Origin of the sequence: Pseudomonas sp. 3296, from assembly GCF_031456615.1 — a bacterium.
Lineage (GTDB): Bacteria > Pseudomonadota > Gammaproteobacteria > Pseudomonadales > Pseudomonadaceae > Aquipseudomonas > Aquipseudomonas mucoides.
Window position 1 is genome coordinate 461,374 of the sequence record NZ_JAVDUY010000006.1, and the last position, 57,671, is coordinate 519,044.

At 59.6% G+C, this 57,671-nt stretch carries 44 protein-coding genes and 1 pseudogene (2 of these 45 only partly in view); 20 read left to right on the forward strand and 25 right to left on the reverse strand.

Annotated features, from left to right (window positions below):
* From J2X66_RS18785 to cbiE, 9 genes and pseudogenes are all read right to left on the reverse strand, one after another.
* Positions 1–315, reverse strand: partial view of a TonB-dependent copper receptor gene (locus J2X66_RS18785; RefSeq protein ID WP_310266985.1) — the 5' portion only. The gene continues 1,803 nt to the left of window position 1, outside the view; the window shows 315 of its 2,118 coding nt (coding positions 1–315); it begins with the start codon at positions 313–315; the stop codon falls past the left edge of the window.
* Positions 316–398: 83 nt separating this feature from the next.
* Positions 399–836 carry a DUF2946 domain-containing protein gene (locus J2X66_RS18790; RefSeq protein ID WP_310266988.1) on the reverse strand — a complete coding sequence of 146 codons (438 nt, stop codon included), beginning with the start codon at positions 834–836 and terminating at the stop codon, positions 399–401.
* A 20-nt stretch (positions 837–856) separates the two neighbouring features.
* On the reverse strand, positions 857–1,336 hold the full coding sequence (locus J2X66_RS18795; protein ID WP_310266990.1) for a copper chaperone PCu(A)C: 480 nt from the start codon (positions 1,334–1,336) through the stop codon (positions 857–859).
* Positions 1,337–1,384: 48 nt separating this feature from the next.
* Positions 1,385–1,783: a DUF2946 domain-containing protein gene (locus J2X66_RS18800; RefSeq protein WP_310266992.1), complete on the reverse strand. Its 399-nt coding sequence runs from the start codon at positions 1,781–1,783 to the stop codon at positions 1,385–1,387.
* Between the two features lie 116 nt (positions 1,784–1,899).
* Complete coding sequence (locus tag J2X66_RS18805) at positions 1,900–2,223, reverse strand: transcriptional regulator (protein WP_310266995.1); 324 nt, start codon at positions 2,221–2,223, stop codon at positions 1,900–1,902.
* A gap of 7 nt (positions 2,224–2,230) precedes the next feature.
* Positions 2,231–2,533: pseudogene (locus J2X66_RS18810) on the reverse strand (type II toxin-antitoxin system RelE/ParE family toxin); the annotation flags it as partial.
* A gap of 59 nt (positions 2,534–2,592) precedes the next feature.
* Positions 2,593–3,318, reverse strand: coding sequence for a cobalt-precorrin-6A reductase (locus tag J2X66_RS18815; protein WP_310266998.1), 726 nt, complete (start codon positions 3,316–3,318; stop codon positions 2,593–2,595).
* A complete protein-coding gene (locus tag J2X66_RS18820; protein WP_310267000.1) occupies positions 3,315–4,412 on the reverse strand; it encodes a cobalt-precorrin-5B (C(1))-methyltransferase in 1,098 nt (365 codons plus the stop codon). Before J2X66_RS18820 ends, J2X66_RS18815 begins: the two co-directional genes overlap by 4 nt.
* Complete coding sequence (gene cbiE, locus J2X66_RS18825) at positions 4,405–5,616, reverse strand: precorrin-6y C5,15-methyltransferase (decarboxylating) subunit CbiE (RefSeq protein WP_310267002.1); 1,212 nt, start codon at positions 5,614–5,616, stop codon at positions 4,405–4,407. Before cbiE ends, J2X66_RS18820 begins: the two co-directional genes overlap by 8 nt.
* A 254-nt stretch (positions 5,617–5,870) precedes the next feature.
* On the opposite strand from cbiE, the gene J2X66_RS18830 reads away from it, so the two are divergent.
* The 7 genes from J2X66_RS18830 to J2X66_RS18860 all read left to right on the forward strand — a co-directional run bounded on the left by J2X66_RS18830 (position 5,871) and on the right by J2X66_RS18860 (position 25,867).
* Positions 5,871–6,527, forward strand: a complete 657-nt coding sequence (locus J2X66_RS18830; RefSeq protein WP_310267004.1) for a hypothetical protein — start codon at positions 5,871–5,873, stop codon at positions 6,525–6,527.
* Between the two features lie 161 nt (positions 6,528–6,688).
* Positions 6,689–7,996, forward strand: coding sequence for a precorrin-3B synthase (gene cobG / locus J2X66_RS18835; protein WP_310267006.1), 1,308 nt, complete (start codon positions 6,689–6,691; stop codon positions 7,994–7,996).
* Positions 7,989–8,615 carry a precorrin-8X methylmutase gene (locus tag J2X66_RS18840; RefSeq protein WP_310267008.1) on the forward strand — a complete coding sequence of 209 codons (627 nt, stop codon included), beginning with the start codon at positions 7,989–7,991 and terminating at the stop codon, positions 8,613–8,615. The genes cobG and J2X66_RS18840 overlap by 8 nt, the downstream gene beginning before the upstream one ends.
* Positions 8,615–9,346 (forward strand): precorrin-2 C(20)-methyltransferase, encoded by a 732-nt coding sequence (locus J2X66_RS18845; protein WP_010463910.1) that lies wholly within the window; start codon positions 8,615–8,617, stop codon positions 9,344–9,346. Before J2X66_RS18840 ends, J2X66_RS18845 begins: the two co-directional genes overlap by 1 nt.
* Positions 9,346–11,049 (forward strand): precorrin-3B C(17)-methyltransferase, encoded by a 1,704-nt coding sequence (gene cobJ, locus J2X66_RS18850; protein ID WP_310267010.1) that lies wholly within the window; start codon positions 9,346–9,348, stop codon positions 11,047–11,049. Before J2X66_RS18845 ends, cobJ begins: the two co-directional genes overlap by 1 nt.
* Before the next feature lie 536 nt (positions 11,050–11,585).
* Entirely contained in the window at positions 11,586–18,626 is a 7,041-nt protein-coding gene (locus J2X66_RS18855; protein WP_310267012.1) for a TcdA/TcdB pore-forming domain-containing protein, read from the forward strand.
* A gap of 137 nt (positions 18,627–18,763) precedes the next feature.
* Positions 18,764–25,867 carry a TcdA/TcdB pore-forming domain-containing protein gene (locus J2X66_RS18860; protein WP_310267013.1) on the forward strand — a complete coding sequence of 2,368 codons (7,104 nt, stop codon included), beginning with the start codon at positions 18,764–18,766 and terminating at the stop codon, positions 25,865–25,867.
* Positions 25,868–25,881: 14 nt separating this feature from the next.
* Here J2X66_RS18860 and J2X66_RS18865 read toward each other — a convergent pair whose 3' ends face one another.
* Entirely contained in the window at positions 25,882–26,478 is a 597-nt protein-coding gene (locus tag J2X66_RS18865; protein WP_310267016.1) for a MarC family protein, read from the reverse strand.
* A gap of 262 nt (positions 26,479–26,740) precedes the next feature.
* Here J2X66_RS18865 and J2X66_RS18870 point away from each other — a divergent pair, with 262 nt between their 5' ends.
* Complete coding sequence (locus J2X66_RS18870; RefSeq protein ID WP_310267019.1) at positions 26,741–27,550, forward strand: hypothetical protein; 810 nt, start codon at positions 26,741–26,743, stop codon at positions 27,548–27,550.
* A gap of 62 nt (positions 27,551–27,612) precedes the next feature.
* Positions 27,613–28,347, forward strand: coding sequence for a hypothetical protein (locus tag J2X66_RS18875; protein ID WP_310267021.1), 735 nt, complete (start codon positions 27,613–27,615; stop codon positions 28,345–28,347).
* A 62-nt stretch (positions 28,348–28,409) separates the two neighbouring features.
* On the opposite strand, the gene J2X66_RS18880 is transcribed toward J2X66_RS18875, so the two are convergent.
* From J2X66_RS18880 to J2X66_RS18940, 13 genes are all read right to left on the reverse strand, one after another.
* Positions 28,410–31,187 carry a response regulator gene (locus tag J2X66_RS18880; protein WP_310267023.1) on the reverse strand — a complete coding sequence of 926 codons (2,778 nt, stop codon included), beginning with the start codon at positions 31,185–31,187 and terminating at the stop codon, positions 28,410–28,412.
* A 100-nt stretch (positions 31,188–31,287) separates the two neighbouring features.
* Positions 31,288–32,583, reverse strand: a complete 1,296-nt coding sequence (purD, locus tag J2X66_RS18885; protein WP_310267026.1) for a phosphoribosylamine--glycine ligase — start codon at positions 32,581–32,583, stop codon at positions 31,288–31,290.
* 136 nt (positions 32,584–32,719) lie between these two features.
* Positions 32,720–34,327, reverse strand: a complete 1,608-nt coding sequence (purH, locus tag J2X66_RS18890; RefSeq protein WP_310267027.1) for a bifunctional phosphoribosylaminoimidazolecarboxamide formyltransferase/IMP cyclohydrolase — start codon at positions 34,325–34,327, stop codon at positions 32,720–32,722.
* 81 nt (positions 34,328–34,408) lie between these two features.
* Complete coding sequence (gene fis / locus J2X66_RS18895) at positions 34,409–34,729, reverse strand: DNA-binding transcriptional regulator Fis (protein ID WP_007907419.1); 321 nt, start codon at positions 34,727–34,729, stop codon at positions 34,409–34,411.
* Positions 34,726–35,736 (reverse strand): tRNA dihydrouridine synthase DusB, encoded by a 1,011-nt coding sequence (gene dusB, locus J2X66_RS18900; protein ID WP_310267029.1) that lies wholly within the window; start codon positions 35,734–35,736, stop codon positions 34,726–34,728. The genes fis and dusB overlap by 4 nt, the downstream gene beginning before the upstream one ends.
* A 185-nt stretch (positions 35,737–35,921) precedes the next feature.
* Positions 35,922–37,139, reverse strand: coding sequence for a DUF3426 domain-containing protein (locus tag J2X66_RS18905; protein ID WP_310267031.1), 1,218 nt, complete (start codon positions 37,137–37,139; stop codon positions 35,922–35,924).
* Positions 37,140–37,169: 30 nt separating this feature from the next.
* Positions 37,170–38,048 carry a 50S ribosomal protein L11 methyltransferase gene (gene prmA, locus J2X66_RS18910; protein WP_310267033.1) on the reverse strand — a complete coding sequence of 293 codons (879 nt, stop codon included), beginning with the start codon at positions 38,046–38,048 and terminating at the stop codon, positions 37,170–37,172.
* A gap of 200 nt (positions 38,049–38,248) precedes the next feature.
* The gene (gene accC / locus J2X66_RS18915; RefSeq protein ID WP_310267035.1) at positions 38,249–39,607 is read right to left on the reverse strand and encodes an acetyl-CoA carboxylase biotin carboxylase subunit; all 1,359 of its coding nucleotides are present in this window, start codon (positions 39,605–39,607) and stop codon (positions 38,249–38,251) included.
* A 17-nt stretch (positions 39,608–39,624) separates the two neighbouring features.
* Complete coding sequence (gene accB / locus J2X66_RS18920; protein WP_310267038.1) at positions 39,625–40,089, reverse strand: acetyl-CoA carboxylase biotin carboxyl carrier protein; 465 nt, start codon at positions 40,087–40,089, stop codon at positions 39,625–39,627.
* Positions 40,090–40,113: 24 nt separating this feature from the next.
* Positions 40,114–40,569, reverse strand: coding sequence for a type II 3-dehydroquinate dehydratase (gene aroQ, locus J2X66_RS18925; protein ID WP_027921897.1), 456 nt, complete (start codon positions 40,567–40,569; stop codon positions 40,114–40,116).
* Positions 40,570–40,700: 131 nt separating this feature from the next.
* The gene (locus J2X66_RS18930; RefSeq protein ID WP_310267040.1) at positions 40,701–42,452 is read right to left on the reverse strand and encodes a protein-disulfide reductase DsbD; all 1,752 of its coding nucleotides are present in this window, start codon (positions 42,450–42,452) and stop codon (positions 40,701–40,703) included.
* A gap of 71 nt (positions 42,453–42,523) precedes the next feature.
* Positions 42,524–44,470, reverse strand: a complete 1,947-nt coding sequence (locus J2X66_RS18935; RefSeq protein ID WP_310267042.1) for a methyl-accepting chemotaxis protein — start codon at positions 44,468–44,470, stop codon at positions 42,524–42,526.
* A gap of 52 nt (positions 44,471–44,522) precedes the next feature.
* On the reverse strand, positions 44,523–46,193 hold the full coding sequence (locus tag J2X66_RS18940) for a PleD family two-component system response regulator (protein WP_310267044.1): 1,671 nt from the start codon (positions 46,191–46,193) through the stop codon (positions 44,523–44,525).
* 286 nt (positions 46,194–46,479) lie between these two features.
* Between J2X66_RS18940 and J2X66_RS18945 the strand changes: the two genes are divergently transcribed.
* The 6 genes from J2X66_RS18945 (at position 46,480) to J2X66_RS18970 (ending at position 52,937) form a co-directional block, all read left to right on the forward strand.
* Positions 46,480–47,547 carry a DUF2333 family protein gene (locus J2X66_RS18945; protein ID WP_123435973.1) on the forward strand — a complete coding sequence of 356 codons (1,068 nt, stop codon included), beginning with the start codon at positions 46,480–46,482 and terminating at the stop codon, positions 47,545–47,547.
* A gap of 3 nt (positions 47,548–47,550) precedes the next feature.
* Positions 47,551–48,108, forward strand: coding sequence for an NUDIX hydrolase (locus J2X66_RS18950; RefSeq protein WP_310267047.1), 558 nt, complete (start codon positions 47,551–47,553; stop codon positions 48,106–48,108).
* Between the two features lie 193 nt (positions 48,109–48,301).
* Positions 48,302–48,673: a translation initiation factor Sui1 gene (locus J2X66_RS18955; RefSeq protein WP_027921891.1), complete on the forward strand. Its 372-nt coding sequence runs from the start codon at positions 48,302–48,304 to the stop codon at positions 48,671–48,673.
* A gap of 219 nt (positions 48,674–48,892) precedes the next feature.
* Positions 48,893–50,806: an arginine decarboxylase gene (speA, locus tag J2X66_RS18960; RefSeq protein ID WP_310267050.1), complete on the forward strand. Its 1,914-nt coding sequence runs from the start codon at positions 48,893–48,895 to the stop codon at positions 50,804–50,806.
* Positions 50,807–51,039: 233 nt separating this feature from the next.
* Entirely contained in the window at positions 51,040–52,116 is a 1,077-nt protein-coding gene (locus J2X66_RS18965; protein ID WP_310267052.1) for a contractile injection system protein, VgrG/Pvc8 family, read from the forward strand.
* Positions 52,113–52,937, forward strand: coding sequence for a DUF4123 domain-containing protein (locus J2X66_RS18970; RefSeq protein ID WP_310267054.1), 825 nt, complete (start codon positions 52,113–52,115; stop codon positions 52,935–52,937). The genes J2X66_RS18965 and J2X66_RS18970 overlap by 4 nt, the downstream gene beginning before the upstream one ends.
* On the opposite strand, the gene J2X66_RS18975 is transcribed toward J2X66_RS18970, so the two are convergent.
* Together J2X66_RS18975 and J2X66_RS18980 are read right to left on the reverse strand one after the other, a co-directional pair.
* On the reverse strand, positions 52,927–54,267 hold the full coding sequence (locus tag J2X66_RS18975) for an MATE family efflux transporter (RefSeq protein ID WP_310267056.1): 1,341 nt from the start codon (positions 54,265–54,267) through the stop codon (positions 52,927–52,929). The genes J2X66_RS18970 and J2X66_RS18975 overlap by 11 nt on opposite strands.
* Positions 54,268–54,380: 113 nt before the next feature.
* A complete protein-coding gene (locus J2X66_RS18980) occupies positions 54,381–54,674 on the reverse strand; it encodes a hypothetical protein (RefSeq protein WP_027921886.1) in 294 nt (97 codons plus the stop codon).
* Between the two features lie 155 nt (positions 54,675–54,829).
* On the opposite strand from J2X66_RS18980, the gene J2X66_RS18985 reads away from it, so the two are divergent.
* The 5 genes from J2X66_RS18985 to J2X66_RS19005 all read left to right on the forward strand — a co-directional run.
* A complete protein-coding gene (locus J2X66_RS18985) occupies positions 54,830–55,132 on the forward strand; it encodes a MazG-like family protein (RefSeq protein ID WP_007947666.1) in 303 nt (100 codons plus the stop codon).
* On the forward strand, positions 55,132–55,881 hold the full coding sequence (locus J2X66_RS18990; protein ID WP_310267059.1) for a methyltransferase domain-containing protein: 750 nt from the start codon (positions 55,132–55,134) through the stop codon (positions 55,879–55,881). The genes J2X66_RS18985 and J2X66_RS18990 overlap by 1 nt, the downstream gene beginning before the upstream one ends.
* Positions 55,882–55,893: 12 nt before the next feature.
* Positions 55,894–56,508 (forward strand): DUF4136 domain-containing protein, encoded by a 615-nt coding sequence (locus tag J2X66_RS18995; protein ID WP_310267061.1) that lies wholly within the window; start codon positions 55,894–55,896, stop codon positions 56,506–56,508.
* Positions 56,509–56,560: 52 nt separating this feature from the next.
* Complete coding sequence (locus J2X66_RS19000; protein ID WP_310267063.1) at positions 56,561–57,127, forward strand: DUF4136 domain-containing protein; 567 nt, start codon at positions 56,561–56,563, stop codon at positions 57,125–57,127.
* A 156-nt stretch (positions 57,128–57,283) separates the two neighbouring features.
* A protein-coding gene (locus J2X66_RS19005; protein ID WP_310267065.1) for a pilus assembly protein TadG-related protein crosses the window boundary here: on the forward strand, positions 57,284–57,671 show its 5' portion. 1,454 nt of this gene lie beyond the right edge of the window; the window shows 388 of its 1,842 coding nt (coding positions 1–388); its start codon is at positions 57,284–57,286; its stop codon lies beyond the right edge, outside the window.

A 57,671-nucleotide genomic window follows, 5' to 3' on the forward strand; every position in this document is an offset into this window, starting at 1 on the left:
GTTGGTGCCGCCGTTGCGCACGAGGGCGAAGCCGGGGATGGTTTTCAAATAGTCGGCACCGTCGCTGGCCGGCACCGGTTGGCGCGGGTCCTTGGGGTTGGTGACGATGGTCAGCGGCGAGCTGGGGGCGATTGCGGTGATCACCGTCGGGCTCAGTTCTTCGATGTGGCCGGCGTGTTCATCGGCCAGCGCCATCGGGGTCAGCAACGCGCCACAAAGGAGTGCGGTGGCGTGCCTGAAACGAACACTGGCGTCGTTCAGGGCAAAAGAAGCTTGGGCAGTGCTCAAGCGTGAGTCAGCAGAAAACCTGGACATGACAATTTCCATCGAACGGCATAAACGACACGGCCGACAGCCTGAAGCTGTCTTCGAATCCGTGTGAGATCAGAGGTGGGTGTTTACGCGACGATGGGCGGGGCGCGGGTTCGAGCGCCGGGGAAGACGGTTTGCCGGGCGTGGCCCAGGCGGGGGGACGGAGTCGTGAACGTGTGGGGGGGCGGGGTGTTGAAGGTTGTGAATGAAACACCGCCGGTCAGCGCCGGGCAGTTGAACAGCAGGCTGCAATAGCCGCATTTTTCCCAGATCGCGTGGTGCGACGGGGTGGGCGGGCAGTGCTCGGCAGCGGGTTGCACACCGTGGTCGGCGTGTTCCATCGCCGACATGTCCATCGACATGTTGATGGCCATTGGCGAGGCGCGTTGATCCATCGGCATCGACTGAGAAATCAGCGGGCCGATAAAGATCATCAACATGGCGAACAGGCTGATCCAGCTGCCGCGCGTCAGGCTCAATGACTGACGACGGGACGCGGATGACCTGGCGCTGGACGGGCGCATTGCGAAGTCTGCTCAGCCGGTTATTCGGCGTGAGCGTGCATCGGCATGTCTTCGGGCGGCTTCTTCTGCACGGCGACTTCGACCGTCACGTCACCGGCCTTCTCGAAGTGCATCGTCAGCGGGAAGCGTTTGCCGTCGGTCAACAGGCTGCGGTCTTTCAGGTTGACCAGCATCACGTGATAGGCCATCGGCGCAAAGGTGACGTTGCCGCCCGCCGGAACATCGACGCTCGGCACCTGTTGCATCTTCATCAGATCGCCTTGCATCACGTGTTCGTGCAGCTCGGCTACGGCCGAAATCGGCGAGTCGACACTCAGCAGGCGATCAGCGGTTTTGCCGCTGTTGTGAATCACGAAATAGGCGGCAACGGTTGGCGCGTTCGGCGGCAACTCCTGCGACCACGGGTGAGCGATTTCCAGCTCGCCGACTTTGTATTCGTGGGCATTGGCAAAGCAGGCAGGCAGCAACAGCGCGGCCAGAACGATGAGTTTGTTCAACATGGCAGTTCTCCAGAGCGATTCAAAACGCAGGTCAATTGCGAGAAGGAATCACACCAGAGGAGAGGCGCGGGGGTTGAGGCTGGGCCATTGCTGGCGCGGTGTGGGGATATCGAGTGTAGCGGCAGGCAGGCTTCGATTGGCCTCGAACTGCGCGAAGTACAGCTGCGGCTCATGCCCTGGCAGCGCCACGACAGGCGCTGCGCCCGAGCAACACCAGCAATGCTGCATGTTGGAATGATCGTCGCCTTGCGGCGCTTTCTGCCCGAGATCACCCAGGGATATCGCCACCATTTTGGTGCCGCTTGAGGTGCAGAAACTGCCCCACAACAACTGCTCGGCAGGCGATTTGGCAGACTGCGCCATCGCATTGCTCATCGGCATGGCGAGCATGTTGAACAGCACTGCGAAGCAGGCGATCCAGGCAATTGCAAGCCGATGTCGGGACATGGGGAAATCCGTTTGGGTGGGCGATCAAGCGCGGCTATTTAGCCTGATCAGGGCCGATAAGTAAAAAAGCGGCGTGCGGTGTGGTGTCGCAGTAGAACCGTTTGTTTCTATGCCATTCAGTGCGTACGTACCGCGTGTACTTCCAAATCTACTCCAAGCGTAGTGCGAATTACGGCGAATATAGCAGCCAAGTTGTCCATGCTTGGGTTTCCCTTGGCGGACAACATTCGGTGAAGACTTTTGCTGGGTTTAGCTGTTTCCTTCGCCAGTTCTTCGAAACCTACGGTGGCATTGACCAAATCACGCAAAATGATCCTGGCCATTTCAGGTTCGCCATTAAGAAACAGAGTAGCAGCCTCATCCAACAACGCCTGGGCGAACTCGGGGTCACGCTGGGCACGCTCGGCGATGGTGTGTTTGTAGCTGCGGGTGAGCGCCATGGCTTTCTCTCCGGGTTCGTTCAGCTTTTTTACGGGTTCGAAATTCAGCTATCAGTGTTTTGACCGCTTTGATGTCGGCCTTTTGAGTGGATTTATCGCCCCCACTAAAAAGGATGATCAAACGTTTGCCCTCTTGAACTAGATAGATTCGGTAGCCGAGACCTTCGAACCATTTGATGTTGGACGTATTGCCTAGCTCCAGTCGGACCAACGCAGTAGATACCCTAAACGCAGCCTGTACATCTAAGGTGGAAAACCAGCGCCCAAAGGGGCTTGTTTCGTTTTCCTGAAAGTATTCTTCGAGTGTGATCCCAGGCGGCCCTGAAGGTAACAAATAGGTTACTTATCATGCAAGCCAGCGATCCTGCCTTATTTGTTAAATACCGCCAATGCATCAAGTGTTTCTCGAAGCGTCAGGAGCTCACGATCAACCTGTGGCAACACAGGCCTGCGCAACACAATCACCGGCACCCCGCGCTCCCGCGCCACTTCCAGCTTCGGCTCGGTCGCAGTGCTGCCGCTGTTCTTGCTGATCAGCACATCAATCTGCCGACGTTCAAACAGCTCGCGTTCTTCCTCGATCACAAACGGGCCGCGTGCGCCGATGACTTCGCAGCGGTCGTTGCCGGGGTAAACGTCCAGCGCACGTAACGTCCAGAATTGCTCCGGCGGGATTTCGTGCAGGTGCTGCAAGGGTTCGCGGCCGAGGGTGAACAAGGGGCGGTGGAAGGGTTGCAGGGCTTCGATCAGTTCGGCCCAGTCGGCGACTTCGCGCCAGTCATCTCCCGCCAGAGGTTGCCAGGCCGGACGGCGCAGCGCCCAGCAGGCTATGCCGGTCAACTGCGCGGCAGTCGCGGCGTTGTGGCTGATTTGTGCGGCATAGGGGTGGGTCGCGTCCAGCAGCAGGTCGATGCCTTCTTCGCGAATGAACTGCGCCAGACCTTCTGCGCCGCCGTAGCCGCCGACGTGTACCTGACAGGTCAGATCCGTTGGCACCCGCCCCACACCGGCGAGGCTGTAAATGTGTTCAGGCCCAAGGGTGCGAGCGATGGCCAGCGCTTCCGTCACGCCGCCGAGCAGCAAAATGCGCTTCATTGAAAAGCCCCCGCATGGCCGACAATCCCGCCCTGACGATCGATGGCAAACACTTCGACCTGAACCTGCGCCGGCACCACGCTGCGGGCAAATTCCAGGGCGTGCTGACACACCGCATCACCGAGGGCGATGCCCGCAGCGGCAGCCATCGCCAGGGCTTGCTGACTGGTATTGGCTTCGCAAATGGCCTGTTGCAACGCTTCATTCGCGCCGACTGCCGCCGCCCATGCCGCCAGTTGCGGCAGGTCAATGCTGGAGTGTCGGCTGTGCAAGTCCATGTGCCCGGCCGCCAGTTTGCTGATCTTGCCGAAGCCGCCGCACAGGCTGAGTTTATCCACAGGCACTTTGCGCAGATGCTTGAGTACGGCGCCGACGAAGTCGCCCATTTCGATCAGGGCGATTTCCGGCAAGTCGTAGACCCGGCGCATGGTGTCTTCGCTGGCGTTGCCGGTACACGCGGCGATGTGCAGGTAACCGTTGGTTTTGGCGACGTCGATGCCTTGGTGGATCGAGGCGATGTACGCCGCGCAGGAGAACGGCCGGACGATGCCGCTGGTGCCGAGGATCGACAAGCCGCCGAGAATCCCCAGGCGCGGGTTCATGGTTTTCAGCGCCAGGGCTTCGCCGTCCTCGACGTTGACGGTGACCTCGAAGCCGCCGCGGTAGCCCAGCTCTTCGGCCAGCAAGGTCAGGTGATCGGTGATCATTTTGCGCGGCACCGGGTTGATCGCCGGTTCGCCGACGGCCAGCACCAATCCGGGGCGCGTCACCGTACCGACACCGCGCCCCGCCTTGAAACGAATGCCCGGCTCAGCGCTCAGGCGCACGTGCGTGTACAGCAGGGCGCCGTGGGTCACGTCAGGGTCGTCGCCCGCATCTTTGATTGTTCCGGCTTCGGCGCCGTCATTGGTCAGGCGACAAAACTCCAGGCGCATCTGCACGTGCTTGCCCTTGGGCAACACAATCTCGACCGCGTCAGCACCCATGCCGCCCAACAACAGCCGCGCTGCCGCAAGACTGGTCGCGGTGGCGCAGCTGCCGGTGGTCAGGCCGCTGCGCAACGGGGCGGGTTGTTCGGCGGTTTCGTCACGCATCGCAGGGCTTCGTCACGTCCAGCAAGGTAATCGGCAGCGCCTGGCGCCAGGTGTCGAACTCGCCCAGCGGCTGCGCCTGGGCAATGTGGATGCGGGTCAGCTCGCCGCCATGCTGCTCGCGCCAGGCCATCAGGGTCATTTCACTTTGCAACGTGACGGCATTGGCAATCAGTCGGCCGCCGGGTTTGAGGTGCGCCCAGCAGGTGTCGAGCACGCCTTCGCGGGTGACGCCGCCCCCGATGAAAATCGCGTCCGGGCGTTCGAGCCCGGCCAGGGCCTGTGGTGCGTTGCCGCGAATCAGTTGCAGGCCGGGCACGCCGAGGGCGTCGCGGTTGTGTTCGATCAGCAGCTGCCGACCTTCATCGGCTTCAATGGCCAGTGCGCGACACGTCGGGTGCGAACGCATCCATTCGATGCCAATCGAGCCGCTGCCAGCGCCGACGTCCCACAGCAGTTCACCCGGCACCGGCGCGAGGCGCGCGAGGGTGATGGCGCGCACGTCGCGCTTGGTCAGTTGGCCGTCATGCTGGAAGGCTGAGTCCGGCAGGCCGGCCAGTCGGGACAGGCGCGGCGTGTTCGGCTCGGCGATGCACTCGATGGCGACCAGGTTCAGGTCGGCGATCAGCGGATCATTCCAGTCATTGGCAACGCCATCGATGCGCCGTTCGGTTGCACCGCCCAGATGTTCCAGCACGGTGAGGCGGCTCGGACCAAAACCGCGCTCGCGCAGCAGAGCGGCAATCGCCGCCGGGCTGTGACCATCGTTGCTCAGCACCAGCAAACGCACACCACTGAACACCTGCGCATTGAGGGCGGCGAGCGGCCGGGCAACCACGGAAAGCGTCACCACCTCCTGCAATGGCCAACCCATTCTTGCCGCCGCGAGGGCGCAGGAGGAAGGCGCCGGAAGAATCTGCATTTCTTCTGCTTGCACCTGCCGCGCAAGGCTGGCACCGACGCCAAAGAACATCGGATCACCACTGGCCAGCACACACACCGGCTCGCCACGCAGCGCCAGTAATGGCTCAAGGGTAAACGGACTGGGCCAGAGCTGGCGTTCGCCGCGAATGCACGCGGGCAACAAATTCAGTTGCCGCTGGCCGCCGATAATCCGCGAAGCGCCCAGCAAGGCACGACGGGCATTTTTGCCCAGGCCCTTGAAGCCGTCTTCACCGATACCTACCACCGTTAGCCAGGGTGTCATGCCGTTCCTTAATCCAGGGTTCATGTTCAAGGGCAGCATGATAACGCGGCTTCTGATATCTGGCGCTGTTCCATTGTCGGAGGAGACGGCACTTTGTGAAAACTTATGTGGTTGAAAACTTGTTTGATTGTTGGAGGGTTTTGTTAATTTTGTCTTTGGAACGAGTTGAAAGTTTGCGGTAAGGCATGCTTGAGCTGTTTTTGAATAACTACTTTTAAACTAAATGGACAATCGCCTTGATGGCGTTAAGGAATATGGATATGGCTGTGAGAGCGGATGATATAAAACATAATGCAACCCTTGTGGGGGATATCTTGCTGACCGGTGTTCAAGGACAGTCGCGCGAGGATTATCGTTTCGCATTGAATTGTATTTATCTGGCGCAGAGGCAAGCGGACATTACTTACAACAGCGCAACCCACCCTGGACGCTGGACCGATTACTACGCCGATGTACTGTGGTCGCATGGCTGGAATCGTGAACATCCGCCGATCGAGCACGTTCAAACGCGGTTTGATGGCAGTGTGCGGCAGGTCTGGTCGACGCTGGCTTCTTCTCTTCTAAGTCGTGACCAGGTTGAAGGGGTTGATCTGGGACTTGCCGCACTGGAAAAAGACATCGAACTGTTAAAGAAGGTCAAGGGGACAAGTGGAAAGGCCTTCGACTTCAAGATAATGCCGATCAGCTACAACGCCAATGGGGATGTGGAGTTGGTGGTCAGTAATATCAGGTTCATCAAGTCGAGTATGAATACCGGATACTTGTTTTGGGATGTATCGCAGGTGATGACTCAGCTGGATGTCCTGGCTCGAAAGGTGGTGATCACACGGCGGGTAATGGACGCTCGTCGAACCAGCGTGGAAAAGGCGCTGGAAGGCATTCAATTCAATTTCGAAGACTATGTTCTGTAATCCGTCCCGGGGGCGGGGAGTTCGTTACGCTTTCGGATGACCAGAAACTCGGATTCCGACCGGCAGGCATTTTCATGCGCTCGGGCAAAGCAGGCATAATGGCGACCTTTCGCCCACCATAACGCTGCCAGCCAGTCGGTCACCCCTTGAACGAACGCCCGATGTCCACCGCCTTACGCCCCTCGGCCTGCCCGGGGTTGCTGCGTATCGTCCAGGCGCTGGATGGCGGTATCTGTCGGATCAAGTTGAATGGCGGTTCGATCAATGCTGATCAGGCCGACGCGGTGGCGGATGCTGCCGAACGCTATGCCGGGGGCGTGATCGAGGCGACCAACCGCGCCAACCTGCAAATTCGCGGGATCGGCAGTGAACACACTGCATTGATCGACAACCTGATGGCGGCCGGGCTGGGCCCGAGCAGCGCCGCTGGCGATGATGTGCGCAATCTGATGCTCAGCCCGAGCGCCGGGATCGATCAGCACCGGTTGATCGACACGCGCCCGTTGGCCGGGCAGGTTCTCGCCACGCTGCAAAGCGATGCACGCTTGCATGACCTCAGCGCCAAATTTGCCGTGCAACTGGATGGCGGCGAAGCCTTGGCGATGCTCGAACATCCCCATGACCTGTGGCTGGCAGCGGTTGAGCTCGGCGGCGAACAACGCTGGGCCTTCGGCCTGGCCGGGTGCCCGACGGACGTGCCTGCCGGTTCGGTGGCGCTGGATCAGGGCCATGCGCTGGTCGTTGCGGTGCTGGAGTTGTTTCTTGAAGGGGCTCGTCCCGAGCAGACACGCATGCGCCATTTGCTCGCTGAATGTTCACTCGACGCGTTTCTTGCTCGACTGGCCGAGCGCGTGCCGCTGAAAGCCATCGAGGATTGGCAGCGCATCGCAGGTCCGAATGCCTTGCACATCGGTGCACATTCACAGCGTGACGCCGAGCGCGTTTACATCGGCGCAGTGCCGCCACTGGGGCGGCTTGATCCCGCGATGCTGCGCGGTGTCGCACAACTGGCACGGTCACACGGTGACACCAGCTTGCGATTCACGCCGTGGCAAAGCCTGTTGCTGCCCGGCGTGCCTCTGGACAAGGCCGCGCAAGTTATCCACAGCCTCGAACAACTTGGCCTGCGCTGCTCGGCCGATGACGCCTTGGCCCGCCTGGTCGCCTGCACCGGCTCGACCGGTTGCGGCAAAGGCCTGGCCGACACCAAGGGCGATGCCCGGCAACTGGCCGCGCTGCTGCAACGCCAAGGGCTGGCGCTGAACGTCCACCTGTCGGGTTGCTCGCGTTCCTGCGCGGCGGCGCACATCGCGCCGATTACCTTGCTGGCGGTTTCCGCCGGTCATTACGACCTCTATTTTCGCGAAGCAGCACAGCCCGGTTTCGGCGCGCTGCACGCACGCAATCTTACTATTGAAGCGGTCGCAGCCTTACTCGACGACCGCTCACGGAGCCCCCTAGATGCTTGATTACATCCGCGACGGTCAGGAGATCTATCGCAACTCCTTCGCGATCATTCGCGCCGAGGCCAACCTCGCACGCATCCCCGCCGATCTGGAGAAACTCGCGGTACGCGTGATCCACGCCTGCGGCATGGTCGATGCCATCGACGGCCTGCAGTTTTCCGAAGGCGCGGGCAAGGCCGGGCGTGAGGCGCTGGCGGCCGGTGCGCCGATTCTGTGCGATGCGCGGATGGTCAGCGAAGGCGTAACGCGCACGCGGTTGCCCGCGAATAACCAGGTCATCTGCACCCTGCGCGATAACAGTGTTCCGGAGCTGGCCCGTGAGTTGGGCAACACCCGCTCCGCTGCTGCGCTGGAGCTGTGGCGTCCGCACCTGGAAGGCAGCGTGGTGGTAATTGGCAATGCGCCGACCGCGCTGTTTTACCTGCTGGAAATGCTCGACGCCGGTGCGCCGAAACCGGCCCTGATCCTCGGCTTCCCGGTGGGCTTCGTCGGTGCCGCTGAATCCAAGGCCGCGCTCGCCGCCGACAGTCGCGGCGTACCGTTTGTGATCATGCAAGGCCGGCTGGGCGGTAGCGCCATGGCCGCCGCCGCCGTCAACGCCCTCGCCACGGAGATCGAATGATGCAGCAACCTGGACGTTTGATCGGCCTGGGCGTTGGCCCCGGTGATCCGGAACTGATTACCGTCAAAGCCCTGCGCCTGCTGCGCGAATCGCCGGTGGTGGCGTACTTCGTCGCCAAGGGCAAAAAGGGCAACGCCTTCGGCATCATCGAAGCGCATTTGCAGGATGCGCAGACGCTGCTGCCGCTGGTGTATCCGGTGACCACCGAAGCCCTGCCGGCACCGCTGTCTTATGAGCAAGTGATCAGCGATTTCTACGATGCGGCGGGCGAAGAACTCGCCGCGCATCTGGACGCGGGCCGTGACGTGGCGGTGATCTGCGAGGGTGATCCGTTCTTCTACGGCTCCTACATGTACCTGCACGATCGGCTGGCCGAACGCTATGAAGCCGAAGTGGTGCCGGGCGTGTGCTCGATGCTGGGCGGTGCTTCGGTGCTGGGCGCGCCGCTGGTGTATCGCAATCAGAGCCTGTCGGTGCTCTCTGGCGTATTGCCGCACGAGGACCTCAAGCGTCGTCTGGCCGATGCCGATGCGGCGGTGATCATGAAGTTGGGGCGTAACTTTCCCAAAGTCCGTCAGGTGCTCGAAGAACTCGGCTTGGCGGAGCGTGCGCTGTACGTTGAACGCGCGACCATGGCCAATCAGAAAATCGTCCCGCTGGATCAGGTCGAGCCGATGTCTTCGCCGTACTTCTCGCTGATCATCGTTCCCGGCGAAAGGTGGCAAGGCTGATGGCCCGTCCAGTTCCGGCGATTGTCATTCTGGGCAACGGCAGCGTCGCGACCGCACGCAAGATCCAGCAGGTCTACCCTGGCGCCCTGATTCATGGACTGGCCGGACGGGTTGAAGGCGCGGACCGTGTTTATCACGAGTTCGGCGCCACCGTGCGCGAGTTCTATCAGCAGGACACGCCGATCATTGCCTTGTGCGCGGCCGGGATCGTGATCCGCACCTTGGCACCGTTGCTGCTTGAGAAGGGCGCCGAACCGCCAGTGCTGGCGGTGGCCGAAGACGGCAGCGCCGTGGTGCCGCTGCTGGGCGGCCTCGGTGGCGTGAACGTCATGGCGCGGGAGATTGCTGCCGGTCTCGACGTGTCGGCGGCGATCACCACCAGCGGTGAATTGCGCTTCGGCACCTGCCTGCTCAATCCACCCAACGGCTACGCCCTCGGCGATCTGGAACTGGGCAAACGTTTTGTTTCGGATCTGCTCGCGGGCCACAGCGTGCGCATCGAAGGGGCGGCCCCTTGGTTGGCACAAGCGCAGTTGCCGGAAGACCCGCAGGCGCGGTTGTCGATTCATGTTGGCAGTGCCGAGCGCACGCCGGTGGCCAATGAATTGCTGATCTACCCGCGTAGCGTGCTGGTGGCTGTGAGCGCCGGGGTGGCGGATCTGCCGAACGCGATTCGCGGGGTGTTGCATCAGGCAAACATTGCCGTGCAATCGCTGGCGTGTCTGTTGGCCAGCGATCTGCACATGGCCAATCCTGCGTTGCGCGAAGCGGCGCTTGAACTGGGCGTGCCGCTGCGGTTTGCGTCGGTCAACGGCGGCGTCAGCGAGCTGGCCCGCCACACCGTGCCGAACGCTACCATTGTGTCGGCGGATACCGGCATCGCCATCGCGGTGGCCAACGAGCCACTGGAGCTTGCACAGGTTGGGCGTGCACGCGGTCGTCTGGCCGTGATCGGCCTGGGCCCAGGCGCTGCCGAACTGATGGTGCCGGCGGTCAAGGCCGAACTGGCGCGCGCCAATGACGTGCTGGGTTATGAAACCTACGTGCGCATGGCCGGGCCATTTCGCGAGGATCAAGTGCTGCATTGCACCGACAATCGCGAAGAAATGCAGCGCGCTCGCCACGCCTTTGAACTGGCGGCCCAAGGGCGGTCGGTGGTGGTGGTTTCGTCGGGAGATCCGGGCGTATTCGCCATGGCGGCCGCGGTGCTCGAAGCGCTGCACGAGTCGAGTGAGCCGGGTTGGCACAACGTCGATCTGGAGATTCTTCCAGGCGTCTCCGCGTCCCTGGCAACGGCCGCCCAGGCCGGCGCGCCATTGGGGCACGACTTCTGCGTGATGTCCCTGTCGGACAACCTCAAGCCTTGGGCAATCATCGAGAAGCGGCTGGACCTGGCGTCTCAGGCCGACCTGGCGCTGGCGTTCTACAACCCGATTTCGCGGTCGCGCCCGTGGCAACTGGGGCGGGCACTGGAGATTGTCGCGCAGCACCGCTCCGCTCAAACGCCGGTGGTGTTGGGGCGGGACATTGGTCGTCCGGGCCAGACGTTGCGTGTCACCACGCTGGGTGATCTGACCCCCGATCAGGTCGACATGCGCACCATGGTGCTGGTCGGTTCTTCCACCACCTGCGTGTTCCCGCGTGCCGAGGGTGGCCAGTGGGTGTATACGCCTCGTTGGTATGGCGACAAGCCAGCCGGGTAAGTCATGGCGGCCAGATAGGCTGGCCGCAGCCCCGCCTTACGGTGCGTAAGATTTTTCACCGCGCATCGACCGAAAGATTCTTGGATGCCCGCCGTACATTAACTGAACACACTCGGAAAGTGCTTGAGAGTGCTTCAGATAATTCAATATCCGGTGCTTAATGTTCTGAAACAACCGACGAAAGCCGTTTGGTTCATGGCTGTGCGCAGTTCGTTAATAAACATGTACGCTAAAGATAAAAGTAACACTTGTCTGTCGAGTTAAATGTAATTAATTAATTGCCTGGCGGTTTGGTTGAGGTTGTTATTTATATCGCTTAGTATTTTTGGTGTTCCGGCTTAAATGTTGTTTTCTGCGAAATATTTCGGTTTGAGTTTCGCTTGAATAACGCGGTCGGTTACTAAAGTGTCAGTAATGCCAGAGCCTTCTGGTACGGGTTATAAATCTTAGTTCAGGTTCGCGCGCATCGACGGATGGACCGTGCTCGATGCGGCGGATACGTGAATTTAAAATATGTTTTTAATGGCATGGATGTTATGAATCAATATCAGGTAACAGGTACTGCGGATAAGTCGTTTCTTCAACATTTCAGCTCGGATGATATTCAAACACTCGCGAACGAGTTTCGCACCACGCCAGAATATGAAGCGCTCGCTGGCTATTACTCAGCGTGCGCAAAGAATCAGCAATGGGCTGAGCAGATGGCGCCATTGCTGTTGTTTAAAGACACGCTGGACTCACTGATCGGCCAGCGCGCCGGCCGGATTTCGCCAGCGTTGGCCGACCTTTCTGCGCGGCTGGAAAACTATACGAACCGACTGGTTCAGACGGTTCGAATGTTGAATCCGGTTGCACCCGAAGTGCCGAAAAAAATGCACTTTGTTTGGGTCGGCGGGAGTGCGGTAGGCGCCATTCAGCGCGATTACATCAATCTATGGAAGGCGGTCCTGGTTCAGGAAGGCCATACGTTCAACCTCTGGTACGACAGTGATGCATTACTGGCGTTCGAGATGAATCGGGTGATCCTGGAAAGTGCCAGGACGCATGCCATGGAGTCAGGGGGAGCAACGCTTGACACACCTGTGGTACTGGCCCGGATGATCGAGCATCGGGCCCGGGTACTGAAAAAGCAGATGTCGGCTCATCTCCGCCAGGAGCGCTGGGCTGGCAAGGCGGATGAGGCGCGTATCGATCTGATGGTTCGCGCCTATGGCAAGGATGAGGCCACCCTTGTTGCGTTCAGGCAAAAATGCCTGGACAGCCACTTGGCCATGGTTGATGAGCATCTGCGATTACGCGACGTGCGTGAGGTCTTCAAAGAACACCTTTTATGGGACGTCTATGAACGCGAAGTGGCAGGGCGAGGCAACTTTGCTGCGGCCAGCGATGTGGTTCGTCTGCAGGTCGAAGCACTGGAGGGCGGTCGCTACAGTGATGTGGATTATTTGCCGCAACTGAAAAACGTATTGGGCGGAGTTGATATCACGGGGTTCGATGAAAGTGCGCGAATTGGCGTATTGCAACTCCTGCTCAATAACAACGAATCGCTGATGCCTGGGCGCGACCCCAGTCGATACCCTGACCGCACAATAAGTATTCCTGAACAGCACAGGACAGCATTAAACGAGTTTGCACTGCAGCGTCCGGGGCCCTCCGACATATTTTCTGTGCCGCAGAATAGTCAAACGCCAGTGGACGGGATTCGCATGGCAATCCAGATCAACAGTGAAATGAATTCCCATATTGTCGCGCATGCCGGCGCTGGCTCGACCCAGGCGATTATCGAGTTGATCAGGTTCAACTACGACTTCCTGTCAGCGTTTGAGTCTCGATTGAACGCGACCGGCGTGGACTGGAGCGACAACGCAGCCGTACAAGATATTCTCTTGACGATGGTGAATGAAAAGATTGCCGAGGTACCTGGACTGTCGAAAACGCGCCGAGGGTATTTAGGCAAACTGGTGAGCGCCATCGGCGCTTACTACAGTGACGGTATTCGCTATGATTCCCGAGGGACCATAGATTTGACCGGACCTGGGGCCGCTATTACAGGGCTTGAGGAGTATGTGGAGACGCATCTCCTGTTTGATGGAAAAAACGAAATTAGAGATCGGCTGAAATTGTCGGATGGCTACAACGTGGCCACCGAAGAAGAGAAGGTTTCTGGCTGGACGATCAACGCTACGCCGCAAGAGTGGCTGCAAAAGGAGCAAGCAAACTGGGGCGGCGGTAAAGTGAAAACCCGCTATCAGGGGAATTTATCCGAGCTGTTGAAAGGGCAGACCCTACACTTCGAAAAAGGCTGGCCAATCATTGAGGGGAGACCGGTTTTGCTGACCGCCATCCTGCAGCGTTGGATGGATCAGTTGGGGGAACCCTTCATCCGTGCGATGAATGAAAAGCTCAGCGGTGACCTGAACTTCAATAAACCTTTTTCCCTGGACTTCGATGAACGCCAAAGGATTCTGACCCAACCCACAGCTGAGCTTCCGGTTTCCCTTGGTTTCAATCCGGTTGGCAATCTCAATGAAATGATCGTTCGCATCGGCCATGGGGGACTGCCGCTCGATCAGTTGAGTCCGGTGCATCGGGTGGTGCTCGGTGGCCTGTTCGGCGCAGCAACGTTGGACGAAGCCGGTTTCGCCGCCGCCTGGCAGCGACTCGTAGCACTTGCGAAAAGTACGGCTGACCGGGGTATATCGGAGCGTTACTTGGCCATCGAGCAGGCGTTGCTCACGCACAAAAGCCCCGAGTTCGAAACGGCATTTGCCGCTGTCAAAACACCGATTGAACCCGCCGGGGACAGCGCTCAGGTACTCAAGGTTCTCTCATTCGAGAAGCCGTTGACGCTTCGTCAATGGGGCGAGAGCGTGGCTCGCATCAGGCACCAGACGGAGTACGAACTGCGCCAATACATTCTCCAACGCAGTGCCTCGGTGCGTAAAACGCTCCTGGAGGCGGGCGCATCCATGAGCAGGTTAATGCCTCAGGGATTGCTGGTCAGGGGGGATGGCGACCCCGGCAGGCGCTGTTATCCACTGGCGCTGCTGATGGCGGCAGCGACTTATCAGGGCCGCGATGCGGTACAGGCACTGAGCGGCAGACTGGCCAATGCGCATTTCTCGTCCGGTGAAAGTGACACCCATGCATTTCTTCAGGCGCTCGACGAATTGCGCGCCATACCCCAGGCTGATTTTGGCGACAAGCTCGGCGCGTTGAGTTTCGATGGCGTCTTTGAGGCGTTGGCGGCTAAACCTGCACCTTGCACGTTGATGCTCAATACCGAAAACCATTCAATGATGGTGGCCAGGACCGGGACGGCCGAACACAGTAGCTGGTCTTTCTACGATCCCAATTTCGGTGTCTTTGGTTTCGACCGGATAGACCAGCTCAAGCTTGGGATGAAAGCCCTGTTCAGCACGTCCGACCTGGCCAGGCAGTATGCGATCGAGTCGACGGATCACTCATCCTTCAATGTCATCGAGCTTGATGGAAATCGCCTCGCGAGCAAGCACCTGGCATCGGAACTGCAGGTGTCGAAGCTGTTGGGCAATGAGTCCCTGAGCTCAGGAAAAAACATCGCACCCTGGGCCCATCACGCCCGGTTGCGCTCACGCGCGCTGTCTGAAAATGCCCGATTGGGACGTGGCCTTTCCGAACGGGATGCCAGCGTCTGGGCGACCAAATTGGATCAGGTCACAAACCGCGTGAGATCGGCGAACGGGCTGGGGGGAGAGTACATTCCTGTTTTCGCAACCCTGCAGGCTCAGCCGGATGACGGTTACGCACTGTCGTTCATGGACGTCAAAACGCAACAGATCCGCGTGGTGACCACCAAAGAACCGTTTCTCAGGCAAATCAAGACGTTCCTGGACAAGAGTATCGAGTACCTGGCCGGCAGCAACGATGGACATAAGCCTGTTGATCCAACGGATGTTTCCGAGGGGAGCAGGCTGAGTTTTGCGTTTGGTTTCCAGGCGTTGATCACCGAACTTCGCAACCGCGATCAAAGGGCGCAGCCTGAAACAGAGTCGAACCTGGCCGTCGCCGTTCGTCTTCATGGCTACCTGGGCCATGCACAATTAGTCCACGGTATCGGCCTCGACACGCTGCAAATGGTGAACCTGGTTCGACAGCTGGTGAACGCCGAGCGAGCTATAGCGGCCAGGACCGCTTCGGCGGGCGGGCGACTGCTGGCGCGTATCGCTGGCCCGGGGTTGGGGCAGGTGTTGGGCGTGGTCAATATCGGTTTTGACCTTTACGAGTTCTACAACGCGCAAAACCATGAGCAACAAGCGCGTTTTGGCACACAGTTGCTGTTCGACGTCAGTGCGCTTGCGCTCGACGGCGTTGCGCTGGTGGTCGGCGGGACGGCGGGGGCGGTCGCAGGTTTTTTGTCGGTGCCACTGCTTGGCATCGGAATCGGCGTCACGGCGATTGCCGGCAATCTCGGGCAAATCATGGACAAGGCAGAGAAAGTTGCCGAATTGTTTACCCGGTTCAAAACGGCATACAGCCCGCAGGCTTTCTCGGTCAAGCAAGGGGTCGTATCGATCATGCCCGAGTCGGTGGTGGACACGCTCGATCTGCGCGAAGGGGTCATGGTGTTCGGCAGCCAGGGGCTCTTTCGCTCTTTGGGCGGCTCAGGCCTCCCGCAGCCCGATGGAAACAAACAGAATGCCATTGTTATTCGCGAAAGCATGGGGCTGCCAAAACAGGTCGCGATCCCCGGCCCGCGTGTTCATGGTCGGTTTAACGCTGTTCCGGCAGAATCGGCCTTGCTGCTTCCGGGTACTCCAAAATGTTATTACGGCTACGAATATCAACTGGGCTCCGATCCGCAGGTCTTTGAATGGAGCGCCCTGCTCCTGAACGTTGTCGGCGCCTCGAGCGTCCTGCCTCGCAAGGTGTATCCGCAATATGACGTGTTGCGTGAACTTGAAGCCAGGGAGGAAGGTTTTTTCTTCACCCACGCCAGACCTTTCCCGCACATCCTGTACAAACTCAATCCTGTCTATGAGCCCACGACCATTAACGTGCGCATCGGAAACGAAACGCGGGCGCTGTACGTTCCTGAGTTACCGCGAGAGATGCGAGGCAAGATTTCTTACCGCATCGACACGATGAGGGGGGCTTACGCTCTCGCACTTAAACCAGGACTCGTGGCGGTCCACCTCAGTGCGCTTCCCGGTGACGAGCACGTGAGCTGGGTGTTGAGCGCCGACTGGATCACGCCACAACACATCAGTGTCGGCGATGCGGGATTGAACATCGACGGTATCGAGCTGAGCATCGAGGCCGACATCGACGTCTATGTTCGAACAAAAAACCTCGAAACCTACCGTGTTGACCGCGAACATCGGCAACTGTACCTGGCGTCACTTCAAGCGGCCGACGGACAATATTCGCGGGCGGAGCTTGACCGTTTGAAGGTGCTTCACCGGCAACAGCGCATGGGCAGTGCCTTAATTCCTGCGGGCAAGTTTTTGCTGCCTTTTGGCAATCCAGAAAAGCAGCAATACACCGCAGGTTGGTACGAAGTGGCCAAGGAGCGGTTTGTGTATGGCCGTCAATTTCTGGGCTCGCTCAGCGATAAACTTCAACTGGCAGCGGTGCAAGAAGATCACGCTTACTTCTATCACCCGGATCAACCCCTGATATGGCGCGTCAATGCCGTCACAGGTTTGACCTCTTGGCGCTACAGCGTTTTCAATCGTGGAAATGAAGAGGCGCAGATCATTGGCTGCCTTGATCGGGGCGCTGGCGTTGTTCAAGTCACTCAGCGGGTACGCCTGAGCAAGACCCAGCGTTACCTGCTGATTTATCTGATTCACGGCGAGGAAATCTCGTTGGTCTCGGTATCGAGCGAACCACCTGACTATTTCGATACCTTGAAGGACGTCATTACCCTGTTACAGCAGGTTGATATTGCGGTTGTTGCTGAAGGCGACGACGCCGAACGGCAAACGTCCTGGAGACCTGCGTCCTTTGTGACGGTGACGTCCGGCGACCTCGACAAGCCGTCGCTGCCGAGATGGATCAACGGGCAGAACCACCAGCTCCTGACTCCGCACTTGCCCGTCAGCGAAACCGCCTCGGCGCTGCCCCAGATCAGCCTGCTGCCACCGGATGATCCTGATGCTGCAGCGTTCCTGTTTCACGACGCACACAGTCAAAACCTCTATCACCAACCCTTTACCGGCGATGTGGCACAACGGGTGCCATTGCCAGGCAGCGTCAAGCTCAGGATCAGTGACGGCGGGTACCTGGTCGTCAATGAGTCCGGGCTGATGTTTGACGTTCGTCAGGACGCGAGCTTTTTCCTTAGCGGCGTGACGGGGGATTGGCTGGATGCCCATCCACTGTGGATGAGCGATCTGGAGGCTCTTGGCAAAGAGCATGCGGTTTCGCTGATTTCGCTTTCCGGATTATCGGACGTCACCGGCCAGGTGCCTGTCTACGCGCGCCACCTGAACAATAAGCTGTTGGTAACCGACCTGATGGCTGAAAAAGGTTGCCGTCTGTTGTCCGTCACTCGTGATGGCAAGCACGCCTGGTTACTTGGCCTGAGCAGCGGCCACCTTTATCGTCAGGCGTTTATCGAGCCTGAGCAACTGAGCCGCGCGTTCGGCAGCGGCAGGCGGTTGATCAATGCCGACGCGCTGCCACGACCAGAAAAGGTCTGGGGACCCTGGACATTTTCTGAAGTGCTGCCTTACGGCACCGGTTTGCGGGGCCGTACCCGGGACGGGGTCAATCTCGAACTGATTGAAGGTGAGCCGGCCCGAATCATCAGTGTCGAGAACGCCTGGTCTCATCCTTACAGGGCGTCGCCTGAAGCGCTGACAAAACGCCTGAACGATTTGGTGTCCGGTCAGGCTCATGCGCCTTTTATGCCGGTTGGCCAGTTGAGCAACCGTTACGCTTATTACGTACCCGAACTCAATCGTGTCTTTGAGGTTAACGGCAGAGCGGATGGGCAGTGGGCAAACTTCCTCGGGACGAAACAAGGGAGTGTTCCGCTGTTGTTTGATCCGGTGGACGGCTTGATCTTCAACCGCAATACCAAAGAGGTTGTGTGGATGGCGGCGAACAAGGCCAGTCGAGAGGGCGATGTCATGACGCTGGAGGTCGCCGGAGAGGTAAAAGACCTGCTGGCTCTGGTGCCCGACGGTGTCAGTTCATTGATTCTGGGAGGCGCTGAAACGGGGTCGATTTACCACGTGTCGGAGACCGCCTGGCAGCACCTCGATTGCATCGTGGTCGATTGCACTGACTGGCCGGACATTGACGCAATACCCTCGCGGCTGATTCTGGCGACCGGAGCGCAGGATAACTGGCGTGTCGATCGGGCAGACAACCATCTGCTGCTCACCGACCCCGACAACGGCAGCAGCCTGGTTTTTCGTTCGGCTCAATCTGAGGAGTGGGCATTGGCCCAGTCGCTGAACCTGAGTGTGCAAGTGCTTGGCGATACGCTTGAGGTCAGCGTCCATGAACTGTGGCAAACCTTGCTCGATCAGGAACAAAGCAGCCTTGAATTCAAAGTCCTCATCGAGAGATTGAACTCGGTCTAAGAAGCCGGGGATGACAAGTGGAAATATGAATCTAATTCAGTACGGCGACACTCTATCTTCATGAGCGTCGGCGGCCTCTTTCTGTGGCCGTTTTTATAAACGGGCGGCCATTTTTATTTTTACAGGGACGTATCTTTATGGGTGAGCGAACAGCTCGTGATGTGGGCGGCTATGTCAATTTTATCGATCTATTCAAACTGTCTGATCTTGAACAGGCGTTACAGGAACATAAAGGCACAGACGAATACGACGCGGTATTTCGATATTACTTTGCGTGTATCGCAGTGCTCGATTTTCCGAGAATGCTTGCGCCGCTGGGGTTATTGCGCGAGGCCCTCGGGTCTTTTGTCGAGCCCAAGCGCCGGCGTCGGCGCGCAGCCGGTGTGGAGCGACCCACAGCACAGCCGGGCGGCGCAGCGCCGGGGCTGACTGAGATCCGCGACAGGGTCGAAGGCTTCCACTCGCGCTTGTCCAACAGCGTTGAACAGTTGAGCACAGCAGCAACCGAAGTGCCGAAAAATCTCCACTTCGTCTGGCTTGGCGGTGGTTTGGGAATTATCCAGCGTGACTATATTAATGTCTGGCTAAAAGTCTTGGCCGGGCAGGGTTATACCGTGAAGCTCTGGTACGACAGCGATGCATTATTGGCCTACGAGACTAACCGGATCATTGTCGAGGCCGCGAAGGCCGATGCGATGGTGAATGGCGGTCTTGCCAGCGAATCGTATCTTGATCTTGTTGATAAGTATGAAGAACGGGTCATTGTTCTAAAGCAACAAATGTTCGCACATATCAACAAAGCGGTAACGCGCGGTGTTAATGCGGATGATGCACGAATTGATCTACTGGTCCGTGGATATGGCCAGAATGAAGCCAACTTGAAAGCCTTGCGGGACAAGAATAAACAGAGCATCTCGGCAATGGGCGAGGGCGGTGTGGAGCTTCGTAATATTGCAGCGAATGAAACACCGCTGCACATGCAGGCCATTTACCAACGGGAAATCAGTCTGCGAGGCAACTTTGCCGCAGCCTCCGATGTGGTGCGCATTGAAGCCTTGATGGCTGAAGGCGGAAGTTATGCGGATGTCGATAACCTGCCGCCTCTTCTGGAGACGCTGGGCGGGGTGAACATCAGTCAATTCAGCAGCGATGCGCGTCTGGGCGTCTTGCAGTTGTTGCTTGATCAGAACCCGGAGTGGATGGCGGGTCGTGAGGCATCAAGAAGCAAGTACACAAGCTACTTTGAGCGCATACCTGAAGAATATCGCCCAGCGCTGGAGCAGTTCGCCAACAGTCATCCGCCGTTGAATGGCGTTTTTGGCGAGCCCGCAGAGCGCCTTGTACGACCGGACGGACTGCGAGCGGTTGCCGAAGGGGGCAGCCTGAGTAATGCGTTTCTCATGGCGCATCCAGGATCGGCGATGGTCAGCGCCGTGATTGATCGCTTCAAACTCAATTATGAGATCGTTGATGCCACGGCCCGTTTGGCCATGGAGCGTCAAGTCGCCGCTATCGATGTTGAGGCCATCAGTCAAATTGCGTTGGATGTCGTCGAAGAAAAATTCGTCCTCTTGGGGGCTTCGCCGGGGCATCTAGAACCTGCGCAGTATCTTCTGGCTCTGGCTGCAGCCTCTTACTACAGCGACGGTATTCGCCCCCAAAGCGAAGTGACCATCTATCTGACCGGGCCCGCTGCGATGCGCGATGCACTCGCGGATTACGCGAGCAGGCATTTCACCCCTCGCGCAGCGGGCGCCTGGCGAACGGATGTGGCAATTGACCCCAGCGCAACGGTGAACCGGGCCACCGAGGAGGAGTTGGACCACTCCTGGAAAGAAAATGAAAGCGACACCGAGGAGTGGTTCAAGAACGAAAAACAACGGTGGGAAGCCGGGCAGTTCAAGGCGCGTTACCTGGGCAAAGTGGATCAGTTGCTGAAGAGCCAGACGCTCTCTTTCGACCATGGCTGGCCAGTCATCGAAGGTCGACATGTGTTGTCGACTGAACTGCTGCAATCCCTGGCGGAACAGCTGGGCGAACCTTTCTTTCGTGCAATGAGTCAGCAGACCAGCGATGAGGTGGCTTTCGACAAGCCAGTGCCGCTGGGTTTTGACGAGCGTCAATCCATCCTTGCGCAAGAGATCGCGCCACCGCCGGTGCTGGTCGGTGAGCCGGCCTTCGCGGAGTTGGCTCTGGATGAATTGCTTCACCGAATTGGCCGAGGGATGTTGCAGGTTGAGCAACTTGATCCGCGACAGCGGCTACTGATCGGTTCGTTGCTGGGCGCGCGGGCCATGGATCAACGCAACTTTGATCACGTCCGCGCGCGGCTGGAAAACCTCGCTAACAACGTGTCTGAATTGGGCGTGTCACACCGTTACGGGGCCATTGAGCGGGAGCTGTTCAAAGAAAGTCATCCGGCGTTCGTCGACGGTTTGGCCAGTGCCTCGACACCATCAGTGGCGTTGTCCGACACCAGCATTGAACTGAAGAAGCAGGCGTTGGAGCAGTCGCTGACCTTGCTGCAATGGGGACGCCAGGTCGCCCGGATTCAGCAGGTCGCCAAACTCGAGTTCCGTGATCGCATCAGCGAGCGCATGACCGATGTACTGGAAAGCTTCGATCAAGGCACCTTCAAGCTGGTGCCACAGGATTTGTTGCTCCAGGGCGCCGGTGACCGGATCGCCGGACGTTGCTATCCGTTGGCATTGGCCATGGCGGCGGCGATCAGCAAGGGGAGCGAAGCGGCCAACATGCTTCGCGAGCGGTTTTACCTGGCGGTCATTGAACCCGGTACCCGAGATTCGAATGCATTCGTCAGCGTTATCGAAGAACTTCGTGACGTCGACATCCGTGACCTCGGCGGGCTGGTAGTGCGCTCCGATCTGGCACAGGTGATCGCGACGCTTGAAGCGAAAACCGGCAGCAGCACGTTGATGCTCAACTCGGATAACCACTCGATGCTGCTGGCCAAGAGTAGTGTGGACGAGCGCAGTACTTATCATTTCTACGATCCGAACTTTGGTGTTTTCGAGTTCAATACCGCGCAAGCGCTCAGTGCAGCATTGACCCATTTTTTCATTAGCCAAGAGATGGCCGGGCCTTACGCCGCTTATGGGGAGCCCGGTCGTCCAGCCTTTGATTTGATTGAGCTGGACGCTGGCCGTCTTAATGCAAAAGTGTTGTCGTCGGGTGTCCTGGTGTCGAGTCTTTCCGATTCGGGCAGCCTGCCAGACCAGGCGCCGCGGGTAAGGCAGCGGCTGGCCAGCGCGCGAGGGCAGTCGCTGATCAGCAATGGGGTGCTGGGCAGTTCGTTGCTGGAACTGGACGCCCACTGGTGGGGTGATCAGATCGCCCAGGCGACCCGGCAGGTGCAGGCGCAGCACGGGCTGTCGTCGAGCGCTGTTGCGTTGTTCGAGACGCTGGAGATCACCCCAGCAGGCGAGTACAAAATCAGTCTGGTCGATACCGATCCAGCGCAGACCATTGTGCGCGTCACCACCGATGATCCGCGATTCCTGAGAATCAAGAACTACCTCTCGGAAACCTTCCGTACGCTGGCGGCGCAACCGCATGAATCCGCCAGCTTGTCTGACCCCACGGAGGCGGGCAGCGTCCATACGCTCAATGCCGGTTTCACTGTGCAAGCCTTGATGAACGCGCTGCGTCATCACGAGGGCGCGGCCAGCGGGGGGGACAAGGCGCTGACCACGGCCATTCGCTTGCATGCCTATGTCAATTACGCCCAACTGGTTCACGGCAACGTGGTGGATGTGGTTGGCGTTGTGACGCTGGTGCGTCAGGCACTGGACGATGAAAAGCTGATCGCCCGCACCAGCGCACCGTTGGTGCAAAAGGCGTTGGGGCATGTGGCCAATGAAGGCGTCGGCACGGTGTTGGGGATGGTGAATGTCGGGTTTGATATTTACCAGTTAAGCCGTGCCACCAATGACATTGAGAAGGCGCAATTCGGCACGCAGCTGGCGTTCGACTCTGCGAGCGCCATGTTGGGCGCCGCCGGACTGGGTGCGGCATTGGCCGGGGCGAGTACGGTGGCGGCGGTGCTGGGCGGTGTCGGGGTGATTCTGGGTGGGCTGGCAGTGGGCGTCGCTGCGCTGGCCGAAGGGTTTGCCACCATTGCCGAAGAAGCCAAGGAGGTCGCCCGGTTTTTTGAGGGGGTGGAGAAGGCTTATCGAGAGGGCGGCTATCATCTGGACAAGGCCTCGAACGCCTGGATTGCGCACCCCTTGCCGGTGTTTGCCGAGCTCGATTTGCACGCATCCTGCGTTCGTTTCGACAGCCCCAGGCTGTTCCCGCTACGGGACCATTTCGGGGTTCCCGATTTCGATGTGGATTACGACCGCGCCACCGACATCCGCGTGGGCCTCGGGTTGCCCGACTCGGCGCCTTTCGCGCCGCCGCCCGGGCAGACGATCGTTTTGCCCGGCACACCCAAAACCTGGTACGGCTATGAGTACACGTTGCTGCCGTTTGTCACGTTTCGTCATGCCGGCGGCTTCGATACGGCCCGTCGGCTGGAGAAAAAGAATGAACAGGGACAATGGCAGTTTCTGTTTTCGTTCTACTCGTTTCCCGGCGAGTACGTGGTCAGCCGGCTGAACCCGGTCTACAAGCCCACGGTGTTCAACGTGCGTCTCGACAACATCGAACGTTCGCTGGTGGTGCCAGCCCTGCCAAAAGCGTGGCACGGACTGGTTTCCTACCGGATCGTAGGCGCCGGCGCCCAATGTTCCGTACTGCTCAATCCCGGGGTGAGCCTTGTACTCGACGCACCCGGACACACGGCCATGCGCTGGGTGCTGCAGGCGCCCTGGTTGACGGAGGCAGACATCCGGATAGCCGCTGCGGGCAGGCTCGTTTCCGATACGCTGGGTGTGAAGTTCAGTGGCGGCGGCGTTCACGATGTCTTGCTCAAGCTGGCGGGGAACACAATCGTGCGCGTTGATCTTGTTGCCCTGAAGTTGGAGGTGGTCGAGGAAGACGCCGATCCGGCGCTCGGGGAACAAGCGCTGCTGGATCACTTCAAGTCATTGGCCCGCGAACATCGACTGGCCATGCCTTACACCCCCGTTCACAACTTCGTGGTGCCGTTTGAAAAACCGGACGAACCGAGAACGGTGGCTGCGTATTACGACTCGGCGCAGGATCGTTTTCTGTACATCCGCGACCCGAATGTCCTGTTGGCTGATGAAGCCGTGCTGGGCGCAGTGGTCGAGGGGTCGGCCTATTTCTATCACCCCGCCAGTTTCGATGTCTGGCAGGTCGACGCGATCACCGGCACGCTGGTTCAGCGCTACCGTTTGCTGTTCAGGGACGGCTTGACCATTGACCGCTGTGAAGCCGTGGCCAACGGCGGCATTCAGGTCGTGCAGCAGTATGTTCGCAAGGATGGCCAGCGCGATGAACTGACCTTCCTGATCCATCGGCAAACGGTGTTGCTCGCCTCGATCACCCTGGGTCAGGATCCAGCATTGCAGGCGGTTTTAGAGGCTGACACGCTGACGGACTGGAAGCGGATACTGGGCAATTATGTGTTGCCGGGAGCGTTCGTTGATACCGTGGATTGGCGCCCCGGTGCGCTGATTTCGATCTGTTGGCAGCGCGAAGACAAATCCCGTGATCTGGTCTGGGTCCGCGATCTTGACGGGTTGATCATCCGTGCACCCACCCGGCGTCACCATGTGCGAGGCTGGAAGGATTCGATCAAGGCCTTGAACACCCTTTTACTTATTGCGCCCGACGGTGCCGAGGGCGAGGTGTTCGTGACCTACGACAAGGATATTCAAAGCCTCGTGCGCCAGCAAAGATCGATGGTCGAGGGACGTGTGCAATGGTCTTCCAGAGAAATTACCCCCACAGGGCTGAAAAATGTTGTAGCGGTCGAGCAGGGGCATCTTGCCCTGACCGACTCGGGCCTGTTCTTCACGATGACGTCGCAAGGCTATCTGCGCTTGAGTGGATTGACTGGCACCTGGTTCAAGGATCGGGCCCGGTGGTGGTCCGAACTGCCGGCGGTGTCGACGCAGTATCCGGTGTCGAGTCTCGCCCTTCTTGGGTTGAGCAACTTTACAGGTAGCGGCGATTTATGCGCCTGGTACGTGGAGGATCGGCTGTTGCTCGCGGACCTGGGTCATGGCAAAGAAGTGCGGTTGCTGAGTAGTGTTCCGGACAATCAGGCTGCCTGGTTATTCGACCTTTCAACGGGCAGGATTTTCAGCCAGCGCTTTATCGAAGCGACACACTTGAGCGCCGCATTTGGCCCGGGAACCCGACTTTTGCAGGCTGAGGCATTGCCCGCTCCGATGCAGGAATGGGCACCCTGGGTCTTTACCGACGTGAAAGTGGAGGGTGCCGGCCTGAAGGCCACAACGCTTGATGGCCTGGAGATGGATTTACAGCACAACGAACCGGTCCGGATTACAGGTGTGGGCAGCCGCTGGGTTGCGGCACTGGAAGGGCCATTGAGTGAGGGGCTGGCAGCGCTGGCGAAGGAATATCGCTGCGCCGATTTCCTGTCCGTCAAAGACCCCGACAGCCTTCAATGGTATGTGGTTCGCAGCGGACGATTGATCCGGATTCCGAAGGCCGCCGTTACTGCGCACTACACGCTGGTGGGCACCCGGGATCAAACCAGTGCGATGCTGCACGAACGCGAAGATGGTTTGTTGTACACCTATCCGCAAAAAAGCACGGTCGGACCGCTCGACTATGTCCAGCGTAACGCCGAAGTGCTGGTGGTCGAGGGGCCGAAGAAGGCCCATGACCTTCTGCCGTTGATTGCTGATGATGTCAGCATCCTGGTGCTCAAAATGGGTCAGGGGGCCACGACAAGCCGACTGACCCGAACGGCCTGGTTGAAACTCGAATCGGTCATCGTCGATTGTCGTTATTCGCTTGAGCGGCCACCCTCGATTCCTGGGAAGCTGATTCTGGACCCTTCGATCATGGATCAGTTATGGGTCAGCCTGGTCGATGAACACTTGGTGATGAACGGCCTGGACAGCGGGCACAGCCTGATATTTCGCAGTGTTTACTCTGCGGATGTGGCGTTGCGAGGTGACGTGTTCCTTTCGCTCAACGGCTATCGGTCACGGGCTGTTTCGGAAATAGTGAGCGAGTTACTGAGGCTAAAAGGCGTTGCCGGCAGCGCCACGTTAACGGAGTTGATGTCGAGTTCTCTGTTCGAGGTGGTCGCAGAACCGGCAAAATCCAGGGCGTAGCATTCCCGGGCTGATTACGGCACCAGATAACCCTTCACACCCGTGAAGATAATCTGTGCCGCCAGCGCGCACACAAACAATCCCATCAACCGGCTGACAATCTGCAAGCCCTGGTCTCCGAGAATCCGTTCGATGCGGTTGGACAAATAAAGGACCACGCCGACCGTGAAGCTGGCCAGGGCAATGCTAAGAATGGCCGTGAGTTTGTCGTCCCAGTGTGGCTGGCTCACGCCCATCACCAGCAAGGCACCGATGGTGCCGGGGCCGACCGTCAATGGAATCGTCAGCGGGACGATCGTCACGTCCTGCTGCACATTGTCGGTCTGCACCGCCGATTTGCCCTGGGCCATGCCCAGTGCCGAGATAAACAGCACGCTGCCGGCACCGATGCGGAACGCATCCACGGTAATGCCGAAAACACTGAAAATCACCCGTCCGAACAGGTACAGCAAGACGCTGGACACCAGCGTGGCGGTGGCCACTTTCCAGGCCAGCCGACGCTGTTCCTTGCGTGAATAACCGCGGGTCAGGCTGATGAAGCAGGACAACACGAAGAACGGGCTGTAGAGCACCAGCATCTTCAGGTAAACGCTGAATAACACTTGGAGCATGGTCGAAGCTCGCGGCGATTGAAGTTGACGTGGAGTCTATCAGGCGCTGGGTCGCCTGTCGGTACGTGGAAAAATGAAGTTTGAACAGGGTGAAAAGCTTAAACTATTTGGGAGGGGATAACTTTCGTTAGTCGTATATTTGAATTGGATAATATTAATTACATATGTGCGGTTACAGGTAAGTTCTTGTAGGGGTTAAGTGGATTTAGTAAGTTTTTCGCTCGGACCCATGGAGGGTCTTTATTAAATAAAGGAAGATTTTATGAGTGTTCAATCCAATCCAGTAGTAACCCTTTCCGATCGTCTGGAACGTTTGAATGAGTACGACGTAAGTGTAGATAATATTATTAGTGCACCGCGTACCCTGTCGATCGGTTCGGTGCCATTTAGTGGCGAAATTGAAAAACCCGATCGTGCCTCGATTGTTGGGGATGGTGTTGTATCTTTCGTGTCGGGAATGAGTGAGCAAAATAAAACCGACATTCAACACACCTACCTGTTTGCGTCGTTGGTGGCGAATAAAAAATACCCGCGCGATGAACAAGGTAAAGAGTGGTATCAACTCTTTCTGCAAGTTATGCAGGATTCCGGCTGGACTATTCTGCAAAAGTATTACGACACGGTGTCGGCCTCCGGCAAGAGCTTCAAGATGGATCAGCTGGCGCTGAAGGTCCTGGGTTCCGCCGTTGCCGCAGCCGCTGTGCCGGGCCCGACCTCGGCATTGATGCTGAAAGTCGCTGGTGACGCACTGGCCGCACTGCAAGCCAGTGACAAACCCCTTCAACTTTTCGATCAGAACATCAAGGAGTCGGGGGCGGGTGGATTTGGACTAGCGACCTGTAACGAAAGCGAGCACGGTGAAGTGATCATGGCGCTGGGCTCCGTACGCTTCATCAAGCGGACCAACCAGACCAAAGTCCTGTTTGTAGATTGGGACAGCAGCTCCGTCGATCTGTACAAAGGCGAAAGCCATATGACCATGGTGCCAGCCATCGTTGCTCGTACGCGAGCCACCATCATTGCGAAACTGGGTGATCGTGCACAAACCAAAATCGACGAATACGAAATCTGATCCTGTGTGAACGCCTGGCGACTGCGCTGCAGTCGCCAGGGTTGAATGGATCGGGAGGTGTTATGGAAGAGCAGTATTCGGTTTTTATTAATGCTGGAGCCGTTGTAATGCTGTCCCGCGACCTTGCAGAGCAGGAACAGCAGGATGTATTGCATTCGGTGTTGCTTGCGCAGTTAGTGGCCACCAGAAAGTACCCCGAGTTCACACTCGGTGATGGCTGGTATGACACCTGTCATGGGGTACTAAAGGACAGTTGGTTACAAAGGGCAGTAGCCTGGGACAGTTTCGGATTGGATGACACGTCGAAGCGCGCCATGGTGGAATGGGTCGAGAGTCAGCTGGACGATCCATCGGATAGCATGACCGTAGCCAGGGGCGTGTGTGTCTTCAACGATATCGCTCGATTGCCTTGCGACCATCCGGCGATTGAATTACTGCGTGGGCAAATGCTCAGGCAGAGAACTACCGAGTTGGCGGACGGGTCAGTAGATGCGGTGTGTGACGTCAGGTTGCAGATCATCGTAGTCCGACAGGGTGCGGTGATGAATAGCCTGTTTGTGGAGTTTACAACCACGGCGCTGGCTTCAACCCATCCATTGGACTGTCTTTTCCGTCCCGAAAATGTGCTGGGCAATATCCGGTTGAGATGGTTTCAAGCCAACTTGTCGCCTGTGCTTTATGCCTCGCTTCGCGAGGCGATCGTAAAAAAACTGGGGGGCAAGGCAGCGGAGAATATCCTCCGGATTATTGACGATAAACCTGCTCGATTGCCGCCGAAAACGCAGGAGCCGTCATGAGCGCCATTCCATGGGGGCGTGCGATTGTTCCCGGACCGGCAGGGAATGGGCAGATGTGAGGCTCAAGAGGTCGGTGCAGCTACCCGGTTCTGCTCATCCCGCTGCGCCACCCAATGCTCGATCAAATCGCGCAACTGCGATAACTCCACCGGCTTTGCCATGTGCCCGTCCATGCCGGCCTGGCGCGCACGCTCTTTGTGCTCCGCGAGAATGTGGGCAGTCAATGCCACTACCGGTGTGCGGGTGCGTTGATTGCCGACTTCCCAGGCGCGTAGTTGCTGGGTGGCAGAGAAGCCATCGAGGATCGGCATTTCGCAATCCATCAGCACCAGGTCGTAGCGTTGGGCTTTCATCGCCTGCAAGGCTTCTTCGCCATTGCTGGCGGTGTCCGGTTGCAGGTTGAGTTTGCCGAGCATGCCGCGAATCACCTTGGTCGAGATCGTGTTGTCCTCCGCCACCAGTATGCGGAAGTCGCTCGGGACCTTGACCGGAAGTGCAGGGCCGGCAGGTAGGTGATGTGAAACCGCCAGGCCTTTGTTGCGCTGATTCAGCTCATCCGCGAGGGTGGTCTTGAGGGTGTAGCCAGCCACGGGTTTGGCGAGTATGCGTTTGATCCCGGAGTTGCGTGCAATGATCTTGCTCGGTGCATTGCTGATGCCAGTCAGCATGATCAGCAGAATGTCGTGATTGAGGCTCGGGTCTTCCTTGATCTTGGCCGCCAGTTGCATGCCGGTCATGCCGGGCATGTTCTGGTCCAGCAAGACCACGTCGAAGTAGTCGCGCAAATGAGCCTTGGTACGCAGCAATGCCAGGGCTTCCTTGCCGGACGGTACGGCACTGACATTCAGGCCCCAGGCGCTGCATTGTTGCACCAGTACTTTGCGGCAGGTGTCATTGTCGTCCACCACCAGCACGCGCGCACCTTGCAGCGGGCCGTCGAGGTCGGAGGTCGGGTGTTCGAGCCGGTCCGGGTCCAGGGGGAGCGTCAGCCACAAGGTGCTGCCCTGGTTGGCGCCGGTCTTGATGCCGAATTCGCCCTGCATCAGGCGGATCAGCTGGCGCGCGATCACCAGCCCCAGATTGCCGCCCAGACTCGTCGCCGAGAGGAAGTGCTTGCTGTGCAGTTCGGCGTGCATCAGGGCATCGCGTTCTTCGGCTTCCATCGGCACACCGCTGTCCTGCACGGCGATGCGCAGCCGTGGTTTGGCACTGCGTTCGTCAAGGGCGACAACGATCAGGATCTCGCCTTCTTCAGTTTTCTTCAGCGCGTTTTCCAGCAGGCTCAGCAGAGTCTGGCGCAGGCGTGTCGGGTCACCGCTGATGACGCGCGGCACTTGCGGCTGAATAAAGCTGATCAGTTCGACATTCTGCTGTTCGGCCTTGGCGCGGAAGATGCTGAGGCAGTCTTCGATCAGGGCGTTGAGGTCGAATTGCACGTCGTCCAGTTCGATCTGCCCTGATTCGAGCTTGGAGATGTCGAGGATCTCGTTGATCAGCGTCAGCAGTTCGTTGCCGGCGCTATGAATGGTTTGCACGTAGTCGCGTTGCTTGACCGACAGTGGCGTGCCCAAGAGCAGCTCGGTCATGCCCAGTACACCGTTCATGGGGGTACGGATTTCGTGGCTGATTTTCGCCAGGAATTCGGCCTTGGCGTTGATCTCGGCATTGCTGGCGGCGAGGTCGCGGCTGATGCTGAAGCGATCTTCCGTGATGCTGCGCTGACGTTCGCTCAAGGCAATGCTCATCAACAGGCCGCTGATGCAGATGAACACCAGAAGCGTAGTGATCAGGCCTTGCGGCGCGACTTGAGTCAGTCCCAGCAGTGCGGGCAATATGATCAGTGTGCCAATGTTGAACACCACCATGGCGGCGACGAAAAAGCGCGCCGGCCGATAACCTTTTTGCCAGTGATAGGCGCTGACGAACAACATGCTCAGGCCTGCCAGAGCCACCAGGGCGTAGGTAATGATGTTCAGCGGCAGGGTGTTGACGAACAACAACAGCAGGCCGCAGACGACGATGAACAGAATGTCCGCCTGCAGCAGTTTGTTCAGCGGGTGAGGGCCGAGCGGGGCAAAAAAGCGCCAGGCGAGCATCAAGCCGCTCGGCGCCGTCAGCAATAACGCGATGTAGGCGCCTGGCGTCTGGATGGCGTGCCAGTTCGGCAACCAGGGCCCGGCCAGGTTCAGCAGCAACAGCAGGCTGAGCATCAACAGCCCTTCACACCAGGCCAGCCAAAGGCTGCTGCGCGAGCGTGTGTAGGCGTAGCGGACGAAGTTGTGCAGGATCAGCATGCAAAGGCAACCGAACAGCAGGCCGTAGATCAGCGTCTGGTTCTGACTTGCCGCAGTCATGACCGCCGATTGCAGGGTGATATAAGGCCGTAGCTGATGGTCGGAGACCAGTCGCAGGTAGACGTCGAGAGGGGTGTCACTTTGCGGCAGCGGCAACATGAATTCGCTGCTGGGCAGGGGACGGTCAGCCTGGGGCTGCCCGGTGCCGGTGTGCAATTGATCGATCAGCTTGTCGCCGTCGAGGACATACAGCTTGAGCGACGACAGGTCGGGTGCGAACACCCGCAGCAATTGTTCATGCTTGCCGGGGGCCAGCCTGAAGCGTAGCCATAACGCGCCATCGGGCTCGGCCGCGTTGAGGCGATCAAGTTCGATGGGGCTGAATTGATTGGTGTAGCGAGCAGAACGAATGTCGCTTAGCTGCAGGTCGCCCTGTTCGTCGAGCAATACTGCCCAGCCACTGCCTTGACCGGCCTGGGCCGGGAGCATGCAGAGCAAGGTCAGCAGAGTGACGGTGAGACTTATGGCAATCCTGAGCCTGCGCACGGCGAAATCCCTTCGTAGGTTGATGCCAGATTATAACTATGCGCGGTGCCGGAATAGTGGGGCAAGGACCAGCGGCCCTTGCCCGGCCGAATGAATGGCCTTACTCCTGGCTTTCACCACGTTCACGGGCAATGGCACGGTAGCCAATGTCCTTGCGGTAGAAACAGCCTTCCCAGTCAATTTTTGCCGCCAGTTTGTAAGCTTGCTGCTGAGCCTCATCGACGCTGGCGCCCATGGCCGTGGCGCAGAGCACCCGACCACCGGCCGTGACCACTTGACCGTCCTTGAGTGCAGTACCGGCGTGGAAGACTTTGCCTTCCAGTGCGGCGGCTGCATCCAGACCGTTGATGGCAACGCCTTTGGCGTAGTCACCCGGATAACCACCTGCGGCCAACACGATGCCGACGCTCGGACGTGGATCCCATTGTGCTTCGACCTTGTCCAGCGCTTGCGCCAGAGCCGCTTCGACCAGCAACACCAGGCTCGACTGCAGGCGCAGCATCACCGGCTGGGTCTCAGGATCGCCGAAACGGCAGTTGAATTCGATGACTTTTGGGTTACCAGCCTTGTCGATCATCAGGCCGGCGTACAGGAAGCCAGTGTAGACGTTGCCTTCCTCGGCCATGCCGCGAACGGTCGGCCAGATCACCAGGTCCATGACGCGCTGGTGCACTTGCGCGGTCACGACCGGGGCAGGGGAGTAAGCGCCCATGCCACCGGTGTTCGGGCCGGTGTCGCCGTCGCCGACGCGCTTGTGGTCCTGACTGGTGGCCATTGGCAGCACGTTCTTGCCGTCGACCATGACGATGAAGCTGGCTTCTTCGCCGTCCAGGAATTCTTCGATCACTACGCGCGAACCTGCATCGCCAAACGCGTTGCCCGCGAGCATGTCGCGCACGGCGTCTTCGGCTTCGGCCAGGGTCATGGCAACGATCACACCTTTACCGGCGGCCAGGCCATCGGCCTTGATCACGATCGGTGCGCCTTTTTCACGCAGATAAGCCAGGGCTGGCTCGATCTCGGTGAAGTTCTGGTAATCGGCAGTCGGGATTTTGTGGCGCGCGAGGAAGTCCTTGGTGAAGGCTTTCGAACCTTCCAGCTGGGCAGCGCCAGCGGTCGGACCGAAGCAATCCAGGCCGCGGGAGCGGAACAGATCGACGACGCCAGCCACCAGTGGCACTTCCGGGCCGACGATGGTCAGGGAAACGTTTTTCTCGGCAAAGTCTGCCAGCTGTTCGAGAGCCAGCACGTCGATGTCGACGTTTTCGCATTTGGCTTCGATGGCGGTACCGGCGTTGCCAGGGGCCACGAACACTTTCTGCACACGTGGGTCCTGGGCAACTTTCCAGGCCAGTGCGTGTTCACGGCCACCGCTGCCAATGATCAAAACATTCATTTCAAAAACCTCGGATGACGCTAATTCTGTTTTAGAACCTAAAGCGCTTTACGCTGTAGGAGGTCGCAATGAAGTCGGTAGATGCAAGGTAGTCTCCAACGCAGCAGATGCCGGCTTCAGTGCGGCCGTTGTCTGATTAGTGACGGAAGTGGCGCATTCCGGTGAAGACCATGGCGATGCCGGCTTCGTCAGCGGCAGCAATTACTTCTGCATCACGCATCGAGCCGCCTGGCTGGATCACCGCAGTGATGCCGACCTTGGCCGCATTGTCCAGGCCGTCACGGAACGGGAAGAACGCGTCGGAGGCCATCACCGAACCGGCTACCTGCAAACCGGCGTGTTCAGCCTTGATCGCGGCGATACGGGCGGAGTTCACGCGGCTCATCTGGCCCGCGCCGACACCGATGGTCTGACGGTTCTTGGCGTAGACGATGGCGTTGGACTTAACGTACTTGGCGACTTTCCAGGCGAAGATCAGGTCATTGATTTCCTGTTCGGTCGGGGCGCGCTTGGTCACGACTTTCAGGTCGTCGGCACTGATCATGCCAATGTCGCGGCTCTGCACCAGCAGACCACCGTTGACGCGTTTGTAATCCCAGGCAGCGGCGCGATCAGCCGACCATTCGCCGCAGGCCAGCAGGCGCACGTTGGCTTTGGCTGCAACAATGGCACGGGCTTCTTCGCTGACGGACGGGGCAATGATCACCTCGACGAACTGACGCTCGACGATGGCCTTGGCCGTTTCAGCATCCAGTTCGCGGTTGAAGGCGATGATGCCGCCGAACGCCGATTCGGTGTCGGTGGCGTAAGCCAGTTCGTAGGCCTGGCGGATGCCGCCTTCGGCGTCCGGGCTCACGGCCACGCCGCACGGATTGGCGTGCTTGACGATCACGCAGGCTGGCTTGACGAAGCTCTTCACGCATTCCAGCGCGGCGTCGGTGTCGGCCACGTTGTTGTACGACAGTTCTTTGCCTTGCAGTTGGGTCGCGGTGGCGATGCCGACTTCGGCAGGCTTGGCTTCCACGTAGAACGCCGCGCTCTGGTGCGGGTTCTCGCCGTAGCGCATTTCCTGAGCCTTGACGAACTGGCTGTTGAAGGTGCGCGGGAATTCGCTGCGACCTTCGGTGCTGAGGGTGTCAGCGGCCTGGTTCACGGTGCCCATGTAGTTGGCGATCATGCCGTCGTAGGCGGCGGTGTGTTCGAACGCCTTGAGCATCAGGTCGAAACGTTGAGCGTAGGTCAGGCCGCCGGCCTTGAGGCCTTCGAGGACACTGGCGTAATCGCTGGCATTGACCACGATGGCCACGTCTTTGTGGTTCTTGGCCGCGGAACGGACCATGGTCGGGCCGCCAATGTCGATGTTCTCGATGGCGGTCGGCAGGTCGCAGCCTGGCTTGTTGATGGTGGCTTCGAACGGGTACAGGTTGACCGCGACCAGATCGATCGGCTTGATGCCATGCTCGTTCATGATCGCATCGTCGATACCGCGACGACCGAGGATCCCGCCATGGATTTTCGGGTGCAGGGTTTTCACCCGACCGTCCATCATTTCTGCGAAACCGGTGTAATCCGCGACTTCCACTGCGGCAACACCGTTGTCACGCAGCAGCTTGAACGTCCCGCCGGTAGAGAGGATCTCGACGCCCAGGGCTTCAAGCTCTTTGGCGAATTCGAGGATCCCGGTCTTGTCGGAAACGCTGATCAAGGCGCGGCGGATCGGCAGGCGGGTAGTCTGGTCGGTCATTTCAATTTCCATCAAAAGCAAAGGAGTCAGCAAAAAAGGCGACCGTTTTTACGCGGGCGCCTTTCTGGTTTGATTGAATGCTTACAGCAAATCGTACTGCTTGAGTTTCTTGCGCAGCGTGCCCCGGTTGAGTCCGAGCAGCTCGCTGGCCTTCGTCTGGTTGCCCTTGACGTAGTTCATCACGCACTCGAGCAGGGGAGCCTCGACTTCGGAGAGCACCAGGTTGTACACATCCGTGACGGCAGCGCCCTCAAGGTGGGCGAAATAATTGTGCAGCGCCTTCTCGACACTCCCGCGAAGGGTCTGACCTTCTTCGCTGGGCGTATTGAGGTGCTGTTTCAAATTCACGTTGTCGCTCACGGGTGTTGTTCCACTCACTAAAGTCTCGGTCATCATCGTCATGCGGCCACCCCTTCTCCGTCCCCTGTCAGGCTCTTGTAACGTTCGGCGAAGAAGCCCTGAACGTTGGCGCATTGTGCTTCCGTATCTTCCAAACGATTGAAGTGGGCGCGAAACTCCCTGGCGCCCGGCAAGGTTGCGAGATACCAGCCCACATGCTTTCGAGCGATCCGGACACCCATGACATCGCCATAGAAGACGTGCAGGGCCGCCAGATGCTCTAGCAGAATGCGTTCCACCTCGATCAGTTCAAGCGGCGGGAGTTTCTCGCCGGTACGCAGGAAATGGTCGATCTCGCGAAAAATCCATGGCCGCCCTTGGGCAGCCCGGCCTACCAACAAGCCATCGGCGCCGGTCGCGTCCAACACGTACCGGGCCTTCTCTGGCGAATCGATATCGCCGTTGGCAAAGACCGGCATTGACACCGCCTGCTTGATCGCGGCAATGGTGTCGTACTCGGCTTCACCGGTGTAGAGGTCGGCACGGGTGCGGCCATGGACCGCCAACGCCGTAATGCCTGCCTGCTCGGCGATCTTCGCCACCGTCAAACCATTCTTGTTGTCCCGGTCCCAGCCGGTACGGATCTTCAGGGTCACCGGCACATCAACCGCAGCCACGACGGCCTGCAGGATCTCGGTGACCAGTGCTTCATCCTTCAACAACGCAGAACCGGCTGCCTTGTTGCAGACCTTCTTCGCCGGGCAGCCCATGTTGATATCAATAATCTGCGCACCCAGCTCGACGTTGGCCCGGGCCGCGTCCGCCAGCATCTGTGCATCACCACCGGCGATCTGGACCGAGCGTGGCTCGGGATCACCTTCGTGGATCATGCGCATCCGCGACTTGCGGGTGTTCCACAAACTCATGTCGCTGGTGACCATTTCCGAGACCACCAGCCCCGCACCCAATCGCTTGCACAGCTGACGAAAGGGTTGGTCGGTGACTCCCGCCATCGGGGCGAGAATCAAGCCGTTTTGCAATGTGTATGGACCGATGCGTACCGCCGACATAGGACTTCCCTGTTGTGGGGCCGGATCATTAGAGTTCGAAAAAGGGTTGGCATGATACCCGCTCTCGATGACTGGATAAAGGCTGAATTGAACAAAATCTGAACAGTTATTCTGTTATTGCCAGCAGTTTGGTACGGACGGTCTCAGTCAGAAATCTGCCGCCAGGCTTGTAGCGGTGAAGCGTTTCACTCGGGCGAGTGGAAGCTCAGGCTGTAGTTCACCGCTTTGGCGCCCGGGTCGAGAATATCCAGCGCGATGTGGATCGGCGTTTGTGGTGGCATTTCCGCCATGCCTTCGAGGTCGCCGTTGAGGTACTCGCCGGGTTTGAAGCGACGGCTGGCGATCAAGTGGCCATTGAGGTCGGCAAAGCGCAGCTCCAGCAGCGGGAAGGGCTGCGAGAACGGCGCGCGGTTGTAGATGATCGCATCGACCACCAGCGCGCCACTGAATTCCGGATGGCTGCGGACCACCAGGTTGCTGCTTTTGATTTTCGCAATGTCGACTTTGGACGGCACCGTGCAGCCGAGTTGCGGGCACAGTTGCTGGAACCAGGGGCGGTACTGGTCCTGACGGGCCAATTCATCGAAATGGTATGCAATGTATTGGCCGGCCAGCGCCGCAGCGCCGAGCAGGACCAGCAGCATCCAGAACAAGCGTCGGCCCCAGGGGGAGCGACGTTTTTGCCAGTCCAGTTGCAGTGGGTCATCGGTCAGGTCCTGCAATACCTCGGCGCGCACGCCCGGTTCACTGCGCTCGCGACGTTTGCGCAGCGGTTCGATCGACGGCAGGTCGTCGTCGAGCGCTTCGGTCGCCGACAGGCGTTCGTGGTTGAGCGGGGCGTCGAGTGGGTCGTGCAGGCGCAGATGAGGCACCTGGGGCTCATCATCGAGATCAACCGGTTCCAGCGAAAACGAAGGCTCGGTGCGTACGTGGTTGTCCGGTTCTGGTTCTGTTTCCGGTTGTTCGGTGTCTACCGGTTGGGCGCGGTCGGCCGCCGGTTCGCTGAAGAGGCTGTCGGACCACTGTTCTTCATCGTGCTCGCCAGAGTCGCGCCGGGCGCTGAGGCCGTCTTCGCGGTGCCGGCCAAACTCCTTGGTCGGCTGGATCTCCCGCTGTTCGAGCCGGGCGAGTTCTTCGTCCAGGTCCAGGCTGTCCAGATCCAGTTCGGAGGCCGTCCATTGCTTTTGGCTGATCGCGCGTGGCGCTGGTGGCTCGACAATGGCCGGGGTAACCGGCGTGACAGCTTCCTTGCCAGCCCGTTGCTCAAGCAACTGCTTGGCCGCGTTGAACACTTGCAAGCACGAGCCGCAACGAACCACTCCGCGTGCCACGCTCAACTGAGCATGGCTGACGCGGAAGCTGGTTTGGCAATGCGGGCACTGGGTGACGAAGCTGTCGGTCATGCGGCGATCCGGTTTATGCAGGCGTTCATTCTAGCGCCGACGGCCGGTGATGCGCACCCAGCCATCGCGATTAGCAATCGGGTCCAGATCGAAGTCTTTAGCATAGGCAGCGGCAACGTCTTCGCCTTGTTCGGCGAGGATCCCGGACAGCGCCAGGCGACCACCCGGCTTGACCAGGCTGGACAGTTGCGGTGCCAGAGAAACCAGCGGGCCGGCGAGGATGTTGGCGACCAGTACGTCGGCCTTCACCTGTGGCAGGTCTTCAGGCAGGTACAGCGGGAACAGCGCTTCGTCGATGTTGTTGCGCCCGGCGTTGTCGCGAGAGGCTTCCAGGGCCTGCACGTCGATGTCGGTGCCGACGGCTTCCTTGGCGCCTAGCAGCAAGGCGGCAATCGCCAGAATCCCCGAGCCGCAGCCAAAGTCCAGCACGTTGCAGTCTTTCAGGTCCTGACCGTCGAGCCATTCAAGGCACAGCGCGGTGGTCGGGTGGGTGCCGGTGCCGAACGCCAGGCCCGGGTCCAGCAGCAGGTTCACGGCGTCAGGCTCGGGCGCGGCATGCCAGCTCGGGACGATCCACAGGCGCTGACCGAAACGCATCGGCTGAAAGCCGTCCATCCAGCTGCGTTCCCAATCCTGGTCTTCGATCACTTCGCTGTGATGCTCGGGCAGCGGGCTGCCGGTCAGCAGTTCAAGGTGGGCCAATACGCTGGCGGCTTCGGTGCCGCCCTCGAACAGGGCCAGCAGATGCGTGTGCGACCACAGCGGCGTGGTGTTGAGTTCTGGCTCGAAGATCGGCTGATCTTCGGCGTCCATGAAGGTCACCGACACGGCGCCCACTTCAAGGAAAGCGTCTTCGTAGGTTTCGGCTTGTTCTGGGCTGATGGCGAGACGGACTTGCAGCCAAGGCATGGCGGGCACCTTTGAAAAATATTGATTGCAGCCTAGCGGGCTGCGAGAAGCGCGCAAGTTTACGCGAGCGCGGAGGTTTTGTGGGAGTGGGGTGGCTCCAAACGCAGAAGCCAGCGGCTACAGGGGGCTGTCGCGGCTCATAAGAAACACCCAGAAACAACAAAGCCGCCCGAAGGCGGCTTTGTTGATCGGTTCGAAGCTTAGTGCTTCTCGCCTGCCAGCTTGTGCTCGAGGTAGTGAATGTTCACGCCCCCTTTGCAGAAGCCTTCATCACGGACCAGGTCGCGGTGCAGCGGGATGTTGGTCTTGATCCCGTCGACAACGATTTCGTCCAGCGCATTGCGCATGCGCGCCATGGCTTCGTCACGGGTTGCGCCGTAGGTGATCAGCTTGCCGATCAACGAATCGTAGTTCGGCGGAACGGCATAACCACTGTACAGGTGCGAATCGACGCGAACGCCGTTGCCGCCTGGTGCGTGGAAATGCTTGACCGTGCCTGGGCTCGGCATGAAGGTTTTCGGGTCTTCGGCGTTGATTCGGCATTCCAGGGCGTGACCGCGGATTACCACGTCTTCCTGGGTGTACGACAACTTGTTGCCAGCGGCGATGCTGAGCATCTCCTTGACGATGTCGATACCGGTGACCATTTCCGAAACCGGGTGTTCTACCTGGACACGAGTGTTCATCTCGATGAAGTAGAAGTGGCCGTTTTCGTAAAGGAACTCGAAGGTGCCGGCGCCACGGTAGCCGATGTCGATGCACGCCTTGACGCAGCGAGCGAGGACTTCCTGGCGTGCTTTCTCGTCGATGCCCGGTGCCGGCGCTTCTTCGAGAACTTTCTGGTGACGGCGTTGCAGCGAGCAGTCGCGGTCGCCCAGATGGATGGCGTGACCCTGGCCGTCGGAAAGCACCTGAACTTCCACGTGACGTGGGTTGGTCAGGAATTTTTCCAGATAGACCATCGGGTTGCCGAACGCCGCGCCCGCTTCGGAGCGGGTCAGTTTCGCCGAGGAGATCAGGTCTTCTTCTTTATGCACGACGCGCATGCCGCGACCACCACCGCCGCCAGCGGCCTTGATGATCACCGGGTAACCGACTTCGCGACCGATGCGCAGAGCGGTTTCTTCGTCTTCAGGCAGCGGGCCGTCGGAACCTGGAACGGTTGGAACGCCCGCTGCGATCATGGCGTGCTTGGCCGATACCTTGTCGCCCATCAGGCGAATGGTGTCGGCTTTCGGGCCAATGAAGGCGAAGCCGGAGTTCTCGACCTGTTCAGCGAAATCAGCGTTTTCCGCAAGGAAACCGTAGCCTGGGTGAATGGCGGTAGCGCCGGTCACTTCAGCTGCGGCGATGATTGCCGGGATGTGCAGGTAAGAGTGCGCGGCCGAGGCCGGACCAATGCAGACGGATTCGTCTGCCAGGCCCAGGTGCATCAGCTCTTTGTCAGCCTTGGAGTAAACGGCGACAGTCTTGATGCCCATCTCTTTGCAGGCACGCAGGATCCGCAGGGCAATCTCACCGCGGTTGGCGATCAGAACTTTTTCCAACTTCGCAGTCATCAAAGTTTCTCCGCGGTTCAAACGATGGTGAACAGCGGTTGGTCGTACTCAACCGGCTGGCCGTCTTCGACGAGGATGGATTCAATCACACCGCTGGTTTCAGCTTCGATGTGGTTCATCATCTTCATGGCTTCGACGATGCACAGGGTGTCGCCTTTCTTCACGGTCTGGCCAACTTCAACAAACGAAGGCGAGGATGGCGAAGATTTGCGATAGAAGGTGCCGACCATCGGCGAACGGGCAACGGTGCCGTTCAGGGCAGGTGCGGACGGTGCAGCAGGTGCAGCGGCGGCAGCCGGAGCAGCAGCAACAGGCGCAGGTGCCGGAGCGTGCTGCATTGGAGCAGGTGCGTAGTATTGCTGAGCCGGCGTCTTGCTGTGACGGCTGATACGTACGGACTCTTCGCCTTCCTTGATCTCGAGCTCGTCGATGCCGGACTCTTCCAGCAGTTCGATCAGTTTCTTAACTTTACGGATATCCATGAATCATCAACTCCCAAGGGTCGGTCAGGGGCGTATAGCTTGTGGTTCAAGCTGTTCCAGGGCGGCCTCCAGGGCCAGTCGATAACCGCTGGCGCCAAGGCCGCAGATCACTCCCACCGCTACGTCGGAGAAGTAAGAGTGATGGCGGAAAGGTTCGCGTTTGTGCACGTTAGACAAATGCACTTCGATGAATGGGATGCTCACCGCCAGCAGCGCGTCACGTAATGCGACACTTGTGTGTGTAAAAGCTGCTGGATTGATCAGAATGAAGTCCACACCCTCGCCACGAGCGGCGTGAATGCGGTCGATCAATTCGTACTCGGCGTTGCTTTGCAGGTGCAGCAGATGATGGCCGGCTTCACGGGCGCGGCGTTCCAGGTCCTGGTTGATCTGCGCCAGTGTCGTAGCGCCATAGGTGCCCGGTTCACGGGTGCCGAGCAAGTTCAGGTTGGGGCCGTGCAGCACCAATAGGGTCGCCATCTGCTGTTCCTTGTTATCTGTGTGCAAGTGTCAGAACCCGGCGACTATGCCGCAAAGCCTTTGTGACTGTCCAGTTCTATGCAATAGCCAGCACGATAGCCGATGTTTGCGCGAAATATGTGACCGGCTGATTAAATCCGGTCATTTGCCTTCGCAACACGTTCGGCGAAGTCCTTGGCGTTGATCTCGCCGATCACTCGCACATCGGCACGCTCAACACCGTCCTTGCCGAAAAACATCAGGGCCGGAGGACCGAACAATTTGTAACGATCGAGCAGGGCGCGTTGTTCGGCATTGCTGGCGGTGATATCGAAACGAACCAGGCGATAGCCTTGCAGGCGCTCCATGACCTTTGCGTCGTTGAGCACTTCGTGTTCGATGACTTTGCAGCTGATGCACCAGTCGGCGTACCAGTCGAGCAGCAGCGGGGTGCCGGAGGATTGAGCGTCGGCGAGCACGCGATCCAATTCTGAGGGCGTGTTGATGGTTTGCCAGGTGCCGGCGTTTTGCGCAGGGGCGTTACCTGCAATCGCGCGCGATTGGCCGATGGGGTTGAATGGATCGGTCTGTCCGCTGAACGCCCCGAACCAGCAGGCCAATGCGTAAAACAGCAGGAACATCCCGAGCAACTGGCCAAGGCGTTTTCGAGGGGGTTTGTAGACGAACTCCAGCGCGCCCATGAACAAGCCGACACCACCGGCCAGCAAACCGATCAGCAGCAAGGTGATCTGGCCCGGGAGTACGCGGCTGAGCAGGCCGATCGCCAATCCCAGTAACAACACGCCAATCGCGTTTTTCACATACACCAGCCATGCCCCGCTTTTCGGCAGCCAGGCCGCGCCACCGGTAGCCACCAGCAACAGCGGCGCGCCCATGCCGAGGCCAAGCATGAACAGCTTCAAACCGCCGCCCAATGCATCGCCACTGGCGCTGATGTACAGCAGCGCACCGGCCAGCGGCGCCGAAACGCAGGGCGAAACCAGCAGGCTCGACACCACGCCCAGCACCGCGGCGCCCCACAGCGAACCGCCTTCCGTGCGCCCGGCAATGCGATCGAGGCGACTGCTGATGGCGTGCGGCAGCTTGAGTTCGAATACGCCGAACATGGCCAGGGCAAATACCGCAAAAAACGTCGCGAACGGCACCAGCACCCAGGCAGATTGCAAGCGAGCCTGAAGATTGAGTTGTGCGCCGAACAGGCCCATCAGTGCTCCCAGCAGGGCAAAGCAGGCGGCCATCGGCAGCACGTAGGCCAAAGACAGATTGAAACCGCGCAAACCACCGACCTGACCGCGCAACACCACGCCGGAAAGAATGGGCAGCATCGGCAATACACAAGGCGTAAACGTCAGACCCAGGCCGGCGAGGAAAAACAGCGCGAGTTCACGCCATCCCCAGTTTTGCGTCGGGGGCTGATCAGGAGCACTGATGCCATTAATGCTCAGGCGTTCGGTTTCCGGCGGATAGCACAGGCCTTTATCGGCGCACCCCTGATAGGTCACGGCCAGCGTGAAGGCGCGCTGATCGGTGCGCGGCAGTTCCACCTCAATGATCCCGTGGTACACCTCGACATCGCCAAAGTACTCGTCGTGCTTCTGCTCGCCCTTGGGCAACTGGGCGGCGCCCAGCGTTACCTCGGCCGGGTCAGCCCGAAACTGGAAACGATGGCGATAGAGGTAATAGCCTTCGGTGGCGACGAAACGCAGCTTGATCGATTGCGGCGTGCTGTCCACCAGGCTCAGTTGAAAGGCTTCGCGCACCGGCAGGAAGTCGGCGCTGTTGTTGATCGAGCCCAGGGTGGAACTGGGCCGGGTGTCCAGCAACCCGGTGGCGGTGGCCGGCAGGGCGAGCACTAAAAGCAGCAGGCAGAGCAAACGGCGCATGACAATCTCGCGTATCGGAATTGGGGGCATGATAGCGGACGGCGAGCGGGTGTGCAGGGCGGGACGGTCTATCAGACGCGGAAGGCCTGAACGGCTGTACGCAACCGTCCGCCCAGCACTAGCAGATTCTCCCCTTGCTCACGCCCTTCACCAATGCGCAGCAAGTTATCCCCACCCAATTGATGGATGCGCTCACTGTGATCGCGAATCTCGCTGACCGCGCCACTCTGTTGCGCGGTGACATCGGCGATACGCACGGCCGTGTCGGCAATGGTCTGGATCGCGCCGACGATTTTATCCAGCGCACCATCTGCCGCCTGCGCCTGATTGGCCGTGGCTTCGGCGTGTTCGACCTGCGCGCGCATGCCCTCTACCGACTGACGCGCGGCGGTTTGCAGGCCAGCAATCAGCGTCTGGATCTCTGCTGTCGCGCCTGCGGTGCGTTGCGCCAGTGAGCGGACCTCTTCCGCCACCACTGCAAACCCGCGACCCATTTCCCCGGCGCGGGCCGCTTCGATGGCGGCGTTCAGGGCCAGCAGGTTGGTCTGGTCGGCAATCGAGCGGATCACCGTCAGCACGCCGCCGATGGTCGCCGACTCTTCCGCCAGGTGCTCGATCATCTGCGCGTTGCCCTGCACTTCACCCACCAGCGCATGCAGGCCGGTCAGGCTCAGGCCGATGACTTTCTGGCCGTGTTCGACCGCCAGGCCGGCATGGCGACTGGCATCCGCTGCCTGACTGGCATCGCCGGCGACTTGTTGAATGGTCGCCTCCAGTTCACCGAGGGAATCGCGAATCAGTGCTGTGTCGCCTGCCTGGTGTTCGGCACCGCTGTGCAGGTCGTTGCTCAGGTCGGCCAGGGTTCGGCTGCTGCCGGCGACCTGCTCGGCATTGAGACGAATGGTCCCGACCAGATCCACCAGGTAAGCGCGCAAGCGATTGAGCGACGCTTGGATGTCATGCAATTCGCGATTGGTATTGCCCAACTCGATGTCGCGGCTGAAGTCGCCTTCGGCCCAGGTGGACAGGGCTGGCGCCAGGTTGGTCAGGGTTCGAGCCAGGCGTCGTTGCAGGGTATCGATGAGCAGAGCGATCAGCAGGATCAGCCCGATCATCACACCCTGCATCAAGCGCACTTCGCCCTGAATCTGCCCGTGCTGGGCGCGGACCACCGGTTCGAGTCCGGCAATCGCTTGTTGCACGGCGGCGATTTTCAGGTGCGTGGCGGCACTGAGGTCGGTGCGTTTCTGAATCTGATCACGGGTGCGCGACAGCTCGGCCGGGTAGCGCGTCAGCAGACTATTGAGTTCGCGCTTGAGGCCCACGCCAGCGTCTTCCGCAGCGGCTTTCTCATTGTTTTCCAGCCCCATCATCGAGGCGAAATCATCGGTGCTGGATTCGGTCTTGGCGGCTACACCGAGCAGTGGCAAGCCGCTCAACAACTCTGCCTGAGTACGGATGTTGGCCACTTCGCGCTCGACATCGGCGGCCAGTTCGCTACGACCGCTGCTTACCAGTTTGTCCCGGGCCAGCGACAGCTTGCCCAGATGTTGAGACGCGGCGAGCAGCGGCGTCAGGTAGGCGGCGTTAGCGCTGGCGTACTGGCTGAGCTGGTCGAGACTGGCGCCGAGTTCGCGCTCGGCTTGCAGCAGCAGGGCCTGCGGGTCGCCCGCGAGTTTGCCGGCGGCCAACAGGTCGGTTTTGCTGAACTCCTCCAGCGTCGACAGGCTCGGGCGCAAGGTGTCGGCCAGCGTTGGTGGCAACTCACCGAGCTCTTTTTGCAGGACATCAATCGCCTGGCTGGCGCTGCTCAGGCGCAGGGCATCGCCACTGGCGAGGTAGTCCTCGATATTGCGCGCGACTTCATTCTGAAATTGCTGCGACAGCCCCAGGTAACGCTCCATCAACAGATAGGGGCGCTCCAAGGCCTTTTGCGACCACCACAGCGTGGCGCCAAGGGCCACGCACACGGCGACTAAAAGGAGGGTGTTGAGATTGGTCAGCAGCTTCAGGCGCATAGCGGGTCTACCAACGGCAGAATGGTAAGCACCTGAATTTATTGCGTTTGTGTTACAGGGTTATGACCGAGTCGGTGGATTCTGATGAAAAAGTGGCACTTTGCTGTGACGTTCGCGCCGCCTGAACACGATTTCGTCCGGCGTCCTTGGCTCGGTACAGCGCCTCGTCCGCCTGGCTGGCCATCATCAGGCTGTCGGAGTGCTCGCACAACTCCACCACGCCGGCACTGAACGTGCACCACAGGTCTTGGGGCTGCGCCGGATAGTGGATCTCGGCAAAGCGCTGACGAATTTCATCCAGCACGGCGTAAGCCGATGCGAGGTCGGTGTCAGGCATGACGATTGCGAACTCTTCACCGCCATAGCGGCCGATGAAGTCGGTCTTGCGCAGGCGTTGCTTCAGGAACAGTGCCAGGCTCTTGATCACTCGGTCGCCCATGGGATGCCCATGGCTATCGTTGACCCGTTTGAAGTGGTCGATGTCGAGCATCGCGAAGCTCAGCGGCTTGTTCTCACGGCGGGAGCGGAAGCTGCAGTCTTCAAGCAATTGCAATATGTGCGTGTGGTTGTACAAACCGGTCAGGCTGTCGCGGACCATCCGGGCTTTCAGATTGCGTGCCCGCGCCGCGCGGTTGCGCACGGTGGTGATCAGGTGGCGCGGCTTGATCGGTTTGGTCAGGAAGTCGTCGCCGCCTTCGCTCATGGCGTCGAGCTGCTTGTCCAGATCGTCTTCGGCCGACAGGTAAATGATCGGGACGCTGACGTAACGGTCGTTGTGACGGATCACCTTGGCCAGTTCCGTACCGGTGCAGGTCGGCATGTACATGTCGAGGATGATCAGGTCAGGCTGAAAGTCCGAGAGTTCGGCCATGGCCTGAATCGGATCGATCAACGTGCGTGTGACGATCCCGGCGCTATTGAGCAGGCGCTCGGTGTGCAGGGCCTGGGCGCGGGAGTCGTCGATGATCAGCACTTTATAAGGTTCGTACTGGGCGACGCAGGTCAGGACTTCGATTTTCTCCAGCAGGCTCGAAGCCTCCAGGGTGCCGGTGAGAAACTCCTGGCCGCCGGCGCGCACGGCGGCCAGACGGGTCGGGGTGTCGGTTTCGTGCAGGCTGAAGAACAACAGCGGCAGGCGATGATCGAGACCTTCCTGGGCTTCGGCGGCCAGTTTCAGGCCGATACCGGGCCCACTGAAGTCCACGTCCATGACGATTGCAGCGGGCAAGCGCTCGACCATCGCGGAGCGGAATGCAGCAACGCTGTCGAGGGATTGGGCGCTGAGCCCGAAAAATTCCAGTTGCTTGGCCAGGCGCTCGGCGCGGTCGTGATCCTGCAGCATCACGTAGATCGGCTTGCGCAACGGCGGCAGGAAGGTTTGTTCGTACTGATCGCCATGCCGCAGGCCGGTGCGCGACAGGCGCTGCATCAAGCGATTGAGGTCGGTGATCAGCCCGCTGCTCAGGCGTCCGCGATTGGCGTCGACAGCCTCCAGCGACTGGCCGATGTGGCGCGCCAGTTGAGTATGTTCCGGTTGTTCGAAGCGCTCGGCAAACCGCAACAGGCGCAGGTTGGCCTCGCTCAGTTCCGATAAGTCGGTGATGGACCACTCACTGCGTTGCAGGCGCTGCCAGATCTCAAGAATTTGACGTGCCTGATGAATTACCCGCTGGGCAAAGTGGTGCTTGAGGCGCTCACGGCTGGGGTCTTCTGGCTCGGTCATATCCTGACTACTAGTTAGGGTAAAAGCTGAGATCGACTGGTGGCTCTATGCTAGCACCTCTTTGCAATTGCACGAGTGTCGGACGTCAATAATCTGTAATGCGGCGTCATTCAGTTTGTGACCGGTCGGTCGGATAGGCTCAAGGCGTGTGCTTCCTTTATAGTGGCGCCTCGACGATGCAATCCTGGCTCACAGCAGCGCGCCGATTAATACGCGGCAAAACGAGGCACGATGGCGTAGGGTTGTGGTCGAACCGATGAACTCAAGTGATTGAAAGGATATCGCCATGCTGGACTGGAAGAACCGCGCGGGCAGTGCCCCTGAACGTGCCGCTGAACCGAAGTCGGCCACCCGCAGTTATATCGGCGGCCTGCTGTTCAGCCGGGCGCTGGCCACCTTGATCGGCCTTTACCTGCTGGTGGCGATTGCCCTGGGTTGGTATTGGAGCGAGGAGCCCGCGCTGTTCCCGGTCCAGCAAAATGCCCAGATCGCTGCCGAGAAAGAAGGCAAGCAGATGGTCGTCGGGTACACCACGGTGGAAACCCTCAAGACCGTCGCCGGTACCTTGCTGACCAAACCGGGTGGCTATATTTCCAACGACCGTTTCCCGCCGGGTCTATGGATGGACAACATGCCGAGCTGGGAATATGGCGTGCTGGTCCAGGTCCGCGACCTGAGCCGTGCACTGCGTAAAGATTTCGCCCGCTCCCAGTCGCAGTCGGCCGAAGACGCCGACCTGGCCAAGGCCGAACCGCGTTTCAACTTCGACAACAAGAGCTGGGTGCTGCCTTCCAGTGAGTCCGAGTATCAGGAAGGCATCAATTCCCTGAGCCGCTATCAGGCGCGGTTGTCCGATCCTAACCAGAAAAGCGCCCTGTTCTATGCTCGTGCCGACAACCTGAACAACTGGCTCGGTGACGTTGGCACCCGCCTGGGTTCGCTGTCGCAACGCCTGTCGGCCAGCGTCGGCCGGGTCAAACTCAACACTTCGCTGAAAACCGAAGTCCTCGCGCCAGGGCAAGTGCCACAGGTTGACGAAGAAATCGTCGAAACGCCGTGGATGCAGATCGACAACGTGTTCTACGAGGCTCGCGGTCAGGCCTGGGCACTGTCTCACCTGCTGCGCGCCATCGAAGTCGATTTTGCCGACGTATTGGCCAAGAAAAACGCCACGGTCAGCGTGCGCCAGATCATTCGTGAGCTGGAAGCATCACAAGAACCGGTCTGGAGCCCGATGATCCTCAACGGCAGCGGCTTCGGTGTGCTGGCCAACCACTCGCTGGTCATGGCCAACTACATTTCCCGGGCTAACGCCGCAGTGATCGATCTGCGTCAATTGCTCAATCAAGGCTGAGTCATGGTTGATAACGCCAAAGAGGCCGCCCATCGTGCGGCCTCGGATGCCGAACAGATAGCCTGGGTCGACGAGCAGGACAACCTGCTTGGCGCCCTGGTCCGTTCCGACTTGCGCGAGCGTGGGCTGATCGGGCGCGGCACCTACATCATGCTGTTCAATTCGGCCGGTGATCTCTGTGTGCACCGCCGAACCTTGAGCAAGGCCATTTATCCGGGATACTGGGATGTGGCAGCAGGGGGCATGGTGCTCGCCAGCGAAACCTACGCCGAGTCAGCCGCCCGCGAGCTGGAAGAAGAGCTGGGCGTGAGCGGTGTGGAACTGACCGTCCACGACCACTTCTTCTTTGAAGACACCGGCAACCGGCTCTGGTGTTCGGCGTTTTCGGCGGTCTGGGACGGGCCGTTGATTCTGCAGCCCGAAGAGGTGCTTGAAGCGTGCTTTATGCCCATCGATCAGGTCATGCTGGAAATCCAGCAAAAGCCTTATTGCCCGGACTCTCTGGCAGCTTTACGGCGTTATCTGAAGGCCCGACAAACCGACGTCGCAAAGAAGGTATAAATTGGCGCCGATTGGCTCTTAGCAAGTCGGCTTTTTGCCGTTACACTGCGCGACCTTTTCAAACTGAACCGGTACTGCTTTTTGTAGAGTCGTCCGGTTCGGTAGCGCTGCCCCTGCCTGAGTGGGGCTTCGCGGTCGATGGCACCTGCCCAGGTTGCCGCGACCAGTCTTTGTCCTCCCAAGAGGATTGCCGGTGGCCAAAAAAGCCGCATCCTTCGCCGCCCTTGGTGGCCTGGTATTTTCCACCGACGCAGGTCGTCATTGCCCGGATTGCAGTAAACCGGTGGACGCCTGTATCTGCAAGCAGACCGTTATTCCGGCCGGCGACGGCATCGCTCGCGTGCGTCGCGAAAGCAAGGGCCGTGGCGGCAAGACGGTGACCACCATCACCGGCGTGCCGTTGGCCGAAGATGCGCTCAAGGAACTGGCCACCACGTTGAAGAAACGTTGTGGCACAGGCGGAGCGTTGAAAGACGGGATCATTGAAATCCAGGGCGATCATGTCGAGCTACTCTTGGGCGAGCTGATCAAACTCGGTTTCAAAGCGAAGAAGTCCGGCGGCTAGCAGCCTCTGTGAAAACCACCCTCGGCTTGATCCAGTCCTGACAACGGGTCTGGCGTCGTCTACATGGTTTTCACAGAGCCTGTTCTGACCGGTTTCTAAACTCAAACCTGAATGTGAGGTCTATCGCCCTTACATGCAGGCTAATCGTCATTTTCATTCTTTAGACTGCGCCGGCCTGAACCCAGGCGACGCTCTATGACTTCTTTATAGGGGACTTCAATGTCCGTACGACGCACACGCAAAGACGATGGCAGCCAATGGACAGTTGCGGACAGCCGCAGTGTTTACGGGATTCGCCATTGGGGGGCCGGGTATTTCGCGATCAATGACGCCGGTCGCGTCGAAGTTCGTCCGAACGGTCCGACCAGTTCGCCTATTGATCTGTTCGAGCAAGTCGACCAACTGCGCAAAAGCGGTTTGTCCTTGCCATTGCTGGTGCGTTTCCCGGATATCCTGCAAGACCGTGTGCGTCAGCTGACCGGCGCCTTCGATGCAAACATCGAACGCCTGGAATACCAGAGCAAGTACACCGCGCTGTACCCGATCAAGGTGAACCAGCAAGAAGCTGTGATCGAAAACATCATCGCCACCCAAAACGTTTCCATCGGCCTGGAAGCGGGCTCCAAGCCTGAGCTACTGGCCGTGCTGGCGCTGGCGCCGAAGGGCGGCACCATCGTGTGCAACGGTTACAAGGACCGTGAGTTCATCCGTCTGGCGCTGATGGGCCAGAAGCTGGGCCACAACGTCTTTATCGTGATCGAGAAAGAATCCGAAGTCGGCCTGGTGATCGAAGAAGCGGCCTCGCTGAAGGTCAAGCCTCAGGTCGGCCTGCGCGTACGTCTGTCGTCCCTGGCCTCGTCCAAATGGGCGGACACCGGCGGCGAGAAATCCAAATTCGGTCTGTCGGCGGCGCAATTGCTGTCGGTGGTCGAGCGTTTCCGCGCCGCGGGCCTGGATCAGGGCATTCGTCTGCTGCACTTCCACATGGGCTCGCAGATCGCCAACCTGGCGGATTACCAGCACGGTTTCAAGGAAGCGATTCGTTACTACGGCGAACTGCGCAACCTCGGCCTGCCGGTGGATCACATCGACGTGGGCGGCGGCCTGGGCGTGGACTACGACGGTACGCATTCGCGTAACGCCAGTTCGATCAACTACGACATGGATGATTACGCCGGTGTCGTGGTCGGGATGCTCAAGGAATTCTGCGACGCGCAGAACCTGCCGCACCCGAACATCTTCTCTGAAAGCGGGCGCTCCCTGACCGCTCACCACGCCATGCTGGTGGTGCAGGTCACTGACGTCGAGAAACACAACGACGACGTGCCGCAGATCGACAACAAGGAAGAACTGCCGGAAACCGTGCAATGGCTGGTTGACCTGCTGGGTCCGACCGACATCGAGATGGTCACCGAAACCTACTGGCGCGCGACGCACTACATGAGCGACGTGGCCACCCAGTATGCCGACGGCAAGCTGACCCTGGCGCAAAAAGCCCTGGCCGAGCAATGCTACTTTGCCGTGTGCCGTCGCCTGCACAACTCGTTGAAAGCCCGTCAGCGTTCGCACCGCCAGGTGCTCGACGAACTCAACGACAAGCTGGCCGACAAATACATCTGCAACTTCTCGGTGTTCCAGAGCCTGCCGGACACCTGGGCCATCGGCCAGGTCCTGCCGATCCTGCCGCTGCACCGTCTCGACGAAGAGCCGCTGCGCCGCGCCGTGCTGCAAGACCTGACTTGCGACTCCGACGGCAAGATCAAGCAGTACGTCGACGAGCAGAGCATCGAAACCAGCCTGCCGGTGCACGCGCTGAACGAAGGTGAAGACTACCTGCTGGGGATCTTCCTGGTCGGCGCTTACCAGGAAATCCTCGGCGACATGCACAACCTGTTCGGTGACACCGACTCGGTGAACATCTACCAGAACGCCGACGGCAGCGTGTACCACGCGGGTATCGAAACCCACGACACCATCGAAGACATGCTGCGTTATGTGCACTTGTCGCCGGAAGAACTGATGACCCACTACCGCGACAAGTGCGCCAGTGCCCGCATCACCGCGGCCGAGCGCACCCAGTTCCTCGACGCTCTGCGTCTGGGCCTGACCCGTTCGTCTTACTTGTCTTCGTAAGGTAGGGCACCGCTCCCATCAGGTTGTCTGAAAATGCTCCGCACGCTGCGGAAATTTCAGATGACCTGGTGCGACGCGTCTTTGATTTCCAGCGAAATGACTCACATCCACGTCTATCCCTGCGATGTGGTCTTCTTTTCGCGTAGGTCATTTCCTAAGTTGTAGTTCAGCTCTCTACTCGGCCAACTCTCTCGGAGAGAATCCCCAGCCGCCCCTCCTGTAGAGAATCGCCGATGTTCGATCCAGCCAACGAGCCGTCATTTCGTCTGGATGTAGAGGGTCTGCCTGATCCCTTTGCGGTCTTGGCCTTTAGCGGCAGTGACGCGATCAGCGAACCTTTTGAGTTCAACATGGAGCTGCTGATTGACGATCCGGCACTGGACCTGGCAAGCCTGTTGTACCGGCCGGCCTTTTTGCATGTCGGTCCACCGGGAAACGGTTTTCACGGACAGTTGCATGAACTTGTCCAGGCCGGACAGGGCGCCACACCCAGGCGCTGTCGCGTACGCCTGAGGCCGAAACTGGCCTGCCTGGCCCAGCGGTTCAGCCAGCGTATTTTCAGCAGCCGTTCGGTCCCGGAGATCCTCGCCCAGGTGCTCAAGGAACATGGTATTGCCGGCAAGGATTGGCGTTTCGAGTTGACCGGCGATTACCCGCCTCGGGATTTCTGCACGCAGTTTCAGGAATCCGACCTGCAATTTTTCCAGCGGCTATGCGCGCAGGAACGCCTGCATTACCACTTCGAACACCGCAGGCGTGGTCATTGTCTGGTCTTGGGTGACGGGCATGTTCAGGACGGCGCAGAGTTGCCTTTTGTGCCGATGAATTTGGCCATTGGCCCCCGAATGCACAGCCTGCAAAGGGCTTGGGTGGTCGAAGTCGATGAGCCTCAACCCGATGTGACCAGACCTGTCGCGGTGCAATTTGACTGGCTCTATCAGGGCGAAGGCGCTGCCCCCAGCCACTGTTGGTTGTCGATAGCGCCTGAATTGAGCGGCGCCCACACCCTGCCTATGAGAGAAGGTCTGGAGGTGCTGGTGAGCTTTATCGAAGGCGATCCCGATCAACCGCTCATCACCGGATTTCTTCGCGGCCCGCCAGTCGTCCAGGCGCCAGGCTTGGCCGATGCGCAGCCCGCTGTGGTGGCGGATAACAATGGGTCGGTTGATGGATTGTTGCGCCTGTTACAGTCCAGTGAACCGTTGGTGTTGCTGTGTCTGCTACCCGGCGGGGGCAGTTTCGTACATTGCACACAAGTCCTTTGCGCTTGCCGGGCGGCGACACAGCTTGGCCAGAGCGGTGCACCATGATTGCCGCCCAGGCTCCCGATCCAACTTCACAATGGCTCTTGCTCGATGCGCCGGGCGTACCCGGGGCCGGAGCAACGCTGCGGCAACCCTTTGCTCACGTCCGCCAGTACGGGCTGTTTGACGACACCGAATGGCAGTCGTTACGGGATCACGGGCCCGTGCTGGTCGACCTCAAGGGATGCCCGGCGCTGGCCGAGCGTTGTCTGCGCGAACCCCACCTGTGGAGCGGGTTGTGGCTGGTCAGTCAGGCGTCTGCGTCACAGTTGCTCGAGCATTTACGCCGCATGCTCACCGTCACTGTTGGCCTGCATCACCGCGCCTTGCTGAGTTTCTACAATGCCCACACGGCCAGTTACTTTTTCGATGCCTGCGATGCCCCGGAACTGAGTCGCTGGCTCGGTCCGATCCGGCAGATACGCTGGTTCGGTGGAACCTGGGCTGATCGGGCCATCGGTTGTCAGGGCTGGCAGCAGTTGTTCAATCCGGGGCTTGTCGTCAAACCGCTAGGAATTGAGGAAGACCTCAGTGCGCGTCAGCGCGACGCTTTGCAAACCTGCCTGCTGGAGCAGCATGCCTGGCGCTGGAGCCAATCCACCGGTCGCGATTACACCCGTCTATGGTTCCATCTGAGGGAAGGGCTGGCGCTGGGCTTCAGCGAGCGAGCGGTGCTCGATGGCTGGTTGTGGCTACGTTTGCAACACCCCGGCGCAAAGCTTGAACTGCCTTTGTCGGGCGCCACCCAGCAGGCGCGTCTCGATAGCCTGCGCACCCTGTGGCAGAACGCTCAACCCAGAGAGGGCCCTGACCCCATCATCCAGTGAACCAGCCGTCGTTCTTGCGCAAGTACCAGGCAAGCGCGCCGAGGGTCAGGCTGCGCAACACCATGAACAGCAGAAAGGTGATCCACAGTCCATGGTTGCCCAAGCCTTGCAGCGCCCAGGCGAAAGGCAGCAGCAGGACCACGGTCAACAGCATGCCGTTGCGCATTTCCCGGGCGCGAGTGGCGCCGATGAACAGCCCGTCGAGCAGGTAACTCCACACCGCAATCAGTGGCAGCCCGGCGAGGTAGGGCAGGTAGATGAAGGCGGTGTCGCGCACGCTCTGGATGTTTGTCTGCATCTCGATAAACACATGCCCGGCGAACGCAAACAGCACGGCAAAGCCCAGGCTTGCCAGCAATGACCAGCCGCAGGCGACCACCAGAGAACGCCGCAACGCCTCTCGATCACGGGCGCCGATGGCGTGCCCGCACAGGGCTTCCACGGCATGTGCCAGACCGTCCAGTGCGTGGGCCGTCAGCAGCAAGCCGTTCAGCAGCAGTGCGTTGGCGGCAACGGTGGCATCGCCAAGTCGCGCGCCTTGCACGGTGATCAGGAAAAACACCGATTGCAGCGCCAGGCTGCGGATGAAGATGTCGCGATTGACCGCCAGCAATGGCCGCCAACTCTGCCACAGGGCCAACGCGGCCCAGACGATATGACCGGGGTAGGCGCGCAGGGCTTTGCGCGTCATCAGCAAACCGATCAGTGCGCCGGTCCATTCGGCAATCACCGAGGCGCGGGCGGCACCGACCACGCCCCATTCAAGCCCGAGGACGAACCACAGGTTCAGCGCGATGTTCACCAGGTTGGTACTCAGCAGAATCGCCAGCGGCGCCCGGGCGTTCTGGGTGCCGAGGAACCAGCCGACCAGTGCATAACTGGCCAGCGCTGCCGGCAGTCCGAACAGCCGCGTGTGGAAAAACTCGCGGGTCAGTTGATCCAGCTCTGCCGAGGGTTGCATGAAGTGCAGCGCGACGCCGCTCAAGGGAACACCCGCAGCACCCAGGACAATCGCCAGGCCCATGGCCAATAACAAGCCTTGCAGCAAAATCTGCCGCAACGCCGCGCCATCTCCGCGGCCGGCAGCCTGCGCCGCGAAACCGGTGGAACCCATGCGCAGAAAACCCATGGCCCAGGCCAGGAAGGTATACAAACTGGCCCCGACGGCGACGGCGCCCAACTGATGGGCGTGGGGCAGGTGGCCGATGACCGTACTGTCGACCAGCGCCACCAGCGGTACGGAAATGTTCGACAGAATCATCGGCGCAGCCAGCGCCCAGACCCGGCGATGGGTCGGGCGGTCACGCCAGTCGGCAATCAGGTTGGACATGCAGGCTCCTTGGCGAAGCCGGCATTGTAGCGATAGTTGGAGGTGATCGTTCTCACGCTCTGCGTGGAACGATCAATCGCGAGCAGGCTCGCGCCTACAGGGATTTTTGGGTATCAGTGGATGATCCAGCTCAGCAGCCACAGCCCCAGCAGCAACCAGATAATCCCCATGATGACCGACGCATTCATGAACGCCCGAATCGCCGACCACAACAGCATCAACCCCAGGATCAGCGCAATGATGTTGATGATCGAAGTGTCCATCCCCAGTGTCCGGGACAACCCATCGACAAAGTTGCTGCCGGCGTGGCTCAACAAGTTGAACAAGCCGCTGAGGGCGTCAACGATAAAGCGGATGACCGAACCGAGCGCCTGGCCGAGCCATTCGAAAAAACCTTCTACCTGCATGTCGTTAACGTCCTGATGTAAGTGGTTGAGCCTTGGGCCATTGATCGCAGTGGCGAGTTCCCCACAAGCATAGAGGGTTGCACTGCACCTGTGGGAAAAGCGCCCTTGCCATCCCCGGCCATCCCCCCGAAGCTATACGCCTTCAGGAGAGCCCGATGAACCTTGTTGAACTGACCGAACGCCTGCATGCCATCCGTGACCGCAACGACTGGCGGCAATTTCACAGCCCGAAAAACCTGGCCATGGCCGCCAGCGTGGAAATGTCCGAGCTGGTGGAGATTTTCCAGTGGCTGACCGAAGACCAGTCGCGTCAATTGCCGGCCGACAAGCTCGCCCACGCCGGGCAGGAAGTCGGCGACATCGTGCTCTATTTATTGCTGCTGTGCAGCGAGTTGGGGCTGGACATGAATGAAGTCGTGCGCAGCAAACTCGCGGACAGCGAAAAGAGGTTCAGCTGATGAGCGATCGTCATTTCGATCAACTGGCGACACGCTTCGCCGAAAAAATCTACGGCGGGGCCAAAGGCGCGATCCGCCTGGCGGTGTTGCAGGCCGACCTGGCCGAATCCCTGCCGGACCGGCCGCTGCGTGTGCTCGACATCGGCGCAGGCCTGGGCCACATGTCGTTGTGGCTGGCCCAGCGTGGTCATGACGTCACGCTGGCCGAGCCCGCCGAACCGATGCTCGAAGGCGCCCGCCAACGTTTCGCCGAGGCGGGGCAGAGCGCGACCTTCATCCAGGCACCGTGGCAGGAACTGCTCGGTCAGCTCACCGAACCCTACGACCTGGTCCTGTGCCATGCCGTGCTGGAATGGCTGGCCGAACCTCACGCGATTTTGCCGGTATTGCATCAATTGACGAAAAAAGACGGCTGGTTGTCCCTGGCCTTCTACAACCGCGATGCGTTGATTTACCGCAACCTGCTCAAGGGTCACTTTCGCAAGATGCGCAAGAACGACATGGCGGGCGAAAAGCAGAGCCTGACCCCGCAACAACCGCTCGACCCGCGTGAATTGGCGGCGCAACTTGAGGGCTTGTGGCAGGTCGAAACCCAGAGTGGCGTGCGGGTTTTTCACGACTATATGCCCGTGGAATTCCAGGCCCGTGCCGAGCTGGTGGACCTGCTCGAAATGGAGCTGGCCCACCGTCGTCACCCGAGCTTTGCCGGGCTCGGGCGCTATTTGCACTGGATCTGTCGGCCGGTCTGATCGGAGCTCGAAATGAAAAGTCGTTCAGGGTTACTGGTGATCTGTCTCGGGCTGGCGGCCTGTCAGGGCGGCAACCCGTACGTGGCCTCGTCCAACCCGATTCCGCCGGCGCCACCCGGCGCGGCCAAGGTGTTCGATCGCAGCGCCTACCCGGCGCCGCCTCATGACTATGGGCGTTATCGCAGCTGGGCATGGCTCGACGGTCATCTGCCGCCGGGTACCACTTGGGCAGACTCGGCGCAGGTGGCCGAAATGGTCAGCAATGCCCTCGATCAGCGCGGCCTGCGTCCGCTGCACGATAACCGTCCGGCCGACCTGTTTGTCAGTGCCAATCTGCACGTGGAAACCCGCTGGCGCCAGCAGCAGGACGACTACGGTTATTACGGCGCTGGTTATGGCGGTTACAACCACTATGGCAACGGTTACGGCATGTACGGCAGCGTGCCGATCGTGCGCACCTATCAGGAGCAAGTCCTGGTGGTGCAGGTGGACTTTTACGACGCCGGTACCGGTCAGCCCGTGTGGAGCGGTAGCGCCGAAACCGGCCAAAGCGGCAGCCAGAGCGAGCAAGCCGACGCCCTGCGAAACGCTGTAGAAAAGGCAATGTCGGCGTATCCTCCCAGTTAGCTTCTGTCGTTAAGAAGCGTTGCGCAGGTTATGCCTCAATCGGAGAAAGATCATGTTCCGCCGTCTTGTTGTACTGGCCGTGGCCGCGCTGCTCAGTGCCTGCGCCGCCAACCAGGTGAATCATGACTTTGACGCCAGCCGCGACTTTGCCGCCTACCGCAGCTGGAGCTGGAAAGAACCCGCCCTGCAATACCGCCCCGATGACCCACGAATCAAGAGTGACCTGACCGAGCAGCGCATCCGCGAGTCGGTCGGTGATCAGCTCGATCAGCGAGGCTTGCGTCCGGCCGCTGCCGGCACTCGGGGCGATTTGAACGTGCAAACCTACCTGATCGTCGAACAGCGCCAGCAACAAGTCACCACCAGCTATGGCGGCGGTTATGGCAACCCCTGGAACGGTTACTGGGGCGCGCCGATGTACAACGAAACCCGTAACGTCAGTTACAAAGTGGCGACCATCCAGATCGACCTGCTCGACGGCAAAGACGGCAAACTGGTGTGGCGCGGCAGCGACGAACAACTGCTCAGCGGCTCGCCGAACCCGGAGGATCGCAGCAACGCGATCCACGAAACCGTGACGCGCATCCTGGCCAACTACCCCCCCAAGCTGACTCACTGACACCCCCTCACCCCTGTGGGAGCGAGCAGGCTCGCTCCCCCATTTTGATTTGTTGTGAGTTTGCTGGCGAGTTGCCAGCAGTCTGGCCAATCCTTGTCTACACTGCTCTCACCAATGGAGAAAGCCCCCGGCTGTGCACCGGCAAAGGAGTGCGCGATGTCTCCCCGCTTGCAGTTTCGTGGACCGGCCCGGCAACGGGGAGCGATTGGTTTGATGGCGGCGCTGACCTTGGCGCTGGCGCTGGTGTTCTTGCTGGTAGTGGTCGATACCGGCCGGCTCTACCTGGAAAAACGCAACCTGCAACGTGTCGCCGACATGGCCGCGCTGGAAGCCGCCACACGGGGCGGTGACTGTTTGGCCGGCACAACTGCCGTCACCTACGCTACTGCCAGCGCTCAGCGCAATGGTTTCGCCATCCCCAGCGTCGGCCGTGCCTTGGCCGTTGCCTGCGGCGTGGTGAACGTGAACGCCGGCAATATTCGGGTGTTCGCGGCTGACGCGAGCAAAAGCGAGGCGATTCAGGTCATCGCCAGCCATGTGGTGC

Coding starts and splice junctions, on each gene's coding strand:
- J2X66_RS18935 (WP_310267042.1), bottom strand. CDS start 44,470: ATGCGCCTGAAGCTGCTGACCAATCTCAACACCCTCCTTTTAGTCGCC.
- purD (WP_310267026.1), bottom strand. CDS start 32,583: ATGAATGTTTTGATCATTGGCAGCGGTGGCCGTGAACACGCACTGGCC.
- aroQ (WP_027921897.1), bottom strand. CDS start 40,569: ATGGCGACCCTATTGGTGCTGCACGGCCCCAACCTGAACTTGCTCGGC.
- J2X66_RS18870 (WP_310267019.1), top strand. CDS start 26,741: ATGAGTGTTCAATCCAATCCAGTAGTAACCCTTTCCGATCGTCTGGAA.
- J2X66_RS18820 (WP_310267000.1), bottom strand. CDS start 4,412: ATGCGTGACGAAACCGCCGAACAACCCGCCCCGTTGCGCAGCGGCCTG.
- J2X66_RS18830 (WP_310267004.1), top strand. CDS start 5,871: ATGGATATGGCTGTGAGAGCGGATGATATAAAACATAATGCAACCCTT.
- cobJ (WP_310267010.1), top strand. CDS start 9,346: ATGGCCCGTCCAGTTCCGGCGATTGTCATTCTGGGCAACGGCAGCGTC.
- J2X66_RS18795 (WP_310266990.1), bottom strand. CDS start 1,336: ATGTTGAACAAACTCATCGTTCTGGCCGCGCTGTTGCTGCCTGCCTGC.
- dusB (WP_310267029.1), bottom strand. CDS start 35,736: ATGTCGGCGGTACGCATCGGTCCATACACATTGCAAAACGGCTTGATT.
- J2X66_RS18995 (WP_310267061.1), top strand. CDS start 55,894: ATGAAAAGTCGTTCAGGGTTACTGGTGATCTGTCTCGGGCTGGCGGCC.
- J2X66_RS18805 (WP_310266995.1), bottom strand. CDS start 2,223: ATGGCGCTCACCCGCAGCTACAAACACACCATCGCCGAGCGTGCCCAG.
- J2X66_RS18905 (WP_310267031.1), bottom strand. CDS start 37,139: ATGACCGACAGCTTCGTCACCCAGTGCCCGCATTGCCAAACCAGCTTC.
- J2X66_RS18945 (WP_123435973.1), top strand. CDS start 46,480: ATGCTGGACTGGAAGAACCGCGCGGGCAGTGCCCCTGAACGTGCCGCT.
- J2X66_RS18840 (WP_310267008.1), top strand. CDS start 7,989: ATGCTTGATTACATCCGCGACGGTCAGGAGATCTATCGCAACTCCTTC.
- J2X66_RS18860 (WP_310267013.1), top strand. CDS start 18,764: ATGGGTGAGCGAACAGCTCGTGATGTGGGCGGCTATGTCAATTTTATC.
- J2X66_RS18975 (WP_310267056.1), bottom strand. CDS start 54,267: ATGTCCAACCTGATTGCCGACTGGCGTGACCGCCCGACCCATCGCCGG.
- speA (WP_310267050.1), top strand. CDS start 48,893: ATGTCCGTACGACGCACACGCAAAGACGATGGCAGCCAATGGACAGTT.
- J2X66_RS18965 (WP_310267052.1), top strand. CDS start 51,040: ATGTTCGATCCAGCCAACGAGCCGTCATTTCGTCTGGATGTAGAGGGT.
- J2X66_RS18815 (WP_310266998.1), bottom strand. CDS start 3,318: ATGAAGCGCATTTTGCTGCTCGGCGGCGTGACGGAAGCGCTGGCCATC.
- J2X66_RS18930 (WP_310267040.1), bottom strand. CDS start 42,452: ATGCGCCGTTTGCTCTGCCTGCTGCTTTTAGTGCTCGCCCTGCCGGCC.
- J2X66_RS18875 (WP_310267021.1), top strand. CDS start 27,613: ATGGAAGAGCAGTATTCGGTTTTTATTAATGCTGGAGCCGTTGTAATG.
- accB (WP_310267038.1), bottom strand. CDS start 40,089: ATGGATATCCGTAAAGTTAAGAAACTGATCGAACTGCTGGAAGAGTCC.
- accC (WP_310267035.1), bottom strand. CDS start 39,607: ATGACTGCGAAGTTGGAAAAAGTTCTGATCGCCAACCGCGGTGAGATT.
- J2X66_RS18865 (WP_310267016.1), bottom strand. CDS start 26,478: ATGCTCCAAGTGTTATTCAGCGTTTACCTGAAGATGCTGGTGCTCTAC.
- cobG (WP_310267006.1), top strand. CDS start 6,689: ATGTCCACCGCCTTACGCCCCTCGGCCTGCCCGGGGTTGCTGCGTATC.
- J2X66_RS18855 (WP_310267012.1), top strand. CDS start 11,586: ATGAATCAATATCAGGTAACAGGTACTGCGGATAAGTCGTTTCTTCAA.
- J2X66_RS19000 (WP_310267063.1), top strand. CDS start 56,561: ATGTTCCGCCGTCTTGTTGTACTGGCCGTGGCCGCGCTGCTCAGTGCC.
- J2X66_RS18800 (WP_310266992.1), bottom strand. CDS start 1,783: ATGTCCCGACATCGGCTTGCAATTGCCTGGATCGCCTGCTTCGCAGTG.
- J2X66_RS18985 (WP_007947666.1), top strand. CDS start 54,830: ATGAACCTTGTTGAACTGACCGAACGCCTGCATGCCATCCGTGACCGC.
- J2X66_RS18940 (WP_310267044.1), bottom strand. CDS start 46,193: ATGACCGAGCCAGAAGACCCCAGCCGTGAGCGCCTCAAGCACCACTTT.
- J2X66_RS18845 (WP_010463910.1), top strand. CDS start 8,615: ATGCAGCAACCTGGACGTTTGATCGGCCTGGGCGTTGGCCCCGGTGAT.
- J2X66_RS18950 (WP_310267047.1), top strand. CDS start 47,551: ATGGTTGATAACGCCAAAGAGGCCGCCCATCGTGCGGCCTCGGATGCC.
- J2X66_RS18980 (WP_027921886.1), bottom strand. CDS start 54,674: ATGCAGGTAGAAGGTTTTTTCGAATGGCTCGGCCAGGCGCTCGGTTCG.
- J2X66_RS18970 (WP_310267054.1), top strand. CDS start 52,113: ATGATTGCCGCCCAGGCTCCCGATCCAACTTCACAATGGCTCTTGCTC.
- fis (WP_007907419.1), bottom strand. CDS start 34,729: ATGACGATGATGACCGAGACTTTAGTGAGTGGAACAACACCCGTGAGC.
- prmA (WP_310267033.1), bottom strand. CDS start 38,048: ATGCCTTGGCTGCAAGTCCGTCTCGCCATCAGCCCAGAACAAGCCGAA.
- J2X66_RS18990 (WP_310267059.1), top strand. CDS start 55,132: ATGAGCGATCGTCATTTCGATCAACTGGCGACACGCTTCGCCGAAAAA.
- J2X66_RS18790 (WP_310266988.1), bottom strand. CDS start 836: ATGCGCCCGTCCAGCGCCAGGTCATCCGCGTCCCGTCGTCAGTCATTG.
- cbiE (WP_310267002.1), bottom strand. CDS start 5,616: ATGACACCCTGGCTAACGGTGGTAGGTATCGGTGAAGACGGCTTCAAG.
- purH (WP_310267027.1), bottom strand. CDS start 34,327: ATGACCGACCAGACTACCCGCCTGCCGATCCGCCGCGCCTTGATCAGC.